The organism is Cryobacterium sp. AP23, assembly GCF_054075385.1.
The window spans coordinates 2,322,058-2,379,066 of record NZ_CM133415.1 but is presented as its reverse complement, the minus strand read 5'-3'; the positions used below and the strand labels follow the sequence as shown (position 1 = coordinate 2,379,066).

General features: G+C 71.1%; 45 protein-coding genes and 1 pseudogene (1 of these 46 only partly in view). 22 read left to right on the top strand and 24 right to left on the bottom strand.

What is annotated here, in order from left to right; all coding sequences use genetic code 11:
* Positions 1 to 63: 63 nt before the first annotated feature.
* From ACU5E9_RS11195 to ACU5E9_RS11170, 6 genes are all read left to right on the top strand, one after another.
* Positions 64 to 447, top strand: a complete 384-nt coding sequence (locus ACU5E9_RS11195) for a DUF1801 domain-containing protein (protein WP_456809989.1) — start codon at positions 64 to 66, stop codon at positions 445 to 447.
* A 121-nt stretch (positions 448 to 568) separates the two neighbouring features.
* Positions 569 to 1,573, top strand: a complete 1,005-nt coding sequence (locus ACU5E9_RS11190; RefSeq protein WP_456809988.1) for a diacylglycerol/lipid kinase family protein — start codon at positions 569 to 571, stop codon at positions 1,571 to 1,573.
* Positions 1,574 to 1,602: 29 nt separating this feature from the next.
* Complete coding sequence (locus ACU5E9_RS11185; protein ID WP_456809987.1) at positions 1,603 to 2,427, top strand: alpha/beta fold hydrolase; 825 nt, start codon at positions 1,603 to 1,605, stop codon at positions 2,425 to 2,427.
* A complete protein-coding gene (locus ACU5E9_RS11180; RefSeq protein ID WP_456809986.1) occupies positions 2,424 to 3,146 on the top strand; it encodes an esterase/lipase family protein in 723 nt (240 codons plus the stop codon). Before ACU5E9_RS11185 ends, ACU5E9_RS11180 begins: the two co-directional genes overlap by 4 nt.
* A gap of 125 nt (positions 3,147 to 3,271) precedes the next feature.
* Positions 3,272 to 5,923, top strand: coding sequence for a DUF4062 domain-containing protein (locus tag ACU5E9_RS11175; RefSeq protein ID WP_456809985.1), 2,652 nt, complete (start codon positions 3,272 to 3,274; stop codon positions 5,921 to 5,923).
* A complete protein-coding gene (locus tag ACU5E9_RS11170) occupies positions 5,920 to 6,765 on the top strand; it encodes a hypothetical protein (protein ID WP_456809984.1) in 846 nt (281 codons plus the stop codon). The genes ACU5E9_RS11175 and ACU5E9_RS11170 overlap by 4 nt, the downstream gene beginning before the upstream one ends.
* An 89-nt stretch (positions 6,766 to 6,854) precedes the next feature.
* Here ACU5E9_RS11170 and acs read toward each other — a convergent pair whose 3' ends face one another.
* From acs to ACU5E9_RS11150, 4 genes are all read right to left on the bottom strand, one after another.
* The gene (acs, locus tag ACU5E9_RS11165; protein ID WP_456809983.1) at positions 6,855 to 8,957 is read right to left on the bottom strand and encodes an acetate--CoA ligase; all 2,103 of its coding nucleotides are present in this window, start codon (positions 8,955 to 8,957) and stop codon (positions 6,855 to 6,857) included.
* 297 nt (positions 8,958 to 9,254) lie between these two features.
* A complete protein-coding gene (locus ACU5E9_RS11160) occupies positions 9,255 to 10,061 on the bottom strand; it encodes an ABC transporter permease (RefSeq protein ID WP_456809982.1) in 807 nt (268 codons plus the stop codon).
* Positions 10,062 to 10,171: 110 nt separating this feature from the next.
* Complete coding sequence (locus ACU5E9_RS11155) at positions 10,172 to 11,221, bottom strand: aliphatic sulfonate ABC transporter substrate-binding protein (protein ID WP_456809981.1); 1,050 nt, start codon at positions 11,219 to 11,221, stop codon at positions 10,172 to 10,174.
* Positions 11,222 to 11,352: 131 nt separating this feature from the next.
* A complete protein-coding gene (locus tag ACU5E9_RS11150) occupies positions 11,353 to 12,348 on the bottom strand; it encodes an ABC transporter ATP-binding protein (protein ID WP_456809980.1) in 996 nt (331 codons plus the stop codon).
* 204 nt (positions 12,349 to 12,552) lie between these two features.
* Between ACU5E9_RS11150 and ACU5E9_RS11145 the strand changes: the two genes are divergently transcribed.
* Together ACU5E9_RS11145 and ACU5E9_RS11140 are read left to right on the top strand one after the other, a co-directional pair.
* Positions 12,553 to 13,389, top strand: coding sequence for an SDR family oxidoreductase (locus tag ACU5E9_RS11145; protein WP_456809979.1), 837 nt, complete (start codon positions 12,553 to 12,555; stop codon positions 13,387 to 13,389).
* Between the two features lie 209 nt (positions 13,390 to 13,598).
* Positions 13,599 to 14,366, top strand: a complete 768-nt coding sequence (locus ACU5E9_RS11140) for a VIT1/CCC1 transporter family protein (protein WP_456809978.1) — start codon at positions 13,599 to 13,601, stop codon at positions 14,364 to 14,366.
* A 172-nt stretch (positions 14,367 to 14,538) separates the two neighbouring features.
* On the opposite strand, the gene ACU5E9_RS11135 is transcribed toward ACU5E9_RS11140, so the two are convergent.
* From ACU5E9_RS11135 to ACU5E9_RS11125, 3 genes are read right to left on the bottom strand one after another with little or no spacing between them, the layout of a single operon-like run.
* Positions 14,539 to 15,246: a M50 family metallopeptidase gene (locus ACU5E9_RS11135; RefSeq protein WP_456809977.1), complete on the bottom strand. Its 708-nt coding sequence runs from the start codon at positions 15,244 to 15,246 to the stop codon at positions 14,539 to 14,541.
* Between the two features lies 1 nt (position 15,247).
* Positions 15,248 to 15,829, bottom strand: a complete 582-nt coding sequence (locus ACU5E9_RS11130; protein WP_456809976.1) for a GNAT family N-acetyltransferase — start codon at positions 15,827 to 15,829, stop codon at positions 15,248 to 15,250.
* 50 nt (positions 15,830 to 15,879) lie between these two features.
* A complete protein-coding gene (locus ACU5E9_RS11125; RefSeq protein WP_456809975.1) occupies positions 15,880 to 18,012 on the bottom strand; it encodes a heavy metal translocating P-type ATPase in 2,133 nt (710 codons plus the stop codon).
* Between the two features lie 99 nt (positions 18,013 to 18,111).
* Here ACU5E9_RS11125 and ACU5E9_RS11120 point away from each other — a divergent pair, with 99 nt between their 5' ends.
* Positions 18,112 to 18,345 (top strand): SHOCT domain-containing protein, encoded by a 234-nt coding sequence (locus ACU5E9_RS11120; RefSeq protein ID WP_456809974.1) that lies wholly within the window; start codon positions 18,112 to 18,114, stop codon positions 18,343 to 18,345.
* 103 nt (positions 18,346 to 18,448) lie between these two features.
* Here ACU5E9_RS11120 and ACU5E9_RS11115 read toward each other — a convergent pair whose 3' ends face one another.
* Positions 18,449 to 24,979 carry an SCO7613 C-terminal domain-containing membrane protein gene (locus ACU5E9_RS11115; RefSeq protein WP_456809973.1) on the bottom strand — a complete coding sequence of 2,177 codons (6,531 nt, stop codon included), beginning with the start codon at positions 24,977 to 24,979 and terminating at the stop codon, positions 18,449 to 18,451.
* 99 nt (positions 24,980 to 25,078) lie between these two features.
* Positions 25,079 to 25,894: an alpha/beta fold hydrolase gene (locus ACU5E9_RS11110; RefSeq protein ID WP_456809972.1), complete on the bottom strand. Its 816-nt coding sequence runs from the start codon at positions 25,892 to 25,894 to the stop codon at positions 25,079 to 25,081.
* 92 nt (positions 25,895 to 25,986) lie between these two features.
* Between ACU5E9_RS11110 and ACU5E9_RS11105 the strand changes: the two genes are divergently transcribed.
* From ACU5E9_RS11105 to ACU5E9_RS11095, 3 genes are all read left to right on the top strand, one after another.
* On the top strand, positions 25,987 to 26,610 hold the full coding sequence (locus ACU5E9_RS11105) for a TetR/AcrR family transcriptional regulator (protein WP_456809971.1): 624 nt from the start codon (positions 25,987 to 25,989) through the stop codon (positions 26,608 to 26,610).
* A 111-nt stretch (positions 26,611 to 26,721) separates the two neighbouring features.
* Positions 26,722 to 28,302: an MFS transporter gene (locus tag ACU5E9_RS11100; RefSeq protein WP_456809970.1), complete on the top strand. Its 1,581-nt coding sequence runs from the start codon at positions 26,722 to 26,724 to the stop codon at positions 28,300 to 28,302.
* A gap of 77 nt (positions 28,303 to 28,379) precedes the next feature.
* Positions 28,380 to 29,300 (top strand): AEC family transporter, encoded by a 921-nt coding sequence (locus ACU5E9_RS11095; RefSeq protein WP_456809969.1) that lies wholly within the window; start codon positions 28,380 to 28,382, stop codon positions 29,298 to 29,300.
* A 17-nt stretch (positions 29,301 to 29,317) separates the two neighbouring features.
* On the opposite strand, the gene ACU5E9_RS11090 is transcribed toward ACU5E9_RS11095, so the two are convergent.
* Both ACU5E9_RS11090 and ACU5E9_RS11085 read right to left on the bottom strand, forming a co-directional pair.
* Positions 29,318 to 29,935, bottom strand: coding sequence for an antibiotic biosynthesis monooxygenase (locus ACU5E9_RS11090; RefSeq protein ID WP_456809968.1), 618 nt, complete (start codon positions 29,933 to 29,935; stop codon positions 29,318 to 29,320).
* A 39-nt stretch (positions 29,936 to 29,974) separates the two neighbouring features.
* Positions 29,975 to 30,715, bottom strand: coding sequence for an SDR family oxidoreductase (locus ACU5E9_RS11085; protein ID WP_456809967.1), 741 nt, complete (start codon positions 30,713 to 30,715; stop codon positions 29,975 to 29,977).
* Between the two features lie 37 nt (positions 30,716 to 30,752).
* Here ACU5E9_RS11085 and ACU5E9_RS11080 point away from each other — a divergent pair, with 37 nt between their 5' ends.
* Positions 30,753 to 31,397: a TetR/AcrR family transcriptional regulator gene (locus ACU5E9_RS11080; protein ID WP_456809966.1), complete on the top strand. Its 645-nt coding sequence runs from the start codon at positions 30,753 to 30,755 to the stop codon at positions 31,395 to 31,397.
* Here the strand turns inward: ACU5E9_RS11080 and ACU5E9_RS11075 are convergent.
* Positions 31,394 to 32,230 carry an exodeoxyribonuclease III gene (locus ACU5E9_RS11075; protein ID WP_456809965.1) on the bottom strand — a complete coding sequence of 279 codons (837 nt, stop codon included), beginning with the start codon at positions 32,228 to 32,230 and terminating at the stop codon, positions 31,394 to 31,396. The two genes, ACU5E9_RS11080 and ACU5E9_RS11075, sit on opposite strands and share 4 nt — an antisense overlap.
* 68 nt (positions 32,231 to 32,298) lie before the next feature.
* Here ACU5E9_RS11075 and ACU5E9_RS11070 point away from each other — a divergent pair, with 68 nt between their 5' ends.
* The 3 genes and pseudogenes from ACU5E9_RS11070 (at position 32,299) to cofC (ending at position 35,200) form a co-directional block, all read left to right on the top strand.
* Positions 32,299 to 33,300 carry a TIGR03557 family F420-dependent LLM class oxidoreductase gene (locus tag ACU5E9_RS11070; protein ID WP_088457473.1) on the top strand — a complete coding sequence of 334 codons (1,002 nt, stop codon included), beginning with the start codon at positions 32,299 to 32,301 and terminating at the stop codon, positions 33,298 to 33,300.
* 2 nt (positions 33,301 to 33,302) lie between these two features.
* Positions 33,303 to 34,082 (top strand): annotated as a pseudogene (locus tag ACU5E9_RS11065) (coenzyme F420-0:L-glutamate ligase); the annotation flags it as partial.
* 443 nt (positions 34,083 to 34,525) lie between these two features.
* On the top strand, positions 34,526 to 35,200 hold the full coding sequence (gene cofC / locus ACU5E9_RS11060; protein WP_456809964.1) for a 2-phospho-L-lactate guanylyltransferase: 675 nt from the start codon (positions 34,526 to 34,528) through the stop codon (positions 35,198 to 35,200).
* Positions 35,201 to 35,328: 128 nt separating this feature from the next.
* Here the strand turns inward: cofC and ACU5E9_RS11055 are convergent, their stop codons facing one another.
* The 4 genes from ACU5E9_RS11055 to ACU5E9_RS11040 all read right to left on the bottom strand — a co-directional run bounded on the left by ACU5E9_RS11055 (position 35,329) and on the right by ACU5E9_RS11040 (position 42,793).
* On the bottom strand, positions 35,329 to 37,440 hold the full coding sequence (locus tag ACU5E9_RS11055; protein ID WP_456809963.1) for a fructose-specific PTS transporter subunit EIIC: 2,112 nt from the start codon (positions 37,438 to 37,440) through the stop codon (positions 35,329 to 35,331).
* A 180-nt stretch (positions 37,441 to 37,620) separates the two neighbouring features.
* Positions 37,621 to 39,975: an arylsulfatase gene (locus tag ACU5E9_RS11050; protein ID WP_456809962.1), complete on the bottom strand. Its 2,355-nt coding sequence runs from the start codon at positions 39,973 to 39,975 to the stop codon at positions 37,621 to 37,623.
* A gap of 127 nt (positions 39,976 to 40,102) precedes the next feature.
* The gene (locus tag ACU5E9_RS11045) at positions 40,103 to 41,092 is read right to left on the bottom strand and encodes a formylglycine-generating enzyme family protein (protein ID WP_456813532.1); all 990 of its coding nucleotides are present in this window, start codon (positions 41,090 to 41,092) and stop codon (positions 40,103 to 40,105) included.
* 135 nt (positions 41,093 to 41,227) lie between these two features.
* Positions 41,228 to 42,793: a DUF222 domain-containing protein gene (locus ACU5E9_RS11040; RefSeq protein WP_456809961.1), complete on the bottom strand. Its 1,566-nt coding sequence runs from the start codon at positions 42,791 to 42,793 to the stop codon at positions 41,228 to 41,230.
* A 131-nt stretch (positions 42,794 to 42,924) separates the two neighbouring features.
* Here ACU5E9_RS11040 and moaA point away from each other — a divergent pair, with 131 nt between their 5' ends.
* Both moaA and ACU5E9_RS11030 read left to right on the top strand, forming a co-directional pair.
* A complete protein-coding gene (moaA, locus tag ACU5E9_RS11035) occupies positions 42,925 to 44,037 on the top strand; it encodes a GTP 3',8-cyclase MoaA (protein ID WP_456809960.1) in 1,113 nt (370 codons plus the stop codon).
* A gap of 44 nt (positions 44,038 to 44,081) precedes the next feature.
* Positions 44,082 to 44,840 carry a helix-turn-helix transcriptional regulator gene (locus tag ACU5E9_RS11030; protein WP_456809959.1) on the top strand — a complete coding sequence of 253 codons (759 nt, stop codon included), beginning with the start codon at positions 44,082 to 44,084 and terminating at the stop codon, positions 44,838 to 44,840.
* Between the two features lie 55 nt (positions 44,841 to 44,895).
* Here the strand turns inward: ACU5E9_RS11030 and ACU5E9_RS11025 are convergent, their stop codons facing one another.
* A complete protein-coding gene (locus tag ACU5E9_RS11025; RefSeq protein ID WP_456809958.1) occupies positions 44,896 to 45,237 on the bottom strand; it encodes a non-heme iron oxygenase ferredoxin subunit in 342 nt (113 codons plus the stop codon).
* Positions 45,238 to 45,363: 126 nt separating this feature from the next.
* Between ACU5E9_RS11025 and ACU5E9_RS11020 the strand changes: the two genes are divergently transcribed.
* The 3 genes from ACU5E9_RS11020 to ACU5E9_RS11010 are packed head-to-tail and all read left to right on the top strand — an operon-like array spanning position 45,364 to position 49,530.
* Positions 45,364 to 45,684: a DUF2249 domain-containing protein gene (locus ACU5E9_RS11020; RefSeq protein ID WP_456809957.1), complete on the top strand. Its 321-nt coding sequence runs from the start codon at positions 45,364 to 45,366 to the stop codon at positions 45,682 to 45,684.
* 25 nt (positions 45,685 to 45,709) lie between these two features.
* The gene (locus ACU5E9_RS11015) at positions 45,710 to 46,849 is read left to right on the top strand and encodes a hypothetical protein (RefSeq protein ID WP_456809956.1); all 1,140 of its coding nucleotides are present in this window, start codon (positions 45,710 to 45,712) and stop codon (positions 46,847 to 46,849) included.
* Entirely contained in the window at positions 46,846 to 49,530 is a 2,685-nt protein-coding gene (locus tag ACU5E9_RS11010; protein ID WP_456809955.1) for a multicopper oxidase domain-containing protein, read from the top strand. Before ACU5E9_RS11015 ends, ACU5E9_RS11010 begins: the two co-directional genes overlap by 4 nt.
* On the opposite strand, the gene ACU5E9_RS11005 is transcribed toward ACU5E9_RS11010, so the two are convergent.
* The 7 genes from ACU5E9_RS11005 to ACU5E9_RS10975 form a co-directional block, all read right to left on the bottom strand.
* Positions 49,511 to 50,185, bottom strand: a complete 675-nt coding sequence (locus ACU5E9_RS11005; protein WP_456809954.1) for a lysoplasmalogenase — start codon at positions 50,183 to 50,185, stop codon at positions 49,511 to 49,513. The two genes, ACU5E9_RS11010 and ACU5E9_RS11005, sit on opposite strands and share 20 nt — an antisense overlap.
* 106 nt (positions 50,186 to 50,291) lie before the next feature.
* Positions 50,292 to 51,170 carry an alpha/beta fold hydrolase gene (locus ACU5E9_RS11000; RefSeq protein WP_456809953.1) on the bottom strand — a complete coding sequence of 293 codons (879 nt, stop codon included), beginning with the start codon at positions 51,168 to 51,170 and terminating at the stop codon, positions 50,292 to 50,294.
* 80 nt (positions 51,171 to 51,250) lie between these two features.
* Positions 51,251 to 51,733, bottom strand: coding sequence for a hypothetical protein (locus ACU5E9_RS10995; protein WP_456809952.1), 483 nt, complete (start codon positions 51,731 to 51,733; stop codon positions 51,251 to 51,253).
* A gap of 109 nt (positions 51,734 to 51,842) precedes the next feature.
* A complete protein-coding gene (cofD, locus tag ACU5E9_RS10990) occupies positions 51,843 to 53,342 on the bottom strand; it encodes a 2-phospho-L-lactate transferase (RefSeq protein WP_456809951.1) in 1,500 nt (499 codons plus the stop codon).
* Positions 53,339 to 54,283, bottom strand: a complete 945-nt coding sequence (locus tag ACU5E9_RS10985; RefSeq protein WP_456809950.1) for an ABC transporter ATP-binding protein — start codon at positions 54,281 to 54,283, stop codon at positions 53,339 to 53,341. The genes cofD and ACU5E9_RS10985 overlap by 4 nt, the downstream gene beginning before the upstream one ends.
* Positions 54,280 to 55,365 (bottom strand): putative F420-0 ABC transporter permease subunit, encoded by a 1,086-nt coding sequence (locus tag ACU5E9_RS10980; RefSeq protein ID WP_456809949.1) that lies wholly within the window; start codon positions 55,363 to 55,365, stop codon positions 54,280 to 54,282. Before ACU5E9_RS10980 ends, ACU5E9_RS10985 begins: the two co-directional genes overlap by 4 nt.
* 54 nt (positions 55,366 to 55,419) lie before the next feature.
* Positions 55,420 to 56,412 (bottom strand): putative F420-0 ABC transporter substrate-binding protein, encoded by a 993-nt coding sequence (locus ACU5E9_RS10975; protein WP_456809948.1) that lies wholly within the window; start codon positions 56,410 to 56,412, stop codon positions 55,420 to 55,422.
* Between the two features lie 393 nt (positions 56,413 to 56,805).
* Here ACU5E9_RS10975 and ACU5E9_RS10970 point away from each other — a divergent pair, with 393 nt between their 5' ends.
* Positions 56,806 to 57,009 carry the start of a LacI family DNA-binding transcriptional regulator gene (locus tag ACU5E9_RS10970; protein ID WP_456809947.1) on the top strand. It continues 777 nt past the right edge of the window, so only the first 204 of its 981 coding nucleotides appear in the window; the start codon lies at positions 56,806 to 56,808; its stop codon lies off the right edge, out of view.

The following is a 57,009-nucleotide window of genomic DNA, read 5'->3' as shown; positions in this document are numbered from 1 at the left end:
TGACTGTCAATCAGCTCCACGGCACCGGCCGGATGGTGCCGCATACGACAGAGGGACGAGCCCATGACTCCGAGCGAAGAGATCGACACCCTGATCGACAAGCACCCGGACTGGCGCGGTGCCGCCCTGGCGAAGCTCCGCCAGAGCATCCTCGACGTGGACCCCGGCATCATCGAGGAGTGGAAGTGGATGGGCGCCCCGGTCTGGGAGCTCGGCGGCATCCTCGTGGTGGGCAACATCTTCAAGAACAAGGTGAAGCTCGGCTTCATGTACGGGGCCTTGCTGGACGACCCCGACAACCTCTTCAACGGCGAGCTCGGCGGCAACCAGCGCCGCTCGATCGAGCTCGCCGAGGGGGACGAGGTGGACGAAGCGGCCCTACAGACCCTCATCCGCCGGGCCATCACCCACAACCAATCCAGAGTGACGAAGACGACGAAGAAATAGAGCCCCGCGTCGTCCGCCTCCTGGCAGGCGGGCCGTGTAGCGTAGGTGCACCCGTACGCTGCCGGCCGCAGCGGGCCCAACCGAGCGTGATCATCCGCTCACCTGCCTGAGGAGACCGCGCATGTCGTCACCGACCGACGCCGACATCACGACGAGCGACACCGCTGCCAGCACGGAAGTCGCCGCCGTCGTCTACAACCCGATCAAGGTGGACCTCGACGCGATCAAGCGCGTCGTCGCGGCAGCGGAGGCCGACGCCGGCTGGGGCGAGACGCTCTGGTTCGAGACCTCGAAGGAAGACCCGGGCCAGGGCGCTGCGCAGGACGCCCTCGACGCCGGCGCCACCGTCGTGATCGCGGCGGGCGGCGACGGCACCGTGCGCGCGGTGGCCGAAGTGGTGCACGGCAGCGACGCTGCACTCGCCCTGCTGCCGTCGGGCACCGGCAACCTGCTGGCCCGCAACCTCAACCTCAGCCTGGACAACCTCGAGCACTCGATCACCACCGCGTTCACCGGAACCGACCGCAAGGTCGACATCGGCCGGATCGAGATCCGGCACGAGGACGACACCGTCGGCAAGCACGCCTTCCTGGTGATGGCCGGCCTCGGCCTGGACGCCAAGATGCTCGCCAGCACCAACGAGGAGCTCAAGGCCAAGATCGGCTGGCTCGCCTATGTGGGCGCGATCGTCACCGCCCTCAAGGACCGCAACCAGCTGCGCCTGCGCTACAGCCTCGACGGCGGCCCCACCAAGTCGGTGCGCGCACACACCGTGATCGTCGGCAACACCGGCACCCTCACGGCCAACGTGCTCCTCCTGCCGGAGGCGGTGATCGACGACGGCCAGTTCGAGATGCTCATGCTGCGCCCGGAGGGTTTCGTGCACTGGCTGCAGATCATCGTGAAGGTGTTCTGGGAGAACGGCGTGCTGCGCCGCACCCCGCTCGGCCGCCGCATGATGACCAAGGAGGTCGAGGCGCTCAACTACGTCAAGGGCCGTGAGGTCACCGTGAAGCTCGGTCGCCCGGAGGAGATCGAACTCGACGGCGACGGCTTCGGCACCGCCACCGCGTTCAAGGCGAAGGTGCTGCCCGGCGGCCTGAGCGTGCGGGTTCCCCGCGAGTGACCGACCGGGCCGGTGGTGCGCATCCGCGGATGCGTGAGCTGACGCTGCCGGTCACCGGCGGCACCGTGAACGTGCGCTCCACCCCGGGCCCCGGCACGGCGGATGCGCCGGTGTTCGTGCTCGTGCACGGCATCGGCATGTCCCACCGCTACCTCGACCGGCTGCACAACGAGCTGGCCGCAACGGGCGCCGTGCACTCGGTGGACCTGCCGGGCTTCGGCCGCTCGCCCAAGCCGGCGGACGGGGTGTCGATCGAGCAGTACGCCGACTACCTCGGCGAGCTGCTGCCGATCCTCAGCGACCGGCCGGTCGTGCTGGTCGGGCATTCGATGGGCGCCCAGTTCGTGACCGAGACCGCGGCGCGCCATCCAACGGTGGTGGCCCAGCTGGTCTTGATCGGCGGCGTCACCGACCCCACCCGCAATTCGGCGCTCCGCCAGGCCCTCGCCCTGGGCCGGGACACCCTGAAGGAACCGGTATCCGGCACCGTGATCGTGCTGGGCGACTACCTGCGCTGCGGTCCGCGCTGGTACCTCGCCACGCTGCGGCCGATGCTCGACTACCGCACCGACCTGCGGCTGCGGGATGTCTGCGCGCCGACCCTGGTGATCCGCGGCGAGGACGACCCGGTGTCGCGCCACGACTGGGGTGTGCACCTGGCCGCGGCGGCCCCGCTGGGCACGCTGCTCGAGCTGCCCGGCCGGCACCTCGTGCAGTTCAGCGCCGCCACCGCCACGGCGGCCGGCATCCGGGCGCACGTCGCCACCACGAGTGCCGGCGCGGCGGCGGACGGCACGGCGTTCGACGCCACGGCAGTCGGCGGCGCGACCCTCGACGAGCCCGTCGCGCCGTGACCGGCGAGCCCGGCCGGGTGCCGCCGGGGCGGCTGCGCGCCGCCTTGCGCAACGCCGGCTCCTGGCTACTGGACTACCGGTACGCCGTCGCCGCGCAGGTGCGGGCCGCCCTCTCCCGCACCAGCGCCGACGACCTCGCCACGGGCGAGGCTGCCCCGGTGCTGATCATCCCCGGGATCTACGAAACCTGGCCGTTCATGCGCCCGCTGATCGACGCGCTGCACGAGCACGGGCATCCCGTGCACGTGGTGACGCCGCTGGGCGCCAACCGGCGGCCGGTGGTCCCTTCGGCCGAGATCGTGGCCGAGTACCTGCGCCGGCACGACCTGCACGATGTGGTGATCGTGGCGCACAGCAAGGGCGGCCTGATCGGCAAGTACCTCATGACCCAGCTCGACCCGGCCGACCGGGTCGATCGCCTGATCGCGGTCAGCACCCCGTTCTCGGGCTCCCGGTACGCCCGCTACATGCTCATGCCCAGCCTGCGCGCGTTCGCCCGCAGCAACCCGTACCTGGCCGCCCTCGCGGCGGACGAACGCCTGAACACCCGGGTGGTGTCGATCTTCGGCCGGTTCGACCCGCACATCCCGGAGGGCAGCGTGCTGCCGGGGGCGGAGAACATCCTGATCAACACGGGCGGCCACTTCCGTATCCTCAGCCACCCCGACACCCGCCGGCACGTGCTCGAGGCCGCCGCCCGCCCCGCCGCCCCGCGCTAGCCCTGCGGCTCGCCCGCTTTCGCGAGCTGAACCGGGTGCGCGACCGCACGGATGGGGTTATTTTGGGCGGGGACGGCCGCCTATCGGCGCGGCCGGATCATCCGTTCTCGTGAGCAGGAGCGCCCATGTCCGGGCTGTCATCGGCTATCCGCACCCCCGACCAGAAGCTGCGGGTGTTCATCAGTTCCACTCTGAAGGAGCTGGCGCCCGAGCGCCGGAGCGCCCGCATCGCGGTGGAACGGCTGCACCTGGCGCCGGTGATGTTCGAACTCGGCGCCCGGCCGCATCCGCCCCGCGACCTGTACCGGGCCTACCTCGAGCAGAGCAATATTTTCGTGGGCATCTACGGCGACCGGTACGGCTGGGTCGCGCCCACCGAGACCGTGTCGGGGCTGGAGGACGAGTTCAACCTCTCCGGCACCCTGCCCAAGCTGATCTACATCCGCGAAACCGACGGGGAGCGTGAGCCGCGGCTGAACGACCTGCTCGAACGCATCCGCACCGACGACACCGCCTCGTTCAAGTACTTCACCGGCCCGGATGCGCTCACCGACCTGCTCGAGGCCGACCTGGCCACCCTGCTGGCCGAGCGGTTCGCCGCCAGTACTGTGGCCGCCGGGACCGATGCCGAGGCCGCCGAGTCCGACGATGTGCTGAGCACGTTCCCGTCGCCGGTGACCGAGCTGATCGGCCGGGAGCGGGAGGTCGCCAGCCTGAAACGCATCCTGGGGCGCGACGCCGTGCGACTGGTGACGGTGACCGGACCGGGCGGAATGGGCAAGACCCGGCTGGCGATCGACGTGGGCGAGGACCTCGCCGGGCGGTATCCCGACGGGGTGTACTTCGTCGACCTCGCCCCGGTGCAGGACCCGGCCAATGTGGCCACCGCGATCGCGCAGACCCTCGGCGTGCGCAACACCGGCGACGGCCCGGTGGAGGACAAGCTGCTGATCGCCCTGCGCGGGCGCCGGGTGCTGCTCGTGCTGGACAACTTCGAACAGGTGCTGCCCGCCGCCGCCATGGTGACCCGGCTGCTGGCCGCCCTGCCCACCCTGAACGTTCTCGTGACCAGCCGTGCGCTGCTCCGGGTCAACGGCGAGCACAACTTCGAACTCGGACCGCTCGCGCAACCGCAGTTGAACGGCGGCGGACCGGATGACGTGCCGCTTGACGCCGCCCGGCAGTCACCGGCCGTCACCCTCTTCGTCGAACGGTCCCGGGCCGTGCGACCGGATTTCGAGCTGACCGGGGCGAACGTCAGCGCCGTCGTGCGGATCTGCGCCGCCCTCGACGGGGTGCCGCTCGCGCTGGAACTGGCGGCCGCGCGCATCCGGCTGCTGTCGCCCGAGCTGATGCTCGCCCGCCTGGACCGCCGGCTCCCGTTGCTGACCGGCGGGGTCACCGACCTCCCGGCGCGACAGCAGACGCTGCGACGCACGATCCAGTGGAGCACCCAGCTCCTCGGCGAGGAGGAACAGCGGCTGTTGGCGCGGCTGGGCGTGTTCGTGGGCGGCTTCACCCTGGAAGCCGTGGAGAGCATCTGCGCCGGCGATGACACCGATGTGCTCGGCATGCTCGGGGTACTGGTGGACAGCAGCCTGGTGCGGCAGGAGGAGCGGCCGCAGCAGACCTACTTCACCATTCTGGCGACCGTGCGGGAGTACGCGCTGGAACAGTTGGAGGCCTCCGGCACCCTCGACGACCTGCGGCGGGCCCACGCCGAGTACTACGTGCGGGTCGCGGCCGACGCCGACCGGCTGCTCGACGGTGAACAGCAGGGCGAATGGATGTCCCGGCTCGTCGACGACCGGGACAACCTGCGGGCGTGTGAACGGTTCTACCTCGACACGGGCGAATGGGAGAGCGCGACGGCCTTCGCGTGGTCGCTCTACCTGTACTGGTGGATCGGCGGCCACCTGGGCGAGGTGCGCGGCTGGATGGACGACCTGCTGGCGTCGGGGGCCGAGCTGTCGCCGGCCGCGCGTGCCCGGGCGCTGTACTTCACCGGCGCCATCCGGTTCTGGCAGGACCCGGTGGAGGGGATCACCCAGACCCTCACCGAGAGCGCCGCCCTGTTCGAGCAGGAGGGGATGCCGCGCGCACAGGCGCGGGCCCTGGTGTCGGTGGCGCTCGCCGCGTTGGAACGGGGCGACGCCGAGGAGGCCGAGTCGGTGCTGGAGACCAGCGTGCACCTCTTCCGCGGAGCACAGGACCGGTGGGGGGAGGCGATGGCCCTCGTGTCGCTTGGCCTGGTGGCCACGCTGCGGCAGAAACTGACCTCGGCCCTCAACCGGTTCGAAGAGAGCCTGGCGCTCACTCTCCGCCAGAAGGACCAGCTGGGCGCCACCATCGCCCTGCACCACTGCGGCTGGGCGCATCTCCTGCTGGGCGATGCGGATGCGGCGACGGCCCAGTTCGAGGACGCCCTGGTGCTGTCGCGGGACCTGGGCCACAACGAGGGTGTGGCCTACGGGCTGGAGGCGCTGACCGCCATCGCCGCGCAGCACGGCGATGTGGTGCGGGCCGGGCGGTTGTTCGGTGCGGCGCAAGCGCTGCGGAAGCAGACCGGCCTCTACAACGCCCCGTCGATCTCGTTCCACCGCGCCTGGGTGGACCCGCTGCAGTCCGGTCCGCTGGCCGCGGAGTTTCAGAAGGGCGAGAGGGAGGGCCACCGGCTTGGCGTGCGTGCCGCCGTGTCTTACGCGCTGCCGCCGGCCAAGGGCGGTGCGATCGACCTGTACGGGGAACGGTTGGCCGCGTCGAAGGACACGGAGTGACCCGCTCGGCGACCCTCACCCGGCAGGGCGCGGACAGGCTGCACCCCGCCGCCCGGTGGCTTGCGGTGCTGCTGGTGCCGTTCCTGGTGGTGGCGACCGTGTTGCTGTATGTCTTTCCCACTCGCACCGAAGTGCTCTTCGCCTGGACCATCGCGCCGCCGCTCAGCGCGCTGTTCCTGGCCTGCGCCTACATCGGCGGCATCTGGTTCTTCGTGCGGGTGGTCCGGGAGACGCGCTGGCACCGCGTGCGCCGGGGCTTCGCCGCCGTGCTGGTGTTCGCGACGTTGCTGGGCGCCGCCACGGTGCTGCACTGGGACCGATTCCACCAGGGCACGTTCATCTTCGTGGTCTGGGCCACGCTCTACGTCACCACCCCGTTCCTTTCGGCGGCGGTGCTCGGGGTGCACCGGGGCCTGGACGACGGCCGCCCCGAGGAGCGGGACTTTCTCCTGCCCGTCGCCGTGCGGGCGGTGCTGGTGACGGTGGGGGTGGCGGCGCTCGCCGCGGGGCTCGCGCTGTTCATCCTCCCGGTGGAGCTCGGCCCGCTCTGGGCGTGGGAGCTGACCCCGCTGACCGCGCGGGTGGTCGGCGCCGTGCTCACCCTGCCCGGCATGGTGAACGTGTGGATGATCCGGGACGCCCGCTGGAGTTCGTTCCGCAAGATCTTCCAGGCGCAGATCCTCAGCCTGATGTTCATCCTCCTCGCCCTGATCCTCGGCCGCGATGCCCTGACCGGCCCGAGCGCGCTGCTGGTGGTGACGGGGCTCGGGTTTTCCTTCGTCGCCTACGTCACCCTCTACGTGTTCTGCGAGCGCCGCCTCCGGGCCGCGCCCGCACCGTAAGCCCCTGCGCAACTGTTCCCCGTGCGGACAATTGCACCCGGTGTGCCGGGCCCTTTTGTCCGCAGCGGGACCAGTTGCGGATGGTGCGGCTAGCCGCGGGCGGCCTGCACGATGGCCTGGATGCGGCCGGGCACGGTGTCGTCTTGGAGCGAGGTGACGTCGCCGAGCGGTCGGCCGTCCACGATGTCGCCGAGCAGCCGGCGCATGATCTTGCCCGAGCGGGTCTTGGGCAGGTCCGGCACCAGGAACACGTCCCGGGGCTTGGCCACCGCGCCGATCTCGTGCGTGATGTGCGCCCGCAGCTGCGGAGCCAGCTCGTCCCGGAGGGCCAGCCAGGCGGCCGGGTCATCCGTGACCGGGTCCACCGCGGGGATCACGAACGCGGCGATGCCCTCGCCCGTCGTCGCATCCGCCACACCCACCACGCCCGACTCGCCGACGGCGGGATGCGACACCAGCGCCGACTCGATCTCGATGGTGGAGAGCCGGTGGCCGGACACATTGATCACGTCGTCGACCCGGCCGAGCAGCCAGATGTCGCCATCGTCGTCGTACTTGGCACCGTCACCGCTGAAGAAGTAGCCCTGTTCAGCGAAGCGGGCCCAGTAGGAGTCGCGGTAGCGTTCCGGGTTGCCCCACACCGTGCGGGCCATGCCCGGCCAGGTGCCGGCCAGCACCAGGTAGCCGCCGGTGCCGTGCGGAACCGGTTGGCCGGCGTCGTCCACCACCAGCGTGCTGAGCCCGGGCAGGGCGCGCAGCGCGGAGCCGGGCTTGAGGGTGCTCACCCCGGGCAGCGGCGCCATCACGGCCGCGCCGGTCTCGGACTGCCACCAGGTGTCCACGATCGGCGCAGTGCCGGCGCCGACGTTCTCCCGGAACCACACCCAGGCCTCGGGGTTGATCGCCTCGCCGACCGAGCCGAGCAGGCGGATGCTGGACAGGTCGTGTTCGGCGGGTAGGCCATCCGGGAACCAGGTCATGAACGTGCGGATGAGCGTCGGCGCCGTGTAATACGTGGTGACGCCGTACCGCTGAATGATCTCGAAGTGCCGGCCGGGGTGCGGGGTGTTCGGGGTGCCCTCGTAGATCACCGAGGTGGTGCCGTTGGAGAGCGGGCCGTAGTGCACGTAGCTGTGCGCGGTGACCCAGGCGAGGTCGGCGGTGCACCAGTGCACGTCGTCGTCCTTGGCGTCGAACACGGCCCAGTGGCTCCAGGATGCGTGGGTGAGGTAGCCGCCGCTGGTGTGTACCAGGCCCTTGGGCTTGCCGGTGGTGCCGGAGGTGTAGATGATGAACAGCGGCGTCTCGGCGTCGAAGAATTCGGGTTCGTGGGTGTCGGGAGCGAGGCCGACGGTGTCGTGCCACCACACGTCGCGGCCCGGTGTCCAGGGGATGTCCGGGGTGAGCTCGCCGGTGCGGCGCACCACGAGCACGTGCTCGATCGAGTCGACGTCGGCGACGGCCTCGTCGGCGGCTTCCTTCACCGGCACGGCCGTGCCGCGGCGGAACTGGCCGTCGGTGGTGACCAGCAGCTTCGCGCCGGTGTCCTCCACCCGGAAGCGCAGCGCCTCGGCAGAGAAACCGCCGAAGACCAGCGAGTGGATGGCGCCGATGCGGGCGACGGCGAGGGTGATGATGATCGTCTCGGGGATCACCGGGAGGTAAATGACGACCCGGTCGCCCTTGACGATGCCGAGGTCGGTGAGCGCGTTCGCGGCCCGCGCGACCTCCTTCTCGAGGTCGGCGTAGGTGAGGGTGCGGCGGTCGCCGGGTTCGCCCTCGAAGTGGAACGCGACCTTGTCACCACGGCCGGCGGCCACGTGCCGGTCGACGCAGTTCACCGCCACGTTGAGCTTTCCGCCGGCGAACCACTCCGCGTGCGGAACGGACAGCACGCCGTCGGCATCCCGGGTGGTGGGCTGCCAGGTGTGGTCGGTGAGCCAGGGCTCGGCCCAGTCGAGGCGCTTGGCCTGCTCGGTCCAGAACGCGACCGAGTCGGCGGCGGCCTTCTCGTACCAGGAGGCGTCGACGTTGGCCTGGGCGGCGAAGTCGGCCGGAGCCGGGTAGCGGCGGTGCTCGGTGGAAAGGTTGCGGATGGTGGCGCTGGTGTCGGTCCAGTCGGCGGTCGCGGCGCGGGTGGCCGGGGTGTGGGTGTCGGTGCTCGGGTCGGTGCTGGTGTCGGGGTTCGGCATGGGCACACTCCGGGGCGGTTCAGGCGATGGTGGGACTGGCGGGCACCTTCGACGCTACGCAGCCGGGGCAGCCGCTGCAGGGCGCGGCGCAACGCGGCGTAACGTACAGCGGCAGACCGTGCCGAGGATTTGCTCCGGTCGCGTGCTTGCCCCGCTGTGCGCGCCCCTTTTTTAGTGGTGGCGTGCGAAAAACGTCGCCGCTCGCGATATGCGGCGCTTTTTCGCGTGCCGCGAGCGCTTTCGCGTGCCGCGAGCATTGACCCGAGCCGCGAGGAACAACCTGCGTCGGCAGGCCGGTCAGGCCCACTTCGTGATGGCCCACTTTTCGAAGACGCCGAGGATCGCGTCGGTGAACTTGCCGAGCAGGGCGAGCAGGATGATTGCCAGCAGGATGCGGTCCACCCGGCCGTTGTTGCCCGAGTCCGAGAGCAGGAAGCCGAGGCCCATCGAGGCGGCGATCAACTCCGCTGCCACCAGGAACAGCCACGCCTGGGCGAGCGCGAGACGCAGCCCGGAAATGACCGAGGGGATGACGGCCGGCAGCTGCACCGCGCCGAACAGCTGCACGCCTCGTAGGCCGAACGCGCGCCCGGCTTCCACCAGCTGCTTGTCCACGTGCCGGAGCGCCTGCGCGACCGTCGTGTAGACGGGGAAGAACGCGCCGATGGCGATGAGCGTGATCTTGGACTCTTCGCCGATCTTGAGCCAGATAATGAGCAGCGGAACCCAGGCAAGCGACGGTACCGCGCGGATGGCGCCGAGGGTGGGCGCGAAGAAGATATCGGCGGCGCGGGAGAGCCCGACGAGTGCGCCGGTGGCCAGCCCCAGGGCGGCGCCGATGGCGAAGCCGATCAACACCCGCTGGGTGGAAATCGCCACGTACAGGGTGAGCTGGCCGCGTTCGAACAGGTCGACCGCAGCGACCCAGACGGATGCCGGTGGCGGCAGCTGGGACACGGTCACCAGGCCCAGGCTGCTGCTCAGCTGCCAGGCCAGGAGGATCAGCGCGGGCAACAGCAGGCCGCCGGCGATGCGTACCCCGCGGCGCGACGTGAACGAGCGGCGCACGGCGGGCGCCGTGCTCGGGGCGAGGGTCTCGGTCATCGGCTGTCCTTTCGTGCGGGCGAGCGGCGGGCGGTGCCGCGGTAGTGCGGGTGGAACGAGCGGCGGATGGCCGGGGCGGCGCGACTGCGCCCGCCCCGGCATCCGCTGGGCTACTCGACGATCGTCGGGTCGGCGTTCGTGGCGAAGGTGTCGTTGATGATGGTGTCGAGGGCGTCGTCGACCTGGCTCTGCTCGAGCACGTCGCCGGTCTCGACGAACACCGGGCCGATGGTGGTGAGCACGTCGAGCTGCGCGTCGCCGGGAACGTTGTCGACGTCGAGGTTGGTGCGCTCGGTGATCACCGTCGTGGCGACGGCGGGGTCGATGGCGGCAACCTCGGCCAGGATGGCCGCGGTGTCCTCTTCGTTTTCGAGCGCCCACGCACGGGCGTGCTCGTAGACGTCGACGACGGTCTGTGCCACATCCGGCTTCTCGGCGATGAACGACTCGGTGGCGTTGAGGAAGCCGTAGCTGTTGAAGTCGACGTTGCGGTAGACCAGCTCGGCGCCGGCGGCCTCCGCGCCGCCCATGATCGGGTCGAGGCCGGCCCACGCGTCAACGGAGCCGTTCTGCAGCGCGGCCCAGCCGTCGGCGTGCTGCAGGTTCTGCACGGTGACGTCCTCCTGGCTGAGGCCCGCTTCTTTGAGTGACTGCAGCAGGAAGAAGTACGGGTCGGTGCCCTTGGTCGCGGCGATCTGCTTGCCCTTGAGGTCTTCGACCGACGTGATGTCGGACCCTTCGGGAACAACGAGGGCGGCCCATTCCGGCTGCGAGTAGATGTCGATGACCTGGATGGGCGAGCCGTTCGAGCGGGCCAGCAGCGCGGCCGAGCCGGCCGTCGAGCCCACGTCGATGGCGTTGGCGCGCAACGCCTCGTTCGCCTTGTTCGAGCCGGCCGACTGCACCCAGTTCACCGTGATGTCCTGGTCGGCGAGGGCTTCTTCGAGCCAGCCCTGGTCCTTGATGACCAGGCTGAGCGGGTTGTAGGTGGCGAAGTCGATGTTGAGGGTGCCGCCCTCGGTGACGACACCGGTGGAGTCCTCGGTGTCGGCGGCGGCATCCGCGGCGGGCTGGTTCTCGCCGGCGACGCAGCCGGTGAGGAGCAGGGCGGCGGTCGCGGTGGAGGCGACCAGGGCGGTGGCGGTGAAGCGATTCTTCATGGCGAGTCTCTCGTTGGGTGCGGGATGCTGCGGGAGGTGAAGCGAATCCATGCTGTGGATGTGGTGCGGTGTGGCGGTGGAACCGGCGCACGATCGGGCTGTGCGAATTCGGGCGAGCAGCGGATCAGGGGTCAGTAAGGGAAGTGCGGGATGCTGGTGCTCGCGGCCACGCCGCGGGCATCGCCGTGCCGGTCGATGCCGAGGCCCGCGAGCAGGCGCCCGCGCAGTTCGGCGAGTTCGGCGGACCCGCGGTCGCGGGGCCGGGATCCGGGCACGGTGATCTCTTGCACAATGGTGGCGCCGGGGGCACGGCCGCCGCCGGCCGTCGGGGCCGGTTTCTGGCCGAGCAGGATGATGCGGTCGGCCAGCTGCAGCGCCTCGTCGACGTCGTGGGTGACGAGCAACACCGTGGTGGGGGCGGCGGCGTGCACGTCGAGCAGCAGGTCCTGCATCTTGAGCCGGGTGAGCGCGTCGAGTGCGCCGAACGGTTCGTCGAGCAGGAGCACACCGGGGTTGCGGGCCAGGGCACGCGCCAGGGAGGTGCGCTGGGCCATACCGCCGGAGATCGCTGACGGCCGGTGCCCGGCGAAGGCGGTGAGCCCCACGAGGTCGAGCAGCTCGGCGACACGGGCGCGCCCGGCCTCGCGGGCGGTGCCGCGCGGCAGGCCGAGGGCCACGTTGTCGGCCACGGTGCGCCAGGGCAGCAACCGGGGTTCCTGGAAGCCGACCGCGCAGCGGGTGTCGAAGCCGGTGACGGCCGAGCCGTCGATCGTGACCGAGCCGGCGCTGGGGGAATCCAGGCCGCCCGCGATCCGCAACAGGGTCGACTTGCCGCATCCGCTCGTGCCGAGGATCGCGAGGACCTCGCCGGGTCGCACGGTGAGCGAGACGTCGCGAAGTACCGGACGGGCGACAGCGATGGACGCTGTCGCGGTGGCGTCGGTGGAGCGGCCTCCACGTGCCTGCCGGCCGCCGGCGGTCGGCGCGAAGGTGCGGCCCAGCCCGGTGAACTCCACGGCGAAGGCCGCATCGGTTCCGGCCGGGGCGCCGGCGGGCACCGACCGTGCGGCGCTACCGGGGGTCGCGGCCGGGCGGGCGGCGGTGCGCGGGGCAGGGCTGGCGGACATGATGGCCGATCGGGTAGTCGGGAGGCGTTTCCTCGACGCTACCCAGACCCTCCCGGGGGCGCACCCCGCGATGAAACGCAACGTAGCAATTGGCCATACGCGCCGCAGGTCAGGTGCGGGCCGACACCCGGTGGTGTATCGGCATCCCTCGGTCCGAACCGTGTGCTGTGACCCTTCCCAGCCGGGACTTGGGATGATTGACCCATGACACGAACCGTTTCCGGAGCCCGCGTGCTGATCACCGGCGCCGCCATGGGCATGGGCCGCCTCTACGCCGAGCGCGCCGTCGCCGAGGGTGCGGCGGCCGTGATCCTCTGGGACCGCGACGCCGCCAGTCTCTCCAGTACCGCCGCGATCCTCACCGAGCGCTCCAACGGTGTGACCCAGATCGCCCCGTATGTGGTCGACATCTCCGACCTCGGGGCGATCGCGCAGACCGCGCAGCGGGTGCGCACCGAGGTGGGCAACCCCGACATCGTGATCAACAACGCCGGCATCGTGCGCGGCTCGTTCTTCTGGGAGCACGACAACGGCGACGACACCCGCCCCATCATGCAGGTCAACGCCCTCGCCCCGATGTACATCACCCGCGAGTTCCTGCCCGCCATGATGCGCAACCCCTACCGCGAGTCCCGCATCGTCAACATCGCGTCCGCCGCCGGCATGCTCTCCAACCCGCGGATGAGCGTGTACGCCGCATCGAAGGCTGCCGTGATCGCCTGGAGCGACTCGCTGCGCCTCGAGCTCGAGCAGCAGGGCTTCGACCAGGTGCGGGTGAGCACCATCGCGCCCAGCTACATCTCCACCGGTATGTTCGACGGCGCCCGCGGGCCGCTGCTCACACCCGTGATGACGCCGGAGTACGTGGTCGACAAGGTCTGGCGGGCCATGCTCGCCGGTCGGCCCCAGCTGCTCATGCCGTGGACCGTCGGCTTCTCCAAAAAGCTGCGCGGCGTGCTGCCGCTGGCCGCCTGGGATGCCGTGGCCGGCCGGGTCTTCGGGGTCTACAACTCGATGGACACCTTCATCGGTCGTCGCTGACCCGTCCGCGCGGGGTCCCGTCGCCGCGAGTTGCCCACCTGCGGTCCACTTGCCCCGGTAGGGCGGGGCAACTCGTCCGCAGCGGGGCAACTCGCCGCGTAAGCCTTCGACGCGGCGGATTAGGTTAGCCTTTCCATGCTCTGATCAGGCAGATTAGGCAAGGCTTTCCACGCTAGCGGAGCCCTGGCGCTGGTGCCTATTGTGACTCTATGGCCATCCTCTCGACCCCCTTCTTCGGGTCCGCCACCCGACCGGCGGATGCCGCGACCGGCGCCGCCACCACGCCCACGGCGCTCTCGACCAGCCTGGCGACCCGGCTCAACTGGCTGCGGGCCGGGGTGCTCGGCGCCAACGACGGCATCGTCTCCGTTGCGGCCATCGTGGTCGGCGTCGCCGGCGCCGGCGGATCCACCCCCGCCATCGTGGCAGCCGGAGCGGCCGGCCTCGTCGGTGGCGCCATCTCCATGGCGCTCGGGGAATACGTCTCGGTCAGCAGCCAGAGCGACAGCCAGCGCGCGATGATCGAGACGCAGAAGGCCGAGCTCCGGGACGATCCCGCCGGTGAACTCGACGTTCTCACCCGCCTGTACGAAGAGCGCGGCCTGGCCCCGGCCACGGCGCGGCAGGTGGCGGTCGAACTCACCGAGAAGGACGCCCTCAAGGCGCACCTCTCGATCGAGCTGAACATCGCCGAAGAGGACGTGGCCAACCCGTGGCACGCCGCCGGGGCATCCGCGCTCGCGTTCACGCTCGGTGCGATCCTGCCGCTGCTGGCCATCCTGCTGCCGCCGGACGCCATCCGCGTGCCCGTCACCTTCCTGGCCGTGCTGCTGGCCCTCGCCGCCACCGGGGCCCTCGGTGCCGGCCTCGGCGGCAGCCGCATCCTGCGCGCCACCGTGCGCGTGGTGCTCGGCGGTGCCGCCGCCCTCGCCGTGACCTGGCTGGTCGGCACGCTGCTCGGCGTCACCGTCTTCTAGCCGCGGAGCATCCGGCCGCCCGCAGCGAGTTGCCGCATTGTGCCCCTTCCGGCGCCCTGAAGGGGCAGTTTCCGGCAACTCGCGAGGAGCCTGCGCGGTGACTTGCCACAAAATGCCCCTTCGAGCGCGCTGAAGGGGCACTTTCCGGCAACTCGCGGGCGGCCCGGCCCGGCTAGATGAGGCCGAGCAGCCGTGCGGCGCCCAGGAGGCAAGCACCGGAGGCGGCGAGGAAGACGACCACCCAGAACAGCCCGGGCAGGTGTGTGAGCCGGGCCAGCTGGTCGGCGTCGGAGGCTCGGCCGCCGCGGCGCGACCGGGTGACCTGCAGCTCCACGACCGTGCGCAGCGCCCCGACCAGCAGGAACGCCGTCACCAGCAGCGCGAACACGCTCTGCACGGTGGGGGAGCCGAACCAGGTCACCCCGAAGACCAGGGCGCCGGTCACGGCGATCGACCAGAGCCCGAACCAGTTGCGAATCTGCACGAGCAGCAGCGCCAAGGCCGCGAGCAGCGCCCAGAGCAGCCCGATGTCGTGGCCCCGGCTGAGCAGCCACGCGGCCCCGAGCCCGAGCGCGGCCGGCGCGATGTAGCCGGCTAACAGCGTGAGCACCATGCCCAGCCCGCGCGGTTTGCCCCGGCTGACGGTGAGGCCCGACGTGTCGGAGTGCAGCCGGATGCCCTGCAGCCGCCGGCCGCTGAGCGCCGCCACCAGGCCGTGTCCGCCCTCGTGCACGATGGTGATGCCGTGCCGGGTCAGCGTCCAGGCCGGCGGCAGGGCCACCAGCGCGACCGCCGCCACAATGGTCAGCCAGGCCGTCAGCGGCGGAAGCGGGGCGTTCCGCGCCGAAACGCGTTGCCAGAATTCGAGAAGCAGGTCCATCTCAGGCGTGAGTGGCCAGGACCATCTCGAGGTGCCGCTCCGACGGTCGGCGGGGGTCGGCGATGTACTCGCCGGTGGCCACGGCGCCGTTCTTCTCGTAGAAGCGGATGGCGCGGTGGTTGCCTTCGTGCACGTGCAGGTGCAGCTTGTCGAGGTGCTGCTCGCCGGTGGCCCACGCCCGCACGGCACCGAGCAGCTGGGTGGCCACGCCCGCGCGGCCCCGATAGGAGGGGTCGGTCCACACGCCGACCAGGTTCGCCTGGACGGGACCGCCGGCGCTCACCGGTCCGTGGGACTCGTGTTGGGGAGACCCGGCCGAGGTGAAGGCGGCCATTGTGCCGATCCACTGCTCGCCGGGTAGGCGGGCCACGACCTGGTAGCTGGTGGGTTCGGCGTTCCGGGCGCCGCGGCGCCGCCAGTCCGATTCGGTGAGGGCGAGGGCGGCGGCGAACGATTCGAAGAAGCCCAGCGGGAAGTTCGCGATCGACCGGAGTCGCACGTCGCGCAGTCCGGCCCAGTCGTCGGCGCCGGGACAGTACAGCTCAATGGGGCGGGGGGTGGCGGACGTTCGAATTGCAGCCATCCCTGCAGGCTAGTCGTGTTGGCTGACCGCGGGGCTCCTTTCTCGAAGGTTCAGCCGTCGGCAGCCGGGTAGCCGGCGCCGAGCACCCGGGCGGTACTCGAACCCGGGCGCAGGTCGAGGCGGCGAAGCAGCTGCGCGTTCAGGGCCACCACCACGGTGGACGCGGACATCAGCAGCGCACCCACCTCCATCGGCAGCACGAAGCCGACCGGGGCGAGCACCCCGGCGGCCAGCGGCACGGCGAGCAGGTTGTAGCCGGCGGCCCACCACAGGTTCTGCGTCATCTTGCGGTAGCCGGCCCGGGAGAGCTCGATCACCGAGAGCACCGAGCGCGGGTCGTCACTGGCCAGGATCACCCCGGCGGAGGCGATCGCCACATCCGTGCCGGCGCCGATGGCGATGCCCACGTTGGCCTGGGCCAGGGCCGGCGCGTCGTTGACGCCGTCACCGACCATTGCCACCCGGTGGCCCTCCCGCTGCAGGCCCGACACGGCCTCGGCCTTGTTCTCGGGGTGCACGCCGGCGAAGACCCGGTCGATGCCGAGCTGGGCTGCCACCGAACGGGCCACCGCCTCGGCGTCGCCGGTGATCATCACCACCGACACGCCCAGCGCGTGCAGGGCGTCCACCGCCTCCCGGGACTCGGGGCGCACGGCGTCGGCGAGGCCGATCGCGCCGATCACCCGGCCGCCCTGCAGCACGTGCAGCACGATGTCGCCCGCATCCGCCCACGCTGTAGTGGCCTCAAGCGGCGCGGCGTCGTGCCGGTCGAGCAGGCTCGGGCCGCCCACCGCGACGTCCCGGCCGGCGACCGTGGCGGTCACGCCCACCGCCGTCGCGGCCTGGAACCCGGTGGCCGCGGGAACAGCGACGGCCCGCTCGCGCGCTGCCGCGACGATGGCCCTGGCCAGCGGATGTTCGCTGTCGGCCTCGACCGCGGCGGCCAGCGCCAGCACCTCGGCGTCGGTGTGGCCGGCGGTGGCGTGCAGGTGGCCCACGACCGGCTCGCCCCGGGTGAGGGTGCCGGTCTTGTCGAACACCACGGTGTCGATGCTGCGCATGGTCTCCAGCGCGAGCCGGTCGGTGACGAGCACCCCGCCGCGGGCGGCGCGTTCGGTCGCGATCGACACCACGAGCGGGATCGCCAGGCCCAGGGCGTGCGGGCAGGCGATGACGAGCACGGTGATGGTGCGCACCACGGCGTCCTCCGGGCTGCCGAGCAGGCTCCAGGCGATCGCGGTGATCACGCCCACGCCGAGCGCAAACCAGAACAGCCAGCCCGCGGCCCTATCGGCCAGGCGCTGCGCCCGCGACGACGACCCCTGGGCCTCGGCGACGAGCCGGCGGATGCCCGCGAGCGCGGTGTCATCGCCGACCGCGGTCACCCGCAGCCGCAGGGCGGTGTCGGTGGCAACGGTTCCGGCCACCACCGGGGCGCCGGGACCCCGGCTCACGGGCCGGGACTCGCCGGTGATCATCGACTCGTCCACCTGCGCGGTCCCCTCGGTGACCCGGCCGTCCGCGGGGATCCGGCCGCCGGGCCGCACGACCACCAGGTCGCCCACCCGCAGCTCGGCCGGCGCCACACGGGTGACCTCGCCGGCATCCACCCGCTCGGCGGTGTCGGGCAGCAGCGCCGCCAGCGACTCCAGCGCGGACGCAGATTGGGCGAGCGAGCGCATCTCGATCCAGTGCCCGAGCAGCATGATCACGATCAGCAGCGCCAGCTCCCACCAGAAGTCGAGTTCCATGCTCAGGATGCCGAGGCTCGCGCCCCAGGAGGCGAGGAACGCCACCGTGATGGCCAGGGCGATCAGCAGCATCATGCCGGGGGAGCGGGTCTTGAGCTCGGTGATCGCGCCGGTGAGGAACGGCCGGCCGCCCCAGCCGTACATCACGGTACCGAGCACCGGGGAGACCCAGGCGGCCCACGCGGCGTCGGGCAGGTCATAGCCGAGCAGCGACGCGAACATGCCGCTGAATCCCACGACCGGCACGGCCAGCAAGAGCATCAGCCAGAACAGCCGGCGGAACTGGCCGACATGGTCGCCGTGGCCGGCGTGCCCCATCGCGCCGTGTCCCATTTCATCGTGGGCCATCGTGCCGTGCCCCCTCGTGCCGTGTCCCATTTCATCGTGGGCCATCGTGCTGCGGCTGGTGTCGTGCGTGCCATCGTGTTCCATGCCTCCAACGTATACCCCCTAGGGGTACCCTGCAAGGAATCGGGACTAGCGTGGAGCGTGCCGTCCATCCCTGGGCGGAACGAAGAACAGGAGTCGACAATGATGTGGGGATACGGAATGAATCCGGGCTGGCTCTGGCTGTACGGGCTGCTTTCCCTGGCCGCCGTCGTCGTGCTCATCGTGTGGACGGTGCGGGTGTTCCGCAACGATTCGAACAATTCGATCGGTCCCCGCCGCAGCGACGCCCGGCGCATCCTCGACGATCGGTACGCCCGCGGCGAGCTCACCGCCGAGCAATACCGGGAGCAGGTCGCCGAACTCGGCGAGCAGTAGTCCTGCATCCGCTCGTACCTCAAGGCGGAGAAACTCGGGGCGCGCCGTCGCAGCGGTCACGACACACCGACCGCGGCCGAGGATCTCCGCCTTTACGTGCCGCCTACCGGAGGGCGGAGACCTTCAGCGCCACCGTCTTGAGGTTCTGGATGCGCTGCTCGTACCGGGCAGCGAGCACGATCAGGAGCACGCCGCCGATGCCCAGCCACAGCCACCACGGCACCACGCCGTAGGCCAGCGAGATCCACGGCCAGAGCTGGGCCAGTGCGTGCACCAGCAGCACAACGGCGCCGATGAGGAACGGCGCCTGCAGCCGGCGTACGGTGCCGAGCACCAGCACCGCGACCGTGAGCACGCCCAGGCCCACGACCCGCCAGAGCGGGCTGTAGGTGAGGTCGAGGAACAACGACGGCAGCAGCAGCACCAGCAGGCCGGGGGCCAGGGTGATCCAGCTGCGCGCGGCGGGGGTGCGGTCCAGGTGCAGCAGCCCGCTCGCCACGAGGGCGAGGGCCAGCGGGATGGTGGCGATCTCGACCGGGTCCGGAACGCCCTGGGTCCACCCGGCGACGACCGAGACCCCGGCGCCAGCGAGGGCCACCCACGCGACGAGGCGCCCGAGCCGGCTCTCGTCGGCCCAGAACACGCCCAGGTACAGGGCCGAGAACAGCCACACCACCAGGACCACCCGGAGCATGGCCAGCGGAGCGTAATCCAGGGCCGGCAACTCGGCGAGCACCACCCCGGCCAGGGCGGCCATGACGAGCCCGTATCCGGCCCACACCGTTCGAAAGGGGCCGGTCGGGCCGGCGACCCGCGGGTCGGCCGGGTCGCTGGCGCCGGTCACGAGCACGGGCGAACCCGTCGTCGCGGATGCGGCCACCCAGGTGGTCCAGACCAGGCACGCCCCGGTGGCCACCAGCAGCAGCGCGGCCGGGATCAGCCACGCCTCGAGTTCCCCGCTGGGGCCGGACGGCCCGCGGTAGAGCGGCACGATCTGCAGCGCGGCGCTGGCCAGCACGGCCACGACGCCCACCACGCAGGCCGGCCAGGCGAGGATGCTCCACCGCGAGCGGGTCAGTAGCCAGGCACCCAGGATGCCGAGCGCGCCGCCGACGGCCAGGCCGAGAACCGGCCGCAGCAGCGTGCCGTCGGCGCCCTCGATGACGCTGGGCAGCACGGCCACCGCGAGTCCCACGGCCAGCCAGGTCTGCACGGCGAGCCGGGAGGGGGACGGCGCGCCACCATCCCTGCCCGGGCCCGGCCGGTGACCGAGCAGGCCGAGCACGATCAGCTGGCCGGCGACCAGGGAGAGTCCGAGCGGGATGGTGCCGAGTTCGAGCGGGTCGGGCAGGCCCAGGGTCCAGCCCTGCAGCAGGGCCACGAGCCCGGCGGCAATGGCGAACCAGGCGAGCACCGTGCCGGCGTTACTGCGGTCGATCCAGCGCACGGCCACGTGCAGAACGGCGAAGAGCACCACCAATCCGATCATCCGGGCGTCGCCGTACGGTGCGTACGGCAGGGCCGCGACTTCCGCCGCGAGGATCCCGAACAGGGCGAGGACGACGAGGCCGTAACCGAGCAACCGGCGCGGCTCACCGACATCCGTCGGGCGTTGCGCGGGACCGGCGGGCAGGCGGACCGCGCTCGGGGCGGGCGCGGGGCTGCCGGCGATGACCAGGGCACCGGCGGCGATGAGCAGGAGCGCCGCCGGCACCAGCCAGGCCTCGAGGCGCCCGTCCGGGCCGGCCGGCGTGCCGGCGAGCAGCGGTTGGATGCGCCCGCCCGCGGTGAGCAGCACGGCCGCCGCTCCCACGACCGTTCCCGGCCAGGCCAGGACGTTCCAGCGCGGCCGGTTCATCAGCAGCGCGCCACCCACGGCGAGCACGCCACCGGCGGCGAGGGTGAGCACCGGACGGAGCAGGTCGCCGTCCCAGCCCACGGCGACGCTGGGCAGCAGCGCGAGGGCCAGGCCCGTGCCGAGCCAGACCTGCAGCGGCAGCGGTGCCGCCCCGGGGGCGGGGTGGTCCGACCGGCCGAGCAGGCGGGCCGCGACCAGCTGGCCGAGCACGAGGGAGAGGCCGAGCGGCACGGTGCCCCACTCGATCGGGTCGATGAGGTCCCGGCCGGCGCCGGTGACCAGTGCGAGCACACCGGCGGCGATCGTGAACCAGGCCAGCAGGCTGCCGGCGCGGCTCCGGTCGGCCCAGCGCAGGATCACGTGCAGGGCGGCGAAGAGTCCGATCAGCGCGAGGGCCCGGCCGGCCGCGTACGGCAGGTAGGTCAGCGCGGTCGTCTCCGCGACGAGGATGCCCAGCAGGGCCAGGACGACGAGGCCGTAGCCGAGGGCGCGGGGCGGGGTGGGGCCGGCGGCAACGGCCTGTGCAGACGTGGCTTGCGCATCCGCCGGCGCACTCGTTTGCGCAGCCGACGGCGCGCGCGCAACGTCAACGGGCAGGACCGGGAAGGCCCGGATGACGAGGCCGCCCGCGACGATGAGGAGCAGGGCAGCCGGAACCAGCCAGGCCTCGAGCCGCCAGTCCGGTCCGTCGAAACCGGTGGCCAGCAGGGCCTGGATGCGCCCGGTCGCGGTCACGACGATCGTCGCGGATCCCACCAGCACGCCGGGCCACGCGACCAGGCTCCAGCGCGGGCGGGGGAGCAGCAACGCCCCGCCGACGGCGAGCAGACCGCCGAGGGCGAGGGTGAGGAGCTGCCGGACCGCGTCGTCGGTGAGGCCGGTGCCGCCCAGGGTGGTGTCGGCGGAGCGGGCCGCGACGGCGGCGCTGGGCAGCAGGGTGAGGGTGAGTCCGAGGCCGATCCAGTAGTGCGCGGCCGGTGCGGAGGTGCCCGCCCCGGAGGACCAGGGCCGGTTGAGCAGCAGCTGGCCGGCGACCAGGGCCAGGCCGACGGGGACGACGACGACCTCGAACGGGTCGACGGCGTCCACGAGGATCGCCGAGACGGCGGCCGCGCCGGCCAGTGCGATGCTGAACCAGGCCGTGACGGTGCCGAACGGAACCCGGGGTCGCCGCAGCGCGAGCACGTGCAGGATGCCGAGGAGAAGCACCAGCGCGATGGGCCGCGCAGCGCCGAGGCGGGAGGAGTCGAAGGCGGCCGCCTCCAGGGTAGTGAGGGTGGCCAGGGCCACCAGCACCATCACGAGGCTGGCCCGGTGCCGTACCAGCGGTGACGTGACATGGACTGGCCGTACGAGCAGGACCGCCGCGACGATGAGGAGCGCCGTGGCCGGCAGCAGCCATGCCTCCAGCACCGGCCCGGCGGGCCCGACGGCGGTGATCGTGCGGATCGAGCGCGCGACGGCGGTGACCAGCACAGCGGATGCGCCGGCCAGGCCGGCCGCGGCGAGGAAGGCCCAGCGCGGGGCGGTCCAGCGCACCAGCGCCGCACCGATGAGCAGCACGGCTGCGGCCGCACCAACGAGGATCGGGCGCAGCGCCGAACCGGTCTGCCCGGTCAGCGCGAGGGGAAGCAGGGCCAGGCCGAGGCCGGCGAAGGTGAGCAGCGCCGCTCCCGGGCTGGCCGCGACCGCGCGGTCGACCCGGCCGTACCGCCAAAGCAGCGCGGCCACGGCCAGCACGGTTCCGGCGACCGGGAGCACATAGGCCTCGATCGGGGTGGTGCCGCTGTCGCCGAGGCCCCACCAGAGCCCGGCCGTGGCCAGCACGAGCGAGAGCCAGCCGAGGTGGCGACGCCAGGAGCGGGAGGAGAATAGGCCGTCGGCGTCGACCGCGGTGAACAGGACCGCGACGCCGGTGAGCAGCAGGGCCAGCCAGCCGAGCTCGAGGTGGTCCAGGGGCAGGAACGCCGTCGCGAGCACGACCGCCGCGCCGACCTCCAGGCCCAGGCCCGCGCGGGAGGAGCGTCCGGTCACGCGCAGGACCAGGGCGAGGGCGACCGTGAGCAGGGTGGCGGTCGGCGCGGTGAGCCGCGTGAGAGCGGCGGGCGCATCCGTGACGAGCACGAGGTTGGTGGCCAGCGCCAGCAGAGCCGGCGCGACCAGGAGCGCGGCGGTGAACCGCTCTGCGCGCAGCCCGGGCGTCTGCCGCAGCGCCCAGAGCAGGGTCGCCGCCACGACGAGGACCGTGGCGAGGATGCCCAGGGTGGGCGCGAGGGGCGCGATGGTGGCGCGTGCGGCTGCGGGCAGCGCGTCGATGAGGCGGCCGGTGGGTGCCGCGATGAGATACAGGGTGGGTGCGAGCAGGGTCCAGTACGCCCAGCGGCGTTCGGTGTCGGTGAACCGGGCGACCCGGCCCAGCGCGACGAGCAGCTGCAGCACTCCCGTGCTGACCGCGACGGCCAGCACCGAGTGCAGCAGGAGCACGGCGCCGGTGGGCGGCGCGGCGAGGGTGAGCGCGGGTGGTGCGGCTGCGACCCCGATCAGGGTGAGCAGGATCGCGCCGGAGAGCAGGGCGCCCCGGCCGGCGGCGCGCGCCTGGCGGTCGAGGAGGTACCGGGCGACGACGAGCGCCGCTACCGCGGAGAGACTGCCGAGCCACCAGATCGAGCTGTCGGTCCAGCTGATGAGGTAGCCGATCGCTTCGGCGGCGACGAAGACCATCACCAGCTGCGGCCGGAACGTGCGGAGCCGCGGCCGGCTGCTGCGGGCCAGGAACAGGGCGGCAAGGGCGAGGGCGCCCAGCACCAGGTAGAGCGGCACGATCAGCCACAGCCACTGCGTGAAGGGCACGGCGAGCAGGAGGACGACGGCGCCGAACCAGGCGAGCAGCGGGCGGCGGGCACCGAGGACCCCGCCGGCCCTCCAGAATCCCGCCACCAGGACGGCGACCCCGGCCAACGCGGCCAGCGCCGAGGTGGACTCGCTGGTGACCCGTGCGATCGGGTCGGCGTAGCCGGCGATCAGGGATCGCAACAACGGGATCGCCGCGGTGGCCAGCGCCACGAAACCGGCCAGGGCGAGGAGGCACCCGGCGGTGATGGTTCCGGTGAGGAGGGGTCCACGGACGGGGCCGACCGCCCGGCGGCGCCAGGCGAGTTCGAAGCCCAGCGTGATCGTGGCGGCCACCAGCAGCGGCACCGACACCATCAGGTCGACGCTCTCGGTGCGCCAGGTGCACACCGTCACGCCGAGCACGCCGGCCAGCGCGGCCAGCGCGACGGATGCGTGCGCCGCCACCCGGGAGGAGGCATCCGGTCGGGCCGGCAGCAGCACGGTCAGGGCGTGCGCGGTCGCGACGAGGGCGACGACGCCGAAGGTCAGCAGGGGGGCCCAGGTCGAGCCGGGCTGCACGGCGCCGGCCAGGCCCGTCGCGGCCAGCAGGGCGAGGCCGGCGACGGCGAGCAGGGCGATCCGCTCGGCACGACGGTCGAGTGACGGCCAGAACCCGGCCGATCCGGGCACGGTGAACCGGTGCAGCAGGGCGCCGGCGGCGGCGCCGAGCGCGGCCAGGAACAGCCGGGTGAGCGGGGCGGCGTCGGCCGCGAACCCGGCGGCGAGCAGCCCGACGGCCGGCGCGACGGCGGCGAACCCGGCCACGCTGGCCACCCGCAGGGACGAGAGCGCGTGCCAGCCGAGGAACAGGACCGTGCACACGAGGAGGGCGGCGCCCCAATAGAGGAGTGCGTCGCCGTCACCGAAGCCGAACAGGTTGAGCCGCCGCATCGCCCAGGCGTCGAGGAGCACGAAGACCACGGCGAGCGCGCCGATGCCCTCCGCCGTGGCGACGAGGTGTTTGCGCCGCAGCAGCGCCGCCGTCACCAGCGTGCCGAGGGTGAGTACGGCGACGACGCTGGCGCGGAACGCGAGGCCGGTGACGATGAACGCGACGGTGAGGAAGAAGATCGCCGCGACCGACACCAGCGTGACGCCGACGAGCAGCAGCACGATCTGCACACTGGAACGCTTGTGCGGGGGCGGTCCGTCGGACGCGCCCGCCGGCGGCGGGGTGGCCGCGCGCGGCGGGGCGGCCGCGGCGAGCGGGCCGGCCGGGGCCGGCTGCGGGTGCTCGGCGGCCGGGGCGTCGGCCGGGGAGTCGGCAGGGGAGGCGGCAGGCGAGTCGGGCACAGACGCCGGGGCAGCGGAGACCGGCGGGCGGTATCCGGGCGCGGCGAACGGTGGCAGGTCGGGGGCGGCGGGGCGGTCCGGCCCGGCGGGGGCGGGGGCGGCAATCGTGGGGGAGGCGGGCGGCGCGGACGCGAGAGCGGCCTGGGACTGGGCGGCAGTCTCGGCTGCGACCTGGGCAGCGGCGTGTGCGGCAGCCTGGGCAGCGGCCTGTTCGGCGGCGAGCCGGGCGCCGGCCTCGCGGGCGGCCGCGGCATTCCGCTCGGTCAGCTCGGCGCGCGCCGCAACCTGCTCGCGGGCACGTTGCTGTGCCTCGGCCAAGGCGTTGGACTCAGCTTCGGCCACCTCGTGGCGGATCTGGCCGATCAACTGCACGCGCCTCTCGAGCGCCGCGGCGGCTTCCGTCGACGCGGCGAGCAGGTCGCGTGCGGCCGGATGGCGCAGGTCGAGCCCGCAGGACGGGCAGACCGGGGACGGCAGCGGGGTCCGGCAGGCCGGGCAGTGCGCGGTGCTGGTGAGGTCTGCCGTGCTGCGTGGCCAGAGAAAGCGCCCCGCGTACTGCGCGAAATCGCGAATCGAGCTGCTCGGTGACATCAATCCCCCTGATGAATGGTGCGGCCCCCACAGGTTAGTGGGTGCACCGGGGGCGCCGAGCGAGTTGCCCACAGGGGGCAAGGGGCGCTTTCGGGAGGCTTACAACCCGTTCTCGTTGAGCCAGCCGAGCAGCACCCGTTCCACATCGGCGGGGCGTTCCACGTTCGGCAGGTGCGCGGTGTCACGGAACACGCATCCGCTCGCGTCGGGCAGGGCGGCCAACAGGTACTCGTAGGCCGCCAGGACCTCCGACATGTCGTACTCGCCCACGGTGATGAGGCAGGGCACCTCGATGTCGACGACCCGGTCGTAGGCGGGTGGCTCGAGCGGGACCGAGACCGGATTCTCCTCGGCGTGCACGACATTCACCCGGTTGAGGGCGTAAGCGGCGGAGACGAACTCGGGGTCGAGGTCTTCCTCGCGGCGCAGCGGCCCGAAGTCCCAGATCGCGGCCTCGAGGCGGGCCAGCCGGTGCCAGTCCTGGGCGGCGAACGCCTGGTCGATCTCGTCGAACCTGGCGTCTTCCAGCTCGGTCAGTTCGGTGTCGGGGAACCCGCTCGGGCCCGACCCGATGGTGACCAGCCCGGCCACCCGGTCCGGGCTCTCCACGGCCAGGTCGATGGCGATCGTGCCGCCGCGGGAACAGCCGATCACCGTCGCCCGGGCGACGCCGAGGTGGTCCAGCAGGGCGAGGGCATCCGCCCGGTTGGAGAACTCGACGTCCTCGGTGCTGGTCTGGCCGAACCCGCGCGTGTCGAACCGGATGACGTAGTGCTCCCGGGTCAGCGCCGGGATCTGCGGATCCCACATGCGCAGGTTCGCGATGCCGGCATGAATGAGCAGCAGCGCCGGTTGCGACACGTGGCCGTGGGCTTCGTAGTACAGGCTCGCGCCCGGAACGTCGAGGTGAGGCATACATCGAGCGTACGGGAGGGGTGCCGCCCGGCGAAAGAGCCGGTCAATCGGCCGGGCTTACGAAGACCCTAAGTGTACTGTAGAGTACAGGTATGGCCGGGGAGATGAGCAAGCGCAGTTCCGAGCGCGCGGATGCCGTTCTGCAGGCCACCACGGACCTCCTCGCCGAGGTGGGCTACCCGGCGTTGACGGTAGACGCGGTCGCCGCCAGGGCGCACTCCTCCAAGGCCACCATCTACAAGAGCTGGCCCACCAAGACCGCCCTCGTCGTGGCCGTCGCGGCCCAGCTCGGGCCTGTGGCCATCCCGGTGCTCGACGACTCCCACACCCTCACCGAAACGGTGACCGCGATCGTGCATGCGGTGCACGGCCTCACCATCGGGCGCTTCGGCCAGCTGGTCCTGGCCCTCGACGCCGCCGGCCGGTCCGAACCCGAGATCATGGCGGCGGTGGAAAACTACCTCGCCGGCCCGCAGTACCGCGCGGTCAGTGCGGCCCTCGACGAATTGCAGCTGGCCGGCCGGATCGATGCCGCGGTGAACACCACCCTCGCCGGCCGGGTGATCCTGTCGTTGATCGTGGACCGGGCGCTCGCCCGTGGTGACCTCGTCTCCGCCGACGAACTGCACGGCATTGTGCGCGACTGGCTGGTGCCCGTGCTGGCACCGCAACAAATCGGTACCCGCACCCCGGGCCCGCCGGCCGGCCCCGGCTAACCGGCCCACCCCGCCGAACCTCGTCCCCGCACGCCTCCGCCCGCCCGGGGGCTTCCGTTGCGCGCCGACGCACGCAAACTTCCCACCCGCACCACCGTTTGGAGCACCACCATGTCCACATCCACCTCCACCCGCTCGGCTCCCCGGCCGTCCCGCGGCCGCACATCGGTCCGCGGCAACGCCGGCCTGTCCCTGGCCGCGGTCTGCTTCGGCCTGTTCATGGTCGGCCTCGACGGCACGGTCGTGTCCGTCGCGAACCCCGCCATCTCCGACGCCCTCGGCACCTCGTTCACCGAGCTGCAGTGGATCACCAACTCCTACCTGCTCGCCCTGGCCGTGTTCCTCATCCTCGGTGGCAAGCTCGGCGACCGGTTCGGCCGCAAGAAGATGTACCTCATCGGCGTCGCGGCCTTCGCCGTCACCTCGGTCGCCATCGGCCTCGTCGGCACGACCGAGGGCGTCATCGCCTTCCGGGCGTTGCAGGGACTGAGCGCGGCGTTGTTGATGCCGCAAACCCTCGCCCTGTTGCGGGCAACCTTCCCGCGGGAGAAGTTCGGCATGGCCATCGGCATCTGGGGCGGCGCGTCATCCGTCGCCATCGCCGCCGGACCCATCGTGGGCGGCGCGCTGGTCGGCACCGTCGGCTGGGAATGGGTCTTCTACATCAACGCGCCCATCGCCGTGATCGGCCTCATCCTCGGTGGCGTGGTGCTCAAGGAAAGCGCCGCCGCCACCCAGGCCCGGTTCGACATCCTGGGCGTGGTGCTGCTGGCCCTCGGCCTGTTCGCCGTGGTCCTGGCCGTGGTCCAGTCTGAGTCGTGGGGCTGGACCAGCCCGCTCACGCTCGGCGTCCTGGCCGGCGGGCTCCTCCTGATCGTGGCCTTCGTGCTCGTGGAGAACCGGGTGAAGGCTCCGCTCCTGCCGATGGCACTGTTCCGCAACCCCACCATCACCGTGGGTGCGCTGGCCGTCGCGGCCAACTTCTTCGCCCTGTTCGGGGTGACGTTCTTCCTCTCGCTGTTCCTGCTCAACTTCCGCGGCGAGGCCGGGATCGCCACCGGCGTCATGCTGTTGCCGCTGAGCGCGGTGTCGATCATCGCCTCGCCCATCGGCGCGGCCATGGTGAGCAGGTTCGGCATCCGCGTCACCATGTCGCTCGGCCTCGTGCTGGTCGGTGGTGCCCTGTTCGGCCTCACCCCGATCAGCATCGATTCGCCGTACATCGCTATGGCCGTCCCCTTCGTCGTGCTCGCGCTTGGCGTCGGTATGGTGATGACCTCGGGTGCCGAGGCCATCGTCGGCAGCGCACCCGTGCAGCTCGCCGGGGTCGCCGGCGGCCTGCAGGCCACGTCGCTGCAACTCGGTGGGGCGCTCGGCACGGCAGTGCTGGCGGCCATCGTCTCCGCAGGAACCGCGACCGGCCTCGGCGGCACGAGCTTCGCCGGCATGGAAGCGGTGGCCCAGGGCATCATCCCCACCGGGCTCGACGCCCAGACCACGGCACTGGCCAGGGATGCCTTCACTGGCGGCCTGTCGAGCGCGTTCATCGCGGCCGGTTGTGTGGCCATCGTGATCGCCATCGCCGCGGCGATCTTCGTGCGCAACCCGAAGGCGCACCACGGCGTGGACGAGGTCCTCCTGGAGACCGAGTCCGGTATTTCGGGCTCGTCGGCCGAGGAGCTCGTGCGTTAACGCGCCCACCGCGCGGGCCGGGGCCACCGCCGTAACCGACGGCAAGGTCGGCCGGATGGTGGCCCTAGGCTCGAAGGATGGGCGGTGTTCTGGTCGGGTTCTCGATCATCGGGTTTGTGATCCTGGTGGGCTACGTCGTCGAGCGCTCCGGCGTGGCCGGCGAGAGCGCCGGCCGGGTGCTCAACCGGATCGCCTTCTTCGTGGCAACCCCGGCGCTGCTGTTCACCGTGCTCTCGCACGCGGATGTGCACGTGCTGTTCTCCGCGTTCCTCGCCACGGTGCTCTGCAGCGTTGCCGCTGGCATGGTGCTGTATATCGTGCTGGACAGGATTTTCTTCCGAAACCCGCTCCCGGAGACGGTGCTCGGCGCCACCAGCGCCACCTACGTGAACGCGAACAACATCGGCCTGCCGGTGGCCATCTACGTGCTCGGCAGCGCCCAGTACGTGGCCCCGGTGCTGTTGCTGCAGCTGCTGGTTTTCGCACCGATCACCCTGGGCATCCTCGACGCGTCCACGCGCGGGCGGGTCTCGGTGCGCAGCATCCTCACCCAGCCGCTGCGCAACCCGATGATCATCGCGTCCATCCTCGGCGTGACCGTCGCGGCTCTGGGCATCCCGGTGCCCGACGCGGTGATCGCGCCGCTGGACATCATCGGCGGCGCCGCGATCCCGCTGGTTCTGATGTCGTTCGGCATGTCGCTGCACGGCCAACGCCTGCTGCAGGCCGGCTCCGGACGCAAGCAGGTGGCCGTCGCCGCGGCGATCAAGGTGGCGCTGATGCCCGTGATCGCCTACCTGATCGGTCGTTTCGGGTTCGGGCTCGACGGCGCAGAGCTGTTCGCCGTGGTCACGGTGAGCGCGCTGCCGACGGCGCAGAACATCTTCAACTTCGCCTCCCGCTACGACCGTGGGGTGGTGGTGACGCGGGACACCGTGCTGGTCACCACGATCGGCGCGGTCCCCGCCTTGGTGATCGTGGCGGCGCTGCTCGCCTGAGCCGGTCCGGGACCGGATCAGGCCTTCGTCTTCGGCGCCTTCTGCAGCCAGGGTCGCAGCCGGCGGGTGATGAACGGCATCACCAGGTAGGTCATCGTGGGCGCCATCACGCAGGTGGTCAACAGGATGCGCAACACGGTCGGGATGTCATTCCAGTGCGGGTCCACGCCGGTGACCAGGTAGGTGAACAGCACGTTCAACGGGAAGAAGCCCAGCCCGATGGCCACGGCCTGCTTCCACCGCGGCGGCTGGACCGGCGCGGTCGGTCCCGCGTTGGCCTGCGACTCGTCGAACCAGCCCTCGATGCCGGTGCGCCGCACCACATGGGACTCGAGCACCAGGCCCTCACCCTCGAGCAGCCAGCTGGTGCGGGCGATCGAGTTCTCCCACGCCTCCAGGGAGGCGGCATCCTTGAACTTGTAGAGCATGTGCCAGTGCCCGGAGCCGGCGTGCGCGCGCACCCAGCCGGAGCCGAGGAAGCCCGGGTACTCGTTGGCGAGGTCCATCCCGGTCTGCACCCAGTGGGTGGCCTCGTCGAACCGGTCCGGGTCGACGCGACGGCGGATGGAGACGGTGACGGGTACGTCCGCGGCTGCTTGTGGCGCCGCGTCGTTCCCGGATGCAGCAGGAGACATGCGTCCAGTATGGGCGACGCCGCTCCCACAGGTCGAGCCTCAGCCCTGACGCGTCGGCCTGATCGTCAGGTCGCCGATTTCGACGTCGTGGGGCTGTTCGATCGCGAACGCGATCGCCCGGGCGACGGCTGCGGCGGGGATGCCCATGGTCGCCATCGACGCCTGCGCGGCCTCTCGGATCCGGACGTCCGCGATGGCGTCGACGAGTTCCGTTTGCACGTAGCCGGGGGAGATCGAGGTCGTGCGCAGGACTCCATCCGTCGACTCTTGCCGCAGGCCTTCCATCAGGGTCCTGACGGCGTTCTTCGTGGCCGCATAGACGGCCTGCGTCGGCACGATCTTGATTCCCGACGTCGATACCGTGGTCACGAAATGTCCGCGTCCCTGCGCCTGGAAAACCGGCATTGCCGCAGCGATGCCGTTCAATACGCCGCGGAGGTTCACGTCGATCATCGACGACCAGCCGGCCGTATCGAGTTCACTGATCGGGGACAAAGATGAAACCCCGGCGTTTCCGACGAAGACATCCAAGCGGCCGAACGAAGCGACGGTGCGAGCGACGAAGTCCACGACCGTGGATGCTGACGCGACGTCGACATCGCACGCGATGGCCCGCCCGCCCGCCGCGACAATCTCCGCCGCGAGGCTGTCCAGCCGGTCGGTACGACGCGCCCCGAGCGCTACGAGGGCACCGCGCTCCGCAAGCAATCGGGCCGTCGCTTCGCCGATGCCGCTGCTTGCTCCCGTGATGGCAACTACCGTGCCGGTTATGTCGTTCATTCTCGTAGCCAATCGATCGTTTCGTTAGAGTGGACACGTGTCCGCTTTGCTTAACGATACGGACACGTGTCCGTTTAAGCAACCGATGTCTCCGTGGAAGCCAATGAATCCTTCAACGCCCCGGGCAGACGCTCGAAACAACCGCGCTCGCATTGTCGAGGCGGCCCGCGACGCGATTGCGGCGGCCGGGCCAGACGGCGAGTTGCGGCTGAACGCGATCGCCCAGCAGGCCGGCGTGGGCCAGGGCACCCTCTACCGGCATTTTCCGACTCGCGCCGACCTGCTTGTCGAGGTGTACCGGCACGATGTCGACGAGCTCGTTGCCCTGGCCGGCACACTCCTCCAGACAGAAGCGCCGCTCGATGCGCTCGTTCTCTGGTTTGACCGCGTCGCCGACTATGCCCGCGTCAAACGCGGAGTTTTCGCGGCCGTCGAGGCCTCGGTGTGGAAGGACCTCAGCGCGCACAGTCTCGGCCCGATCGGAGAAGCGCTCACTCTGCTGCTCGATGCCGGCCGCGCCGCCGGCGTCATTCGCGCAGATGTCGATGCCCAGGACGTGATTACTCTGATCGGTTTCCTCACCCGCCTGGCGGAGTCCGAGTGGGACGAACGTTCCCGCCATCTGCTCGCCATCGTGCTCGACGGCCTGCGGGCTCCCGCCGGGGGCGGGAGGGACCGCTAGAAAATCATCGGGCGGTCGTCGTCCTCGTCGTCGCCCTGGATGTCCACCACCACGGGCACGTGGTCGCTCGGGGCGTCGCCCTTGCGCTCGTTGCGGTGGATGCTCGCATCCGTGACAAGCTCGCCGAACGCGGGTGAGCCGAGGATGAAGTCGATGCGCAGGCCCTCGTTGCGCGGGAACCGCAGCTGCTTGTAGTCCCAGTAGGTGAAGCCGTCCGGCACGATCGGGCGCACCACGTCGGTGAAGCCCGCGGTCTCGAACGCCTCGAACGCGCTGCGCTCCTGGGGTGAGATGTGGGTGGAGACGCCGGGCACCAGGGTGGGGTCGCCCACATCGGAGTCGAGCGGGGCCACGTTCCAGTCGCCCATCAGCGCCATCGCGAGCTTCGGGTTGCGGGCCAGCTCGTCGGCGGCGTGGGTCTTCAGCCGGGCCAGCCAGTCGAGCTTGTAAACGTAGTGCGGGTCGTCGAGCGAGCGACCGTTGGGCACGTAGAGGCTCCACAGCCGCATGTCGTTCACCGTCACGCCCAGGGCGCGGGCCTCCAGCGGCAGGCCCGGGCCCTCTTCGCCCTTGAGGAAGCCGGGCATCTCGGGGAACGCGGTGACGACATCCGTCATCTCGTGGCGGCTGGCGAAGGCGACGCCGTTCCACTGGCTGAGCCCGTGGATGGCGAGCTCGTAGCCGGCGTCCTCGAAGGCCTGGGCCGGGAACTGCTCGGGTTTGCACTTGATCTCCTGCATGGCGAGCACGTCGATGTCCTCCCGCACCATCCAGTCGACCGTCCGATCGACGCGGGCACGGATGGAGTTGACGTTCCAGGTGGCAATGCGCATGCCTCCAGCCTATTTGCCCCGGCCCGGTGAGAAACCTCGCCGACACACGTGAGTGGCAGGATGGCTACATGTCTGAATTGCAGATCGGTTACGCGGCCATGTTGGAACAGTTCGCCCCCGCCGAGGCGGTGGCCCTGTCGGCGTACGCGGAGGAGCACGGCTTCTCCGGCGTGATGGCGGCGGACCACTTCCAGCCCTGGGTGCCCGCGCAGGGCGAATCGTCGTTCGTGTGGAGCGTGCTCGCCGCAATCGGTGAACGCACCAAGGGCGACATGGGCCCCGGCGTCACCGCACCCACCTTCCGCTGGCACCCCGCGATGGTGGCGCAGGCATCCGCCACGCTCGCCTCGATGTACCCCGGCCGGCACTGGTTGGGCCTGGGCTCCGGCGAGGCGCTGAACGAGCACATCGTCGGCGGCTACTGGCCGGAGGCGCCCGAGCGCATCAACCGCATGTTCGAGGCCATCGAGATCATCTCCAAGCTGTTCACCGCGTCCATCGCGGGCAAGGACGTCAAGCACTCCGGCCAGTTCTTCAAGCTCGAGTCCACCCGGCTGTGGACCATGCCGGAGGTCGCGCCCGAGATCCTCGTCGCCACCGCCGGCCCGGTCACCGCCAAGCGCGCCGGCCGGCACGCCGACGGCCTCATCACGGTCGGCGCCCCGCTGGAGAAGATCTCCATGCTGTTCGGCAAGTTCGACGACGGCGCCCGCGAAGCCGGCAAGGACCCGTCGACGATGCCCAAGGTGCTGCAGCTGCACATGAGCTGGGCCGAGACCGACGAAGAGGCCATGGCCAACGCGCTGCACGAGTGGCCCAACGGTGGCATGAAGTTCCCCAAGGGCGACATCCGTTCGCCGTTCGAGTTCGAACAGATGGCCAAGCTCGTGCGTCCCGAGGACTTCGAGGGCCGGATGATCATCTCCGCCGACCCCGACGACCACCGCGCCTACATCCAGAAGTTCGTCGACCTCGGCTTCGACAAGATCTACCTGCACAACGTGGGCCGCAACCAGCGCCAGTGGATCGACGTCTTCGGCCGCGACGTGCTGCCGAAGCTCGCCCGGTAGCGATGCCATCCGCGGCTGACGGAACACACCCCCGGCTCGAGGTGTTCGTGCTGCCCGGGATCGGCGAGATCCGGGCCGGCGACGACTTGGCGGCGATCATCCTGGCCGCCGCCGGAGCCAACCTGGCCGATGGTGACATCCTGGCCGTGACCAGCAAGATCGTGTCCAAGGCCGAGGGTCGCCAGGTGGCGGCGGCCGACCGGGAGCAAGCGATCACCGACGAAACCGTGCGGGTCGTGGCCACCCGGCCGCATCCCGGCGGGGTCACCCGCATCGTCGAGAACCGGCAGGGGCTCGTGATGGCCGCCGCCGGCGTGGACGCCAGCAACGTGGCCGACGGCACGGTGCTGCTGTTGCCGATCGACCCGGATGCCTCCGCCCGCGCCCTCTGTGCGTCCTTGCGCGCCGCCACCGGACTGAGCCTCGGCGTGCTGATCACCGACACCGTCGGCCGCCCGTGGCGGGACGGCCAGACCGACATCGCCATCGGCGCCGCCGGGGTGGCCGTGCTCGACGACCTGCGCGGCAGCATGGATGCGCACGGCCGGCGCCTCGACGTCACGGTCGCCGCCGTCGCCGACGAGATCGCCGGCGCGACCGACCTGATCAAGGGCAAGACGAGCGGTAACCCGGTCGCCGTACTGCGCGGCATGGGGCAGCTGGTCGGAGCGATCGACGCGGGGGACCGCGGTGCCCGGCGCCTGTTGCGCGACAGCGCGAACGACATGTTCCGGGTGGGCAGTGCGGAGGCGTACGCCGAGGGGTATGCGGCCGGGCTGGCGGCGGCTGGGCTGGCGGGGGCGGGCGCTGCGGCATCCGTCGCGCAGGCTGACATGGGTGAAGCGCGTGCGCCCGCGCCCGCTGATGCCGTGGGAACGATCAGGGCGGCTGAAGACGTATCAGCGCCCGCCGACGTGCCGGAAAGTGCCCCTTCAGCTCCCGCCAAGGGGGATATTGCGGCAACTCGCGAGAATCCTGCTGCCGACTTGCCGCAAAATGCCCCTTCCGCGGCCGCCAAGGGGGATTCTGCGGCAACTCGCGGGACGGACGCTCCCGGCGCCGGTGGTGAGTTGACAGTTGGCGCCCGCTCCGAGCGCCGCAATGGGCCCGACGTGGCATCTCGCGGGATTCCGGCCGCCGAGTTGCCAGTTGGCGCCCCCTCCGAGCGCCGCAATGGGCCCGACGTGGCAACTCGCGGGACCGCATCCGCGTGAGTTGGGTGTGCGTGGTGCCCGTCAAGGGCAGCGCGGGAGCCAAGAGCCGGCTGGGCGACCTGCCGGAGCCGTTTCCCGCGCGCGGCCAGCTGGCCGAGGCGTTCGCGCTCGACACCGTGGCCGCGCTGCTCGCGGCCGGCAGTGTCGAGCGGGTGCTCGTCGTGACGGCCGACCCGGCCGCCGCCGCACCGCTGGCTGCCCTGGGCGCCCAGATCGTGCCCGAGGTGCGGCCAGCACACCCGTCGGATGTCCCGGCGGGGGCGCTGGCGGCCCCTCGCGACCCGCTCAATGAGGCCATCACCCAGGGCGTCCGGATGGCTCACGAGCAGTACCCGCTCTGCCACGTCGCCGTGCTCACCGGGGACCTGCCCGCCCTCACGACCAGCGACGTCAACGCGGCCCTCACCGCCGCATCCGAGCACGACCGCGCGATGGTCGCCGACGAGGAAGGCACCGGCACCACCACGCTGCTCGCCCGCGCCGGCATTCCCCTCGTTCCCCGCTTCGGCCCGGGCTCCCGTGCCGCCCACGAAGCCGCCGGGCACGTGCCGCTCCACCTCCCGGCAACGGCCTCGATCCGCCGCGACGTCGACACCGTGGACAACCTCGCCGAGGTGCTGCGCCGCGGAGTCGGCGCGCATACCAGTGCGCTCCTCGCCCGCTCCCAGCCTGGGGCCGGTTTGTAGGTTCAGGCGTCCCAGGGTCCCACTCCGGCATCAAACCAGGAAATAGTGAGGTCACAAGGACTCCCGCGGCCCGGGTGTCCTCAGATACTCACTTTTTCCTCGAAAACGGATGCCGGTGCGACCAGCTGCTACAGCGGGGCGGGGGCCGTGGGGCGCACCGAGCTGGCCAGCGCCGCGAGCACGTCGGCCGGGGTGGCGGCCATCTCGATCGCGGCCCGGAAGGACGGCTTCATCAGGCTGCGGCTCAGCTGGGCGAGCACCTTGAGGTGCTCCGTGCCGGCCGCCGCCTCGGGCACCGCGATCATGAAGATCAGGTGCGCCGGGGCTTCGTCGAGCGAGTTCCAGTCCACGCCGGCCTGGCTGCGCGCGAATGCCAGCACCGGTGTGGTGGCGCCGTCGGACTTCGCGTGCGGGATGGCGATGCCCTCGCCGATGCCGGTGGTGCTGATCAGCTCCCGGTCGAGGGCCGCACGCACGACGGCATCCTCGTCGAGCACCCGGCCGGTGGCCGACATCAGGCCGGCCAGGCGACGGATGACGGCGTCCCGGTCGGTGTCGTCGATGTCGAGCACGATGGTGCGTTCGTCGATGTAGTCGAGCACGGTCTTGGGTGCGGGGGAGGCCGACCCGGCGACGAGTGCCACCGGGGCGACGGCTCCCGGCAGCACATCGGCCGGAGCCGTGCCGGCCGGAGCCGTGCCAGCCGGAACCGTGGCGGCCAGGACTGCGTCAGAGGGAGCCGCCGTGACCGGGTCCGCGGCACTCCGGATGGGGGCGACGGTGTCCGCATCCGCCTTCTGGGTCCGGCGCACCGAGATGCCGATCAGCAGCACCGACACGAGGGCGGTCACGACCACGCCGGTCAGGATCGCGACGAAGTACATCGGCACCCCGCTGACGGCGCCGAAGACGGCCACGATCGGCCCACCGTGCGGCACCGCGTTGGTGACGCCGGCGATCGCGGCGATGGCCCCGGCGACGGCGCCACCGAGCACGTTCGCCGGGATGACCTGCAGCGGCCGGGCGGCGGCGAGCGGGATGGCGCCCTCGGTGATGCCGAAGAAGCCCATGAACAGGGCGGCGATGCCGGCCTCGCGTTCCACCGGGGTGAAGAAGCGGCGACGGATGACCGTGGCCAGTCCCATGCCGAGCGGCGGCACGGCGATGGCCGCGGCGACCATGCCCATCGGGCCGGGGTTGCCGGAGGCGATCAGGGCGCTGCCGAACAGGAACGCGGTCTTGTTGATCGGGCCGCCCATGTCGAACGCAACCATGGCACCGAGGATCAGGCCGAGCACGACGACGCTGCCGCCGTCGAGGCTGGCGAGGAAGTCGGTCATCGAGGAGAACACCCAGGCGATCGGCTGGCCGAGGGCGAGCACGAACAGGCCGCCCACGACGAGGGTGGTGATGACGGGGATGACCAGGATGGGCATGATCGGCTTGATGAAGCGGTGCACCGGGATCTTCTTGATGCCCAGCGCCACGAAGCCGACCAGGAACCCCGTGACGATGCCGCCGATGAAGCCGGCACCCGACTCGGAGTTGTAGAACGAGCCGGTGGTGGCGATCCAGCCGCAGATCATGCCCGGAGCGAGCCCGGGCCGGTCGGCGATCGCGTAGGCGATGAAGCCGGAGAGGATCGGCACCATCAGGGTGAAGCCGAGCACGCCGATCTGGTTGATGGTGAACCAGAAGCTGTCCTCGGGAATCACGAGGCCCTGCGGGGTGGCCTCGCCGCCGACCGACAGCGAAATCGCGATCAGCAGGCCGCCGACCACGACGAACGGGATCATGTACGAGACGCCGTTCATTAGCGCCCGGTAGATGAACCCGCCGATGTCGCGCTTGCCGGCGCTCGCCGGCGCATCCGTCGTGACGGCGGCGGTGCCGGTGGGGGAGGCGGCGAGGGCTTCGGCGATCAGGGCGGCCGGGCGGTGGATGCCGTCGGCCACGCGGGTGGAGACGATGCGCTTGCCGCCGAAGCGGGAGAGGTCGATCTGGGTGTCGGCGGCGATGACGATCGCGTCGGCGCGATCGATGTCGGCCTGGCTGAAGGTGCCCTCAACGCCGACGGAACCGTGGGTCTCCACCCTGATCTGGTAGCCGAGTTCGGTGGCGGCGGCGTCGAGTTTCTCGGCGGCCATGTAGGTGTGGGCGATGCCGGTGGGGCAGGCCGTGATGGCCAGGATCAGCACCGTGGGCGGCGCCACGGTGGTGTCGATCGGGTTCGCAGGCATGGTGCGGTGTCCTTCCGGGACGTGGCCGGCGGCATCTGGCCCGTCGGCCGTGGAGCGCGTGCCCACCCGGGTGACGGATGCAGCAGCCTGCCCAGCGTACAGTCGTCACCTGGCCGGGCCGAGAGGCTTTGGACCCTGCCCATCGGCCCGGCGGCGTCCGGCGACGCCCGCGGCGTGCCGCTACTCGCGCATCAGCATGGCCTGGGCCTCCCGCTCGAGGTCTACATACGGTTCGCCGCTCACATCGACGGCCACCCGGTTGATGGTGCCGCCCGTGAACGCCCACGGCGCGGTGCCGGCGTAGTCGGTCACCGCCTCACCGCTGTCGCGGCCCACGCTCAGGCCCTCGCCCGCGATCGAGAACTTGGCCGGCTGGGTCTTGATGCGGCCCTCACCCACCTTCGTGTCGCCGTAGTACAGCCTGAGCAGGCCGGTGGCCACGTGCGGCGGGTCCTCGCCGTCTTTGTCGAAGGAAGCGGAGAGGATCAGATTCTCGCCCACCGGCAGGTCGGCGTCGGCGGAGATCTTCTGCTCGAACAGTCCGACGAAATTGTTGACGTAGTGCAGCCGGTTGTTCGCCACGTAGAGGGCGTGGCCGCCGAACCTGGAGCCCTGGGCGAAGAGCACGCCCTCGGCTCCGGCACCGGGCAGGTCCACCAGGGCGCCGATCACGAACGACCGGTTGCGCGTGTTGACCGCTTGCGATTCCGGCACCTCCGACGTGTGCGGGTAGTAGACGTAACGGTTCCGCGGAGGCGACAGCACCGGCCGGGGCGTGATGAAGATCTCGAACGCCGACCGGTCGTCCAGCGGAAATGCCTGGTTCGCGCCTGCCTCGGCGAACCACAGGTTCTCCAATTCCCGCACCTTCTCCGGATGCTCGGACGCCAGATTGTGCAACTCGCCACGGTCCACATCGGTGTTGTACAGCTCCCACTCGTCCTCGTTGAAGTGGCTCCAGCCGCTCAGGGTCGGGTGCGTCGTGATCGCCTTCCAGCCGTCGTGCCAGACGGCACGGGAACCCAGCATCGAGTAGAACTGGGTGCGGCGGGTGGTCGGCGCGGCCGCATCCGTGAAGGCATACCGCATGCTCACCCCGTCGAAGCGGCTCTGCACGTGCCCCTTGATGCGCTCGGGCGGTTGCACGCCGAGCACGTCGAGGATGGTCGGGGTGATGTCGACGGCGTGGTGGTACTGGTCGCGCAGCTCACCGCGGGCGGGCATCCCGGCCGGCCACGACATGATGCACGGGTCACAGGTGCCACCGTTGAACTCGTAGCGCTTCCACATCTTGAACGGGGTGTTGAACGCCATCGCCCAGCCGTTCGGGTAGTGGTTGTAGGTGGACGTGCCGCCGAGCTCGTCGAGCATCTTGAGGTTGTCGGCGATCTCGTCGGGGATGCCGTTGGCGAACTTCATCTCGTTGACCGACCCGTTCGGGCCGCCCTCGCCGCTGGCGCCGTTGTCGGAGACCACGATGACCATGGTGTTGTCGCGTTCGCCGAGCTCGTCGAGGTAGTCCAGCAGCCGGCCGATCTGGTGGTCGGCGTGGGAGAGGAATCCGGCGTAGACCTCGGCCATCCGGGCGAACAGGCGCTGTTCGTCGGCGGTGAGGGAGTCCCAGGGTCGGGTCATGTCCATCAGCGGGAACGGTTGCCCGTCGGGCCCCGAGCGGGTGTCGGGGGTGCCGAGCGGGTTCATCGGCGGCAGCTCGGTGTCGGCCGGCACGATGCCCATCTTCTTCTGCCGGGCGAGCGTCTCCTCGCGGATCGCCTCGTAGCCCATGTCGAACTGGCCCTTGTACTTGTCGGCCCACTCCCGGGGCGCCTGGTGCGGAGCATGCGCGGCGCCGGGCGCGTAGTAGAGGAAGAACGGCTTCTCCGGCGCGATGACCTTCGAGTCCTTGATGAACTCGATGGCCTTGTCGGTGATGTCCACGGAGAAGTGGTAGCCGTCTTCGGGCAGGGCGGGCTGGTCGACCGGGTGGTTGTCGTAGACGAGCTCGGGGTACCACTGGTTGGTCTCGGCGCCGAGGAAGCCGTACCAGCGTTCGAAGCCGCGGCCGGTGGGCCAGTTGCGCCGGGTGGAGGCCACGTTCATCTCGTCGTCCGGGCACAGGTGCCACTTGCCCACCATGTAGGTGTTCCAGCCCAGCTCGCCGAGGATCTCGGGCAGCATTCCATTCTCCGGCGGGATGGTGCCGCTCGCGTTGGGGAACCCGATCGCGGCCTCGGTGATGCACGCCATGCTGTTACGGGTGTGATTGCGCCCGGTCAGCAGGCACGAGCGAGTCGGCGAGCACAGTGCCGTCGTGTGCCACTGCGTGTATTTGACCCCGGCATCCGCCACCCTGTCGATGTTGGGGGTCTGGATCGGTCCGCCGTAGCTGGACATCGCCGAGAAACCCACGTCGTCGAGCACGATGTAGACCACGTTGGGCGACCCGGCCTTGGCCTTGGGTGGTTCGAACGGCGCCCAGTCCGGTTCCGAATCGCGGATGTCGACGTTGATGGTGCCTGTGAACGGTACGGGCATGGGACTCTCCGATCGCTTTGACGAAATCGGGCCGTCCCACGAAGGGCCCTCGGTCAGCGGACGCTGACGGGAGCGACTGTATTACCCCGGCCAGCCCGCTTCAAGGCGGTCCGGAGCCGCCCGGTCTCTACGCCAGCGCGACGGTGCGGAAGCCGATGTTGCCGGCGGCGGAATCCGGCGTGTTCGAGGCGCGGGCGGAGTTGCGGTACCGGTTGCAGTAGGAGTCGTGGCAGAGGTAGGAACCGCCGCGCATGACTCGCTGGCTGCCGGTTGCCGGTCCTCCCGGATTGGTGCTCGGGGAATGGCGATAAGATTCTTCCGCCCACCAGTCGGCGCACCATTCCCAGACGTTGCCGACGCTCTGCCAGAGGCCGTACCCGTTCGGGGCGAACTCGCGCACCGGCGCCGTGGTGAGCCAACCGTCGGCGAGGGTATTCACCGCGGGAAACCGGCCCTGCCAGATGTTGCAGCGTTGGCCCTCGTCCCACTCGTCGCCCCATGGGTAGCGCCGGCCGTCCAGTCCGCCGCGGGCGGCGCACTCCCACTCCGCCTCGGTGGGCAGCCTGCGGCCGGCCCAGGCGCAGTACGCCAGGGCGTCGTTCCAGCTCACCTGCACCACCGGATGCTCGGCCAGCGCGTCGAGGGACGACAACGGCCCGGCCGGATGCGCCCAATCGGCGCCGCGCACACCCAGCCACCAGGGTGTCTGCGGCGGTTGGCCGACGATGTCGTCGAGCTCGGCCTTCAGAGCCAGGTGGAACACCGCGGAGTATCCGAACAGCTCGGATTCGGTGGTGTACCCGGTGGCATGGACGAAGCGGGCGAAGGCCGCGTTGGTGACGGCGGTCGCATCGATGGAGAAGGCATCCACCCGCACCTCATGCACGGGCGTCTCGCCGTCGCCGGGATTGCCGGCGCCGTCGGCGTCGCCCATCCGGAACAGCTGCCGGGGCACAATCGCCTGGTCCAGGTCGTGTCCGCCCGCCGATTCGGCGGCGGCCCCGCCCGGCCCCACGGCTCCGGCCGGATCGGCGTTCCCGGCCTCGGGCTGCGCCGCGGCCAGCCCGGCGCTCCGGGTCTCCTCCCGGGCGGGTGTGCAGCAACTGTGGTCATCCATCGTCACCCGCAGACCCTAGCGCGGCGCTCGGCCCGCAACTACCCCGCTACCGGTGAGGCACACCTCGTCTGAGCCGGTGGCCTGGATGCGGAGTGGGGCTCGGCTGTGGCGAGGGGCGTAGATGCGGTGCGGTGCTCAGCTGCGCCGAGGGTGGTTGCGGTTGGGCATCGCGATGAGTGTCTGGCCGGGGTCGATGGTGGCGGGTGGTCTCAGCCAGTATCGGCCGGTGTTTTCGAAGATTTGCCAGCGTTGGTTGTGCAGGAGCATGTGGTGGGCGTGGCAGAGCAGGATGCCCTGGTTGATGTCGGTTCGGCCGTGGTCGCGGAGCCAGTGTTCGATGTGGTGCGCTTCGGTGAAGGATGGCGGTTTGTCGCAGCCGGGCCATATGCAGCCGCCGTCGCGGGCGGCCATGGCTCGGCGTTGGGCCCGGTTGAACAGGCGTTGTTCGTGACCGACGTCGAGCGGCCGGTTGTGCTCGTCGAACCGGATCTCGATCGAGCCGGAGTCGCAGATCAGGCGTTCGAGGGTTTCGGGGGAGACCGGGGCGTTGTTGCCCTCGATGTTGCCGTGGCCGGCCTGGCCGGTCGGGCAGATCAGGATGTCGTCGGCTGCGGCGGGCCGGGCGGCGGGGGTGGCGGTGGTGAGGATCTGGACGGCGGGGCGGCGGCCGCCGAGCATCTCGTTCGGGTTGATGGTGGTGCCGGCCTTGAGGAGGTCGAGGAAGCCGTCGCAGGTGATCTGGGTGGTGGTGCGGGGGTCGTCTTTGACTCGTTTGGCCCAGGCGGCTCGGTCGGTGTCGACGAAACGCACGCCGCCGCGGCGGGGGCTGGTGAGGCTGTCGAAGGTGGACTTGATGAACTCGCCCTGCTCGGGCGGAAAAAGTCCGTCCACGCGGACCTGGCCGGTATCGAGGGTCCAGATGCGCAGGTAGCGGTCGTCCCAGGCCTTCTGTTCCCGCACCCGGATGCCGGCCTCATCGAGGGTGTCGCGGGTCTGCCGGGCCTGCTTGAGCAGCTGGTCCACGTTCAACGTCTGCGCGTCGGTGAGGAGCTGGGCCAGGGCGTCGGCGAGGACCGGGCCGGTGACGACCGTGTCGATGTCGCCGAGGCCGGTGCGCAGGGCGTGGGCGGTGTCGATCGAGATTGTGCCGTCGTTCACCGCCCGCGAGATCGGGGCGTGCCACGGCAGCGGTGTCGGCGGTAGGAGGGGAGCGACCGGGCCGGGGGCGTCCGGGCCGAGGGCGTCCGGGGCGTCGGGGTCGAGGGCGTCGGGGTCGAGGGCGTCGTCGAGGAGCCGTCGAGCGGCCTCCGCGGCCTCCGCGTCGGCTTGGGCCTGGGCTTCTTCGGCTTCGGCGAGCATCCGGCCCACGCCGACGAGTTTGCGGGATTCGACCTTGGTGCTGCCGGTCAGCTCCTGGATCAACGCCTCGGGGTTGGGGAAGCCCTGCTGTGCGGCCAGGCCGGACTGGCCCAACTCCCACCGGGATCGCTGGGCGAGGGTCTTCGCCATCCACGCCTTGCGGGTGTCGAGCTCACGTTGGGCCTGCGCGAGAGTCTTCTGACCGGCCAGGACATCGGCATCCGAGAGGGCGTCGTAATCGGCACTGCACGAGCCCAGCCGGGCCACCGAACCCGCCGCATCCACCAACGCATCGTCGCCCGAACGGGCGAACGTGTCTGCGATGGTGGACTGGTTTGTCATGCCTTCAAAGTAGCCCGATAACGAAGGTTTGTGTGAGTAATTGTCAACTTGTGGATAACTCGGGTGGCAGAGTCGGCTACCTCTCGGGCGCTGTGAGGTAAACCGCGCTCGTTCGGGGTTAGGGTCGGTGTATGTCCGGCGCACCCTTCACAGCGCACGTTGCCGCGCCAGTCGAGGCAGCCGCCGGTCGGCCTGCCCCGGCAGCGAATGCCCCGCTCGTGGACACCCTCGATCGTCCGCTGCACGACCTGCGCCTGTCGGTCACCGACCGGTGCAACTTCCGCTGCGTGTACTGCATGCCCAAGGAGGTCTTCGGCAAGGACTTCGCCTTCATGCCCCGTGACGAGATGCTCTCGTTCGACGAGATGACCCGGCTGGCGCGCATCTCGGTGGCGCACGGCGTGGAGAAGATCCGGCTCACCGGCGGCGAACCGCTGCTGCGGAAGGGCCTCGAGGAGCTCATCGCGATGCTCGCTGAGCTGCGCACCCCCGCCGGCCGTGCGGTCGACATCGCCCTCACCACCAACGGCTCGGCACTGGGCGTGAAGGCGCAAGCGCTCAAGGATGCCGGCCTCAAGCGCGTGACCGTCTCGCTCGACTCCCTCGACGACACCACCTTCCGGGCCATGAACGACGTCAACTTCCCCGTCGCCCGCATCCTGGCCGGCCTGGACGCCGCCCACGCCGTGGGCCTCGGCCCGATCAAGATCAACATGGTGGTCAAGCGCGGCCAGAACGACCACGACATCGTCAACATGGCCCGGCACTTCAAGGGCACCCCCTACATCCTCCGGTTCATCGAGTTCATGGACGTGGGCACGAGCAACGGCTGGGACATGGGGGCCGTGCTTCCCTCCAGCGAGGTGCGTGACCGCATCCACGCCGAGCTGCCGCTCGAAGAGGTGGCCCCCAACTACACCGGCGAGACCAGCCGCCGCTGGCGCTACGTCGACGGCGGGGGCGAGATCGGCCTGATCTCCAGCGTCACCCAGTCGTTCTGCCACACGTGCTCCCGCGCCCGCGTCTCCACCGACGGCAAGCTGTTCACCTGCCTGTTCGCCAGTGAAGGCCACGACCTGCGCGCGCTGCTCCGCGATGGCAGCAGCGACGAACAGCTCTCCGCCGCGATGGGCGCCATCTGGCGCCAGCGCACCGACCGGGCCTCGCAGCTGCGCAGCGCCCAGACCGGTGCGGTGCGCTCGTCGGGCCGTAAGAAGATCGAGATGTCCTACATCGGCGGATGACCGCCGCTCACGCCGGTTAAACCGCACGCTGCTACTCTCAATTCATGGTTTCGACCGATCGACAGGGTGCCCGGCAGGTTGCCCTGGCCAGTGAGCCACGTCGCCGCGTGCTCGGCCTGCTCACCGCGGCCGGCGGTCCGCTCGACGCCGTCACTGTTGCCGCGGGAATGGGCCTGCACGTCACGACGGCCCGCTTCCACCTGGAGCAGCTCGAGGCCGTCGGGCTCGTCGAGCGCCGCATCAACCGCGCGGGCGGGCGCGGCCGCCCGCAGGTGCTGTTCAGTCCGGTGGCCGAACCGTTGCCCGTCGAGGACGCGCAGCAGCAACTGATGCAGGCCCTCGCCGCCGTGATCGGCGAGGACGACGACGGCGGCCGGGCCCGGTCGGTGCGCGCCGGCGAGCGCTGGTCGGCGCAGTATTCGGCCGCGGCGGATGCCCCGTCGGCGGAAATCCCCGTCACCGGCGGCCCCGTCGTCCTTGAACCCACCGCCGACGGCCCCGTCGCACCTGATCCCACCGCGGAGGACACGTTCGCCGGCGCGGTGGTGCCCACGCTGCTGCGGGTGCTCACCGAGATCGGCTTCGAGCCGGAGCTCGACGCCGACGAGGCCACCATCGCGCTGCCCGCCTGCCCGTTCCGGGCCGAGGCGCGGCAAAACCCCGATGTGGTGTGCTCGGTGCACCTGGGCCTGTTGAAGGGCGTCGCGCGGTCGCTCGGCCACAACGGCGACGGCATCCGCCTGCGCCCCTTTGTGCAGCCGCACCTGTGCCTGGTCGAGCTGCCCCACCGCCTCGCGAACTGAGAGAAAAGCCCCGAAAAGGCCCGCCAAATGTGGGGCTTTTCTCACGGCTCGCGGGCTAAAGGGTTGCGTAGGTGGAGACGTCGATTGGGGTGCTTACGTCGACGTAGACGTCGCCGTCGACGATGGTAAGCGGGTAGACCGGCACGGGCTCGGAGGCCGGCAGGGTGCGGGCCCGGCCGGTGGACAACTCGAACCGGCCGCCGTGTGCCCAGCACTCCAGGTCGTCACCCTCGACGAAGCCGTCCGAGAGGGAAATGTCGGCGTGCGAGCACATGTCACCGAGGGCGAAGCAGTTGCCGGCACTGTCCTTCACCAGGGCCACCGCCACGCCGTCGACGATCATCTTGATCGCTTCGCCGAGCTCCAGCTCGGATTCCGCGCACACCCTGGTAGGCACCTGCTCCTCATTTCCTGCCGGTTGTCGGTCCGGCGTCAGTGATGGGACGAACGTCCCGATTAAAAGGATAGGCATCCTCTAAAGTGGCGGAACAGGGTCATTCGACCCGGCCAAAGGAGATTTCTTGTGACTGCCGAACCGATCATCCTGACGTCCAGCCGTCCCGGCGCCGTCGATGCCCCCGCACAGCACGGCTGCGCCTGCGGTCACGAGGATCCCGACAACATCGTGCTCGACACCCGCGCCATTCCGCACGCCATCCGGCACGCCACCATCTTCGGCGCCCTCGGGGTCATCCAGCCCGGCTTCTCCCTCGACCTCGTCGCCTCCCACGACCCGCTGCCGCTGCTCGCGCAGCTCGAGAACAGCCGCCCCGGCGACTTCGCCGTCACCTACCTCGAGAACGGCCCGGAGGCCTGGACCATCCGCCTCACCCGCGCCAACTAGGCCGCGCCGCCACCGAACCACGCCGATGACCACGCTGAGCCCCATCCGCCGCACCGGCCGCGCCGCAAGCGGCACCGGCCCGGCGGCGCGCCCCAGGGTCACCGCGCGACTCGGCTTCCTGCTGCTCGGCGGCATCGCCCTCCTCGCCGGGCTCGACGGCGCCCTGCTGCTGCTCGGCCTGGCCGCGCCGGTGGACAGCGCCCGGCTCACCGCGGTGCACGGCCCGCTGATGGTGTTCGGCTTCGTCGGCACCGTCGTCGTGCTCGAACGGGCCGTGGCGGTGCGCCGCGGCTGGGCCTACCTCGCGCCCGGCATGCTCGGCGCCGGCGGTCTCGCCCTCATCTCGCCGTTGCCGCTCGTCGTGGGCCAGGCCGCCCTGGTCGCCGGCAGCGCCATGCTGCTGGCCATCTACGCCGCGATCTGGCAGAAGCAGGCCGCCGTCTCCACCGCGGTGCAGGCCCTGGGCGCCGTGCTCGGCCTGATGGCCACGGCGTTCTGGCTGCGCGGCATCGGCATCCCGCAGCTCGCCCCGCTGCTGATTCTCTACCTGGTGCTCACCATCGCCGGCGAACGCCTCGAACTGTCCCGCGTCTCGCCCACCGTCGACCGCCGCGCCGAAGAGTGGATGCTCGGCATCAGCCTGGCCCTCGGCTTCGGCGCTGTCGTCGCGCTGGTCTGGCCGGCGGCCGGCTACCCGCTGCTCGGGGCGGGGATGCTCGCGCTCGTCATCTGGCTGTTCCGGCACGACGTTGCCACCCGCCTGGTGCGCTCCACGGGGCTGCCCCGGTACATGGCCGCCTGCCTGCTCACCGGGTACGGCTGGCTCGTCGTGGTCGGCGGCATCTGGGTTCTGCGCGGCCCGGTCTACTCCGGGCCCGCCTACGATGCGGTGATGCACGCCGTGTTCCTCGGCTTCGTGATGTCGATGATCATGGCGCACGCCCCCACGATCCTGCCGGCCGTGCTGCGCCGGCCGTTGCCGTACCGCCCCGTGATGTACCTGCCGGCGGCGCTGCTGCACGTCTCACTGCTGGCCCGGGTTCTGCTCGGCGACGCCCACGGCTGGCCGGTGCTGGTGCAGTGGGGCGGCGTCTTCAACATCGTCGCGGTGCTGCTGTTCGTGCTCGTCGCTGTCACGTCGATCCTGAAGGGCGCCAGGACGTGAAGGACAGGCTCTGGCACATCGTCTCGGGCAGCCTGGTGCCCGCCTGGCTGGCTGCCGCCGTCATCCTCACCCTGTTGCACCGGATGGTTCCCGCGTCGGGCTGGCTGCTCGTGCACCTATTGCTGCTCGGTGCGGTGAGCACCGCCATCCTGATCTGGAGCCAGCACTTCGCCGACACGCTGCTGCGGCGGAAGGCCCTCGGGCACCGGATCTCGCTCGGATTGCGCCTGGCCGCGCACACCGTGGGCGCCATCGCGGTCATGACCGGCATGGTCGCCGGCTGGTTCCCGGTGGTGCTGGTCGGCGGCATCCTCGTGGGCCTGAACGCGCTCGCGCACGCCGTCGTGGTCGTCGCCCAATCGCGGGGCGCCCTGCCGGGCCGGTTCGCGCCGCTGGTGCGCTACTACGTGGCCAGCGCCGTGATGCTCGCCGCCGGCGTGACCCTGGGCATCCTGATGGCCCGGCTCGACGGCGGCGGCGAGGCCTACGAACGGCTCTTCATCGGCCACCTCGGCCTCAACCTGCTCGGCTGGGTGGGCCTCACCGTGATCGGCACCATCGCGCTGCTCTGGCCCACCGTGCTGCACACCCGCGTCGAGGGCGCCACGGTGGCCGCCGGCAGCACCCTGCCGGTGCTGGTGGGCGGCCTGGCGCTGCTCACGCTCGGCTGCCTCGCCGACCTGCGGCTCGTCGTGGCGCTCGGTGTCCTGGTCTACCTGATTGCGCTCGGCCGGGTGCTCTGGGAGGCCGTCGGGCACCTGCTCCGGGCGCCCGCGGTGACGTTCGCCGCCTGGAGCCTCGGCGCCGCGCAGGTCTGGTTCGCCCTCTGCACCCTCGGGTTCGGCCTGCAGGTGGCGCTCGCCCCGAGCTGGACGGCCGCGGCCGCCGGCGTCGAAACCCTGGTGCCGTACTTCGCGATCGGCTTTGCCGCGCAGGTCCTGCTCGGTGCCCTCAGCCACCTCGTGCCCGTCGTGCTCGGCGGTGGCCCGGCCGCCCTCAAGGCCACGGCGGCCGAGCTGGACCGCGGCGGCCTGTTCCGGGTGGTGGTCGTCAACGGCGGCCTCGGCCTGTCGCTGCTGCCGGTGTCGAGCACCCTCACGGTGACGCTGTCCCTGGTGATAGTGGCCACCCTGGCCGGCTTCCTGATCCTGTTCGCACGGGCGCTCCGCACCAACCGGCGGGTGCGCGCCCTGCCGCTCGTGCGCGTGGCGCCGGGGGAGCGGCCGCTGCCGCCGAACAGACCGCGCACGACGGGGCGGATGCTCGCGGCCGCGAGCGTGCTGCTGTTCACGGTGACCGTGGGCATCCTCGTCGACCCCGCCTCGGTGGGCCTGGCCACGGTGTCGACGCCGGCCGCACGTGCGGCCGCCGCCGACGCCGTCGCGACCGGCCGCACCACCACGGTGGCGGTGGACATGGTGGACACCCGGTTCGTGCCCGACCGCATCGAGGTGCCGGTCGGCGATGAGCTCGTGATCACCCTCACCAACAGTGACGACATGGCGCACAACCTGGTGCTGGAGTCCGGGCTGGTCTCCGCGACCCTGGACCCGGGCGCATCCGAGACGGTGGCCGTGGGCGTGATCGGCGCGAGCGTGGACGGTTGGTGCTCGATCGCCGGCCACCGGCTGCTGGACATGGAGCTCAGCATCGTCGCGGTAGGTGCAGCGCCCGTCGACGGGTCGGCGGGCAGTGCCGCCGAGGACGGCGACGGCACGTCGATGGACGGCGTGGCGGGCACGTCAGCGAACGGCGCCCACACCGGCCACGGCGCGGCCGCGACGGAGACCTCCGCCGCCGACGACCTCGACCCCATGGCCGAACCCGACACCGCGTTCGAGGCGCGCGACGCCGCGCTGCCGCCCGCCGCATCCGCCACCGTGCACCGGCAGACCCTCACCGTGCAGAACGTGGAGACCGAGGTGGCCCCCGGCGTCACCCAGATGCTCTGGACCTTCAACGGCACCGCGCCCGGCCCCACCCTGCGCGGCACGGTGGGCGACGTGTTCGAGATCACCCTGGTGAACGCGGGCACGGTCGGGCACTCCATCGACTTCCATGCCGGTGCCGTGGCGCCGGATGACGTGATGCGCACCATCCGACCCGGCGAGAGCCTGCTCTACACCTTCACCGCCACCCGGTCGGGCATCTGGCTGTACCACTGCTCCACCATGCCCATGTCGGTGCACATCGCCAACGGCATGTTCGGCGCCGTGATCATCGACCCGCCCGGCCTGGCCGCGGTGGACCACGAGTACCTGGTCGTGCAGTCCGAGCTCTACCTCGGCGCGCAGGGCGCCGAAGTGGACGCCGCCAAGGTCGAGGCGCAAACCCCCGACCTGGTGGTCTTCAACGGCTACGCCAACCAGTACGCCGCCCGGCCGCTCAGGGCCAGGGCGGGCCAGACCGTGCGGGTGTGGGTGCTCGCGGCCGGGCCCAATGTGGGCAGCGCCTTCCACGTCGTCGGCGGCCAGTTCCACACCGTGTACAAGGAGGGGGACTACCTGCTCAAGGATGGCGGCAGCACCGGCACCGGCGGCTCCCAGGTGCTTGACCTGGCGGCCGCGCAGGGCGGTTTCGTCGAGCTCACCTTCACTGCGGCCGGCCGCTATCCCTTCGTCAGCCACGTCATGTCGGATGCCGAAAAGGGCGCCCGGGGCATCATCGAGGTGCTGCCGTAGCCACCCGGTCCTGCTCGTGCCGCAGGATCCCCCACACGATGAGCGTCTGGGCCGCGAGGTAGGTCGCCATGATCAGGAAGTCCACCAGGGGGATGCCGGCATCCGGCAGGAATTTGTTGGCGGCCAGGATCGAGTCGGAGGCGACGAACAACGCCCCACCCCAGGCGACCCAGCGGTTGCACCGGGAGGCGAAGACCGCCATCGCCGTGAGCACGATGCCGTAGGCGACCACCGGAATCAGCAGCGAGCCGGTGTGCGCCCCCAGAATCATCAGCAACACGACGAGCCAGCCCACGTAGACGATGGCCCACCAGCGCACCCGGCGCACTGCGAGCCGGGTGGCGAACAGCACAAGGTAGGCAATGTGCGCGAGCAGGAAGAAGACGAGCCCGACGACGAACCAGCGAAGCGTGACGTCTCCCACCCAGGAGAACACTAGGGCGATCAGCCCGAGCAGGATCGCCGGCGCGCGACGCTGCGGCGCGGCCCAGATCAGCGCGATCGCCAGGGCCGGCATGAGCAGCGGCTTCGTCCACTCCACCACGCCGGGCAACGCCAGCAGGATGGCACCCAAGTGAACCAGGCCGGCCACGATGACGGGCAGCCAGGGAACAACGGAAGACGCCGGCTGGACCGCAATTCGGGATTCAGGCACTGTGCTCACTTCGGTGTGGGGCGGATGTCTCCCTCACTGTACTGAGGTGCGGCCCGGGCGGGAGGCCCGCGGCAAGCGTCAGCGCGCCGCCGGCGGCGAGGCCTGGTCAGAGCGTGATGTCATCGCGGCCGGCGCCCGGCTCGGCCCGGTCGGTCGGCGAGACGGCGTCGTCCGGCGGGTCGAGGAAGGAGAGCACGTCGGGCACGAAGGCCGGGTCCAGCGTGGTGCCCATATGGCCGCGGCCGGGATACAGGGCGAGGCGACCGCGGGGGATGCCGTCCGCGGTTTCGCGGAACAGCTCAGCCGGGTAGTACGCGTCCCGGTCCCCGCCGATCACGAGGGTGGGGGCCGAGATATCGGCCAGCCTGGACCGCAGGTCGAAGGTGTCCTCGGCCCGGATCGTGGTGATGAGGTCGGCCGTGGCATGGGCGAAGTAACTCTTGCCGATCAACCAGCCGAGGCCGGCCAGTAGCCGGCTGGAGCGGGGACCGGCACCGAGCATCCGCATCTGCTCGGAGCTGGCGGCGCGCGGCCGCCCGTCGAGCACGTTGTCGGCGACCCGCAGTTGGCTGTCCCTGCCCTCCTCGCCCAACCGGTACGCGGCCGAAAGGGTCACGAGCCGCTTCACCACGGCCGGGTGATCGGCGGCGAGCTGCAACGCCACGGATCCGCCGGTGGAGTGGCCGATCACGTCGACGGGCTCGTCGAAGCGCAGGAGCATGGCCTTGGCGTAGTCGGCGGCGATGTCGGCCATGGTGGCATCGGGGTCGAGGCCCGGCCGGCGGTTCACCCACCACACCCGGCGGGACGCCGCGAACAGCATCAGTTGCCGGGTCTGGAAACGGCGGTCACTGCCGCGGGGCGGTTCGTGGTTCGGGGTGATTCCGGGCAGGTAGACCAGCGGCGGGCCGGAGCCGACCGCGAGGAACGGCAGGCCGCCCGGCCAGGTGCCGTAGATGCGTGGCGACGTGGATGCGGTTGTCATGCGGCTGGTCCTTCCCTCGGAGGGGCGTCGACCTAGGCGAGAGTAGCCCGCCGAAACGTTCGCCGGGAGGCCGGGCCCGCTCAGGCGCTGTCGTCGTTACGGCGCCGCGGGGCCTGGTCGGCCGGTCGCGCCGCGGCCTCGGTCGGATGCGCGTCCACGGCGGCCGATCCGGTCTCGGGAGTCCCGGCGTCGTGCCGCCCGCCGCGGCGGATGTCCACCGTCGGGTCCAGCTCGTCGGCCTCCCGGCTGCGCTTCTCTGATTCGGCGCGCATGTCCTGCGCTTCGGCCTGGCGCTGGTCGGCCTCATGCCGCAGCCGGTCGGCGTCGACCTGCGCCTGCTGGGCATCCGCCTGGGCCCGGGTGGCCTGGGCCTCGTTCTCCCTGGCGTCGATCGCGTGCGCCTCGGCATCCCGCCGCATCCCCTCAGCACGGCGCTGGTCTTCAATACGCTGGCGTTCACGCTCCTCCCGGCCGCGCCGCGCGGCGAAATAGACGATCACCCCGATGACGGCGAGCACGACGACGACGCCAACGATGATCCAGGTCAGGGTTGCGGTGTCCATGGCTGTTCCACCTTTCACCGACTTCGCATTGAGTAGGTTCACCGGCGATGATAGGCCGCCCCGTGCCGTCCCGCGCGGGCGGACGCGGTATCCGCGGCGCCGGTGCCGGTCAGGCGCCGGGGAGCCGGCGCACCACGTGCAGTCGTTCGAGGACGACCTGGGTGTCGTCGGAGACGGTGAAGCCAGGGTCGGCCAGGTGCGCGCGCATGGTTGCACCGTGCCAATACGCCTCGTGGCCGGCCCGCCAGGCCGCGACGGTGTCGTAGCCCTCTCCCTCGTCGCGGGCATGCTGGAGATCCACGTCACCCAGCCTGGTCACCCGCACCGCCGTCGTCTCGATGACCGCCACCGGTCGCTCGCCCGAGTCGACCAGCAGTTGCCGGCTGCCGACGGTGGGCAACGGTTCGTTCTCGACGCCGTACTCGAGCAGGGTCGAGGTGGTCGAGGTCTTAGACCCGTCCAGGATCGCTGCCACGAGCCGGTCTCGGAGTGGGCCGGGAAACGCGAACTCCGCCACCGGCAGGGCGGAGTCGGGGAGGTCGTTCGGGTCGGTGCTGTCGGCGAGACCCAGTGCGGCCTCCGCGATCCGGGCGGTCGCGGCGACGTCGGTCATCCAGAGCGGCACGGCGGCCGAGCGGATGCCGGCGGCTTCGAGCACGGGAACGGCCGCGGCATCCGCCTCGTCAACGAGCCAGGCGTCGAGCACGCCGTCGCCCTGGCGGGAGCCGTAGTGCAGGCCGACAGCAAGGGCGGAGGTCTCCACACCGATGGTGGTCAGGCAGGCGTCGGCCATGCCCCGCACCGCGGAGCCGGCGATGATCGGTGCGATGCCCACGACCCGGGCCGTGGTGGTGCGGAGGGCCTGGCGGATGCCCGGGATGGCGAGGATGGTGCCCACCGAGACGACCGGGTTGGACGGCGGCAGGATCACCAGGTCAGCGGTGAGGATGGCCTCGATCACGCCAGGCGCCGCGACGGCGTCGGCCAGGCCAACCTGCACGAACTCGGTGACGGCCTTGGTGGCGCGGTAGCGCACCCACCACTCCTCGAAGTGGATGAGGTCGCCGGCGCGGTGTTCGTCGACGTCCTCGGCCAGGCGCACGTGCGTCTCGACGAACTGGTCGCTCATCGGCAGCAGGGTGGCGCCGGGCTGCCAGCGCCGGCAGAGGAACTCGGTGGCGGCGCTGAGGGTGGCGCCACTCCGGAGCAGGTCGGTGCGCACGATGTGGGTGGCGAGGTCGAGGTCGCCGAGGGTGAACCACGACCAGCCGCGGCCATAGGCGGCGATCTCGGCGGAGGTGCGCCGGGATTCGTCGGTGCGGCCCCAGCCCTGCTCCTCGCTGATGCCGCCGCCGAGGGTGTACATCACGGTGTCGAGGTCGGGGCAGATGCGCAGCCCGTCGAGCCACATGTCGTCGCCGGTGTTGACGATCACGGTGACCGCGCTGGGGCCCACTTCGTGCGTCGAGTTGCCGGAAAGTGCCCCTTCCGTGCTGCCGAAGGCGGTGTTCGCCGCAACTCGTGCGTCCTCGGAGGCCAGCTGCTGCAGCAACCCGCGGGTGAACCGGGCGCCGCCGACACCTCCGGCGAGGACGGTGACTCGGGTCATGGGGTTCCTTCGTTTCGGCGGTGCTGGTCGTCGGGGCCGGAGAACACGATCACCGGGCGCCCGGTGCGGGGGTGCGGCACGATGTCGCAGTCGACGCCGTAGACAGACTGGATGATCTCGGGCCGCAGCACCTCGGTTGGGGTGCCGAATGCGGCAACCCGGCCGGCCTGCAGCAGCACGATGCGGTCGCAGTAGGCGGCGGCGAGGTTGAGGTCGTGCAGGGCGAGCACCGAGGTGAGACCGAGTCCGCGCACCTGGTGCAGCAACGACAGCTGGGCGCTCACGTCGAGGTGGTTGGTCGGTTCATCGAGCAGCAGCAGGCTCGGCCGCTGCGCCAGGGCGCGGGCGATCTGCACCCGCTGCTGCTGGCCGCCGCTGAGGGTGTGCCAGCGCCGGTCGATGAGGTCGGCGGCGCCGACCATGGCCAGGGACTCGGTGGCGACGGCCAGGTCGTCCTCGCCGCCGAAGCTGCCGAGCAGCCGGCTGCGGTGCGGGATGCGGCCGAGCAGCACCACTTCACGCACGGACAGGTCGACGCTGGGCGCCACGTTCTGCTCGAGCAGGGCGATGCGCCGGGCGGCCTCGCGCCTGCGGAGCTGCCCCACGACGGCGCCGTCGAGCGCGACCGTGCCGGCATCCGCCCGGTCGATGCCGGCGATGATGCGCAGCAGGGTCGACTTGCCCGCGCCGTTGGGGCCGAGCAGCCCGGTGACGGTGCCGGGCGGCAGCGTGGCCGACACCTCGTGCAGGATGTGGGCGCCCTCGATGCTGAGGGACACCCCGTCGAGCAGAACGCCCGCCACCCCCACGTCGCCCGGCGGTGCCGAGAGGACAGCTGGGGCCACTTGGGCGCCGCCGGACTGCCCCGAAGTGCCTTCTCGCGCGCCCGAATTCGGCGAGAGGCCGGCGGATGCGGCGGCCGGGCCGCGCTGGGCGCTCATGCCCAGGCCGCGCTTCGCTTGCGCTTGATCAGCAGGATGAACACGGGCACCCCGATGAACGCGGTGATGATCCCCACCGGCAGCTCCCGCGGGTCGAAGACCGTGCGGGCGAGGGTGTCGGCGAGCACCAGGAACAGCGCGCCCACCACGGCGACAAGCGGCAGTAGACGCCGGTGGCCCGGGCCGCTGAGGCCGCGCACCAGGTGCGGCAGGATGAGCCCGACGAAGCCGATCGCCCCGCTCACCGCCACCATCGCGCCGGTGAGCAGCGCCACCGCCACCAGGAACCCCCAGCGGGTGGCGTTCACGTTGATGCCCAGTGACGCGGCGTTGGTATCGCCGAAGGTGAATGCATCCAGCCGGCTCGCGGCCAGCAGGATGCCGGTGCCGACCAGGAGCAACGCCACCGCGGAGATCAGCACGCTGCTCCACGAGCTTCCGGCGAGTGAACCGAGCAGCCAGTTGAGGATCTCGCGGTAGGAGTCGCCCTTGGCGGCCCAGAAGATGATGAAGGAGGTGCCTGCCGAGCCCAGCTGGGCGATCGCCAGCCCGGCCAACACGGCCCGGCCCGGGGTGATGCTGCCGCCGACGCGGGCGATGTTGAGGGTGGCGAACAGGGCGATCAGCGCCCCGGCGAACGCCGCGGCCGGCAGCGCGAAGCCGACCCCGAGGATCACGACGCAGACCGCGCCGAGCGACGCCCCGGAGGACAGCCCGAGCAGGTACGGGTCTGCCAGCGGGTTGCGGGTGACGCTCTGCATCACGGCGCCGCTGAGCGCGAGGCCCGCACCCACCATCGCGGCGGTGAGTACCCGCGGCATCCGCAGCTGCCAGACGATGGCGTCGGTGAGCGGCGGCACCGGCGACCCGACCGGCAGGCCGAGGTGCGCGCCGACGCTGCCCAGCACCTGGGCCAGGGTCACATCGGCGGGGCCGATGGTCACGGCCACCGCACACCCGAGCAGCAGGGCGAAAGTGGCCGTGACGAGCCAGAACGCGTAGCGACCCGGCTGGTTACTCGCGGCCGGCGTGGCGCGGGGCGCGGTGATGCGGGGCCCCTGCACCCTCGTGCTGCCGCTCATGGTTTGTCCTTCGGTTGGAACGGCCCGGCCAGATGCCTGACCGAGCATGTTGCCCTACTTCGTGTCGAGCGCGGCGAGCTGATCGATGATCGACGACGCCGCCTCCACGTTCCGAATCCCGGCCTCGCTCGCCGCGAACGGCACCACGATGTAACGCTCGTTGAGCACGGCGTCGAGCCCGGCGGTCGCCGGGTTGGCCTTGAGGTTCGCGATCTTCGAGTCGGCAGTGTTCCAGGTGGCGTCGACGAGCACGATCACGCTCGGGTTCGCGGCCACGACGGACTCCCAGCCGGCGGAGGTCCAGGTGTCCTGCACGTCGGCGAAGATGTTGGTGAGCCCGGCGGCTTCCATGATCATCTGCGGCGCCCCGATGCCGGCGCCCACATACGGGGTGTCGGTGCCGCTGGAGTACCAGAGCGCCGTGGTGTTCTCGGCGGCGGGCGTGAGCGCGGCCAGTTCGGCCTCCTGGTCGGCGACGAGCTCGGCGGCGGCGTCCGGCACACCGAACAGCGCGCCGGCCTCGTCGATCTCGGCAAAGACGGTGTCGAAGGTGAGCGGGTCGGGCATGGCGTCGCCCTTGCAGGCGGCCGGCGACACGTAGCTGCCGATGCCCAGGTCGGCCAGGGCGCTGCGCTCGCCGACTCCTTCGGCCGAGAAGTTGGACTCCCAGCCGCCGTAGACGAAGTCGGGGGTGAGCGCCAGCACGGCCTCCTGGCCGGGGACGAAGTCGCTGATCACGTTCAGATCGGCGCCGGCCTTGTCGAGGGATGCCGGAAGCGGGCCGTCGAGGAACGCCGAGCCCACGATCCGGTCGCCGAGCCCCAGGGCGAGCAGCAGCTCGGTGGTGGTGGACTTGATCGTGACGATCCGCTCGGGCGCTGAGCCGACGGTGACGGTGGTGTCGCAGTTCTCCACCGTGACCGGGAAGGCGCCGTCTGAGCCGGCCGACTCGGAGGGAGCAGGCTCCGCGGCGGTCGATCCGGAGGCGCAGCCGGCGAGGAGCAACACGGCCGCCGTAGTGGTGAGGGCGGAAAAGCGAATCTTCATGGGACCAATCTGAGGCGGAGCCGGGCGGGCGCGCTGCGGCGGGCGGGTCCGTCGTCGACGAGTGAGCAGGGCAACGGGCTGCCGCGGCGCAACGGCGGGCGCCGCGAGGTGGGGGGAGCGAAACGAGAGGCAAAGCCCCGACCTGCCGCCCAAATCCGGGCCAGCGCAACCGGTCAGATCGAACCGGGGGTCGCAACCAGCCTAAACCCATCGTGTTCAGAGCGGATGCGCCGCCTCCGCCCGTCCCCGCGCTCGCCTGCGCACCGCAGCCTGGCAGTGTTTCGTAAACGTTTGCGCTGCCCGCCGACGGTTGCCTAGCCTCAATCAACGGAAGAACGTAAACGATTGCGGCGCCGCTCGGCGCGGATCATGTACGACCCAACGGAGGGCTGGATGGTGACGATCAGAGACGTGGCACGCTATGCCGGCGTTTCGCCCGCGACGGTGTCCCGCGTGGTGAACGGCCTGACCGGGTACTCCAAGACCACCCAGCTACGGGTGGAAGAGGCCGTGCTGGCTCTCAACTACGAGCCGGACTCCCTCGCCCGCGGCCTGAAGACTAAGCAGTCCGCGGTCATCGGGGTGCTGGCACCGCTG

What these genes read in the sequence shown, in the direction of transcription:
- ACU5E9_RS11195 (WP_456809989.1), top strand. Translation starts at nt 64, where the DNA reads ATGACTCCGAGCGAAGAGATCGACACCCTGATCGACAAGCACCCGGAC.
- ACU5E9_RS11190 (WP_456809988.1), top strand. Translation starts at nt 569, where the DNA reads ATGTCGTCACCGACCGACGCCGACATCACGACGAGCGACACCGCTGCC.
- ACU5E9_RS11185 (WP_456809987.1), top strand. Translation starts at nt 1,603, where the DNA reads ATGCGTGAGCTGACGCTGCCGGTCACCGGCGGCACCGTGAACGTGCGC.
- ACU5E9_RS11175 (WP_456809985.1), top strand. Translation starts at nt 3,272, where the DNA reads ATGTCCGGGCTGTCATCGGCTATCCGCACCCCCGACCAGAAGCTGCGG.
- acs (WP_456809983.1), bottom strand. Translation starts at nt 8,957, where the DNA reads ATGCCGAACCCCGACACCAGCACCGACCCGAGCACCGACACCCACACC.
- ACU5E9_RS11160 (WP_456809982.1), bottom strand. Translation starts at nt 10,061, where the DNA reads ATGACCGAGACCCTCGCCCCGAGCACGGCGCCCGCCGTGCGCCGCTCG.
- ACU5E9_RS11155 (WP_456809981.1), bottom strand. Translation starts at nt 11,221, where the DNA reads ATGAAGAATCGCTTCACCGCCACCGCCCTGGTCGCCTCCACCGCGACC.
- ACU5E9_RS11150 (WP_456809980.1), bottom strand. Translation starts at nt 12,348, where the DNA reads ATGTCCGCCAGCCCTGCCCCGCGCACCGCCGCCCGCCCGGCCGCGACC.
- ACU5E9_RS11145 (WP_456809979.1), top strand. Translation starts at nt 12,553, where the DNA reads ATGACACGAACCGTTTCCGGAGCCCGCGTGCTGATCACCGGCGCCGCC.
- ACU5E9_RS11140 (WP_456809978.1), top strand. Translation starts at nt 13,599, where the DNA reads ATGGCCATCCTCTCGACCCCCTTCTTCGGGTCCGCCACCCGACCGGCG.
- ACU5E9_RS11135 (WP_456809977.1), bottom strand. Translation starts at nt 15,246, where the DNA reads ATGGACCTGCTTCTCGAATTCTGGCAACGCGTTTCGGCGCGGAACGCC.
- ACU5E9_RS11130 (WP_456809976.1), bottom strand. Translation starts at nt 15,829, where the DNA reads ATGGCTGCAATTCGAACGTCCGCCACCCCCCGCCCCATTGAGCTGTAC.
- ACU5E9_RS11125 (WP_456809975.1), bottom strand. Translation starts at nt 18,012, where the DNA reads ATGGAACACGATGGCACGCACGACACCAGCCGCAGCACGATGGCCCAC.
- ACU5E9_RS11120 (WP_456809974.1), top strand. Translation starts at nt 18,112, where the DNA reads ATGATGTGGGGATACGGAATGAATCCGGGCTGGCTCTGGCTGTACGGG.
- ACU5E9_RS11115 (WP_456809973.1), bottom strand. Translation starts at nt 24,979, where the DNA reads ATGTCACCGAGCAGCTCGATTCGCGATTTCGCGCAGTACGCGGGGCGC.
- ACU5E9_RS11110 (WP_456809972.1), bottom strand. Translation starts at nt 25,894, where the DNA reads ATGCCTCACCTCGACGTTCCGGGCGCGAGCCTGTACTACGAAGCCCAC.
- ACU5E9_RS11105 (WP_456809971.1), top strand. Translation starts at nt 25,987, where the DNA reads ATGGCCGGGGAGATGAGCAAGCGCAGTTCCGAGCGCGCGGATGCCGTT.
- ACU5E9_RS11100 (WP_456809970.1), top strand. Translation starts at nt 26,722, where the DNA reads ATGTCCACATCCACCTCCACCCGCTCGGCTCCCCGGCCGTCCCGCGGC.
- ACU5E9_RS11095 (WP_456809969.1), top strand. Translation starts at nt 28,380, where the DNA reads ATGGGCGGTGTTCTGGTCGGGTTCTCGATCATCGGGTTTGTGATCCTG.
- ACU5E9_RS11090 (WP_456809968.1), bottom strand. Translation starts at nt 29,935, where the DNA reads ATGTCTCCTGCTGCATCCGGGAACGACGCGGCGCCACAAGCAGCCGCG.
- ACU5E9_RS11085 (WP_456809967.1), bottom strand. Translation starts at nt 30,715, where the DNA reads ATGAACGACATAACCGGCACGGTAGTTGCCATCACGGGAGCAAGCAGC.
- ACU5E9_RS11075 (WP_456809965.1), bottom strand. Translation starts at nt 32,230, where the DNA reads ATGCGCATTGCCACCTGGAACGTCAACTCCATCCGTGCCCGCGTCGAT.
- ACU5E9_RS11070 (WP_088457473.1), top strand. Translation starts at nt 32,299, where the DNA reads ATGTCTGAATTGCAGATCGGTTACGCGGCCATGTTGGAACAGTTCGCC.
- ACU5E9_RS11055 (WP_456809963.1), bottom strand. Translation starts at nt 37,440, where the DNA reads ATGCCTGCGAACCCGATCGACACCACCGTGGCGCCGCCCACGGTGCTG.
- ACU5E9_RS11050 (WP_456809962.1), bottom strand. Translation starts at nt 39,975, where the DNA reads ATGCCCGTACCGTTCACAGGCACCATCAACGTCGACATCCGCGATTCG.
- ACU5E9_RS11045 (WP_456813532.1), bottom strand. Translation starts at nt 41,092, where the DNA reads ATGGATGACCACAGTTGCTGCACACCCGCCCGGGAGGAGACCCGGAGC.
- ACU5E9_RS11040 (WP_456809961.1), bottom strand. Translation starts at nt 42,793, where the DNA reads ATGACAAACCAGTCCACCATCGCAGACACGTTCGCCCGTTCGGGCGAC.
- moaA (WP_456809960.1), top strand. Translation starts at nt 42,925, where the DNA reads ATGTCCGGCGCACCCTTCACAGCGCACGTTGCCGCGCCAGTCGAGGCA.
- ACU5E9_RS11030 (WP_456809959.1), top strand. Translation starts at nt 44,082, where the DNA reads ATGGTTTCGACCGATCGACAGGGTGCCCGGCAGGTTGCCCTGGCCAGT.
- ACU5E9_RS11015 (WP_456809956.1), top strand. Translation starts at nt 45,710, where the DNA reads ATGACCACGCTGAGCCCCATCCGCCGCACCGGCCGCGCCGCAAGCGGC.
- ACU5E9_RS11000 (WP_456809953.1), bottom strand. Translation starts at nt 51,170, where the DNA reads ATGACAACCGCATCCACGTCGCCACGCATCTACGGCACCTGGCCGGGC.
- ACU5E9_RS10995 (WP_456809952.1), bottom strand. Translation starts at nt 51,733, where the DNA reads ATGGACACCGCAACCCTGACCTGGATCATCGTTGGCGTCGTCGTCGTG.
- cofD (WP_456809951.1), bottom strand. Translation starts at nt 53,342, where the DNA reads ATGACCCGAGTCACCGTCCTCGCCGGAGGTGTCGGCGGCGCCCGGTTC.
- ACU5E9_RS10985 (WP_456809950.1), bottom strand. Translation starts at nt 54,283, where the DNA reads ATGAGCGCCCAGCGCGGCCCGGCCGCCGCATCCGCCGGCCTCTCGCCG.
- ACU5E9_RS10980 (WP_456809949.1), bottom strand. Translation starts at nt 55,365, where the DNA reads ATGAGCGGCAGCACGAGGGTGCAGGGGCCCCGCATCACCGCGCCCCGC.
- ACU5E9_RS10975 (WP_456809948.1), bottom strand. Translation starts at nt 56,412, where the DNA reads ATGAAGATTCGCTTTTCCGCCCTCACCACTACGGCGGCCGTGTTGCTC.